This is a genomic window from Pararhodobacter marinus, assembly GCF_003122215.1.
Classification (GTDB): Bacteria; Pseudomonadota; Alphaproteobacteria; order Rhodobacterales; family Rhodobacteraceae; genus Pararhodobacter; species Pararhodobacter marinus.
In genome coordinates, this window is sequence record NZ_QEYD01000002.1 from 228345 (window position 1) to 283491 (window position 55147).

Annotated in this window: 56 protein-coding genes (2 of these 56 only partly in view); 42 read left to right on the forward strand and 14 right to left on the reverse strand. The window is 66.7% G+C overall.

The window, feature by feature from the left end:
* Positions 1–565, reverse strand: the 5' portion of a protein-coding gene (gene cobS / locus C4N9_RS03680; protein ID WP_109531944.1) for a cobaltochelatase subunit CobS. The gene continues 410 nt to the left of window position 1, outside the view; only the first 565 of its 975 coding nucleotides appear in the window; the start codon lies at positions 563–565; the stop codon falls past the left edge of the window.
* Between the two features lie 241 nt (positions 566–806).
* Here cobS and C4N9_RS03685 point away from each other — a divergent pair, with 241 nt between their 5' ends.
* Entirely contained in the window at positions 807–1742 is a 936-nt protein-coding gene (locus C4N9_RS03685; protein WP_109531945.1) for an AEC family transporter, read from the forward strand.
* Between the two features lie 8 nt (positions 1743–1750).
* Here C4N9_RS03685 and C4N9_RS03690 read toward each other — a convergent pair whose 3' ends face one another.
* Positions 1751–2200 carry a YtoQ family protein gene (locus C4N9_RS03690; protein WP_109531946.1) on the reverse strand — a complete coding sequence of 150 codons (450 nt, stop codon included), beginning with the start codon at positions 2198–2200 and terminating at the stop codon, positions 1751–1753.
* A 116-nt stretch (positions 2201–2316) separates the two neighbouring features.
* Between C4N9_RS03690 and C4N9_RS03695 the strand changes: the two genes are divergently transcribed.
* From C4N9_RS03695 to C4N9_RS03710, 4 genes are all read left to right on the forward strand, one after another.
* Positions 2317–3288 (forward strand): DUF808 domain-containing protein, encoded by a 972-nt coding sequence (locus C4N9_RS03695; RefSeq protein ID WP_109531947.1) that lies wholly within the window; start codon positions 2317–2319, stop codon positions 3286–3288.
* 66 nt (positions 3289–3354) lie between these two features.
* Positions 3355–4074 carry a DUF5765 domain-containing protein gene (locus tag C4N9_RS03700; protein WP_109531948.1) on the forward strand — a complete coding sequence of 240 codons (720 nt, stop codon included), beginning with the start codon at positions 3355–3357 and terminating at the stop codon, positions 4072–4074.
* Positions 4075–4247: 173 nt separating this feature from the next.
* Positions 4248–6257: a M3 family metallopeptidase gene (locus C4N9_RS03705; RefSeq protein ID WP_109532195.1), complete on the forward strand. Its 2010-nt coding sequence runs from the start codon at positions 4248–4250 to the stop codon at positions 6255–6257.
* Between the two features lie 25 nt (positions 6258–6282).
* The gene (locus C4N9_RS03710) at positions 6283–6588 is read left to right on the forward strand and encodes a hypothetical protein (protein ID WP_109531949.1); all 306 of its coding nucleotides are present in this window, start codon (positions 6283–6285) and stop codon (positions 6586–6588) included.
* 54 nt (positions 6589–6642) lie between these two features.
* Here the strand turns inward: C4N9_RS03710 and C4N9_RS03715 are convergent, their stop codons facing one another.
* Complete coding sequence (locus tag C4N9_RS03715) at positions 6643–7335, reverse strand: helix-turn-helix transcriptional regulator (protein WP_109531950.1); 693 nt, start codon at positions 7333–7335, stop codon at positions 6643–6645.
* 69 nt (positions 7336–7404) lie between these two features.
* On the opposite strand from C4N9_RS03715, the gene C4N9_RS03720 reads away from it, so the two are divergent.
* Positions 7405–8022, forward strand: coding sequence for a glutathione S-transferase family protein (locus C4N9_RS03720; protein WP_109531951.1), 618 nt, complete (start codon positions 7405–7407; stop codon positions 8020–8022).
* Between the two features lie 79 nt (positions 8023–8101).
* Here C4N9_RS03720 and C4N9_RS03725 read toward each other — a convergent pair whose 3' ends face one another.
* Together C4N9_RS03725 and C4N9_RS03730 are read right to left on the reverse strand one after the other, a co-directional pair.
* Positions 8102–8740, reverse strand: coding sequence for a J domain-containing protein (locus C4N9_RS03725; protein ID WP_109531952.1), 639 nt, complete (start codon positions 8738–8740; stop codon positions 8102–8104).
* Between the two features lie 193 nt (positions 8741–8933).
* Entirely contained in the window at positions 8934–9497 is a 564-nt protein-coding gene (locus C4N9_RS03730) for a DUF4177 domain-containing protein (RefSeq protein WP_168192107.1), read from the reverse strand.
* Between the two features lie 236 nt (positions 9498–9733).
* Here C4N9_RS03730 and C4N9_RS03735 point away from each other — a divergent pair, with 236 nt between their 5' ends.
* Positions 9734–10282, forward strand: coding sequence for a YbjN domain-containing protein (locus C4N9_RS03735; protein ID WP_168192108.1), 549 nt, complete (start codon positions 9734–9736; stop codon positions 10280–10282).
* Positions 10283–10367: 85 nt separating this feature from the next.
* Here C4N9_RS03735 and C4N9_RS03740 read toward each other — a convergent pair whose 3' ends face one another.
* On the reverse strand, positions 10368–10964 hold the full coding sequence (locus C4N9_RS03740; RefSeq protein WP_168192109.1) for a transglycosylase SLT domain-containing protein: 597 nt from the start codon (positions 10962–10964) through the stop codon (positions 10368–10370).
* Positions 10965–11188: 224 nt separating this feature from the next.
* Between C4N9_RS03740 and gatB the strand changes: the two genes are divergently transcribed.
* Positions 11189–12697 (forward strand): Asp-tRNA(Asn)/Glu-tRNA(Gln) amidotransferase subunit GatB, encoded by a 1509-nt coding sequence (gene gatB / locus C4N9_RS03745; protein ID WP_109531955.1) that lies wholly within the window; start codon positions 11189–11191, stop codon positions 12695–12697.
* Between the two features lie 222 nt (positions 12698–12919).
* Here gatB and argF read toward each other — a convergent pair whose 3' ends face one another.
* Positions 12920–13846, reverse strand: a complete 927-nt coding sequence (gene argF, locus C4N9_RS03750) for an ornithine carbamoyltransferase (RefSeq protein WP_109531956.1) — start codon at positions 13844–13846, stop codon at positions 12920–12922.
* Positions 13847–13949: 103 nt separating this feature from the next.
* Entirely contained in the window at positions 13950–15122 is a 1173-nt protein-coding gene (locus C4N9_RS03755) for an aspartate aminotransferase family protein (protein WP_109531957.1), read from the reverse strand.
* Between the two features lie 570 nt (positions 15123–15692).
* On the opposite strand from C4N9_RS03755, the gene C4N9_RS03760 reads away from it, so the two are divergent.
* A complete protein-coding gene (locus tag C4N9_RS03760; RefSeq protein WP_109531958.1) occupies positions 15693–16322 on the forward strand; it encodes a hypothetical protein in 630 nt (209 codons plus the stop codon).
* Between the two features lie 10 nt (positions 16323–16332).
* Here C4N9_RS03760 and C4N9_RS03765 read toward each other — a convergent pair whose 3' ends face one another.
* Positions 16333–17241 (reverse strand): EamA family transporter, encoded by a 909-nt coding sequence (locus C4N9_RS03765; protein WP_245902445.1) that lies wholly within the window; start codon positions 17239–17241, stop codon positions 16333–16335.
* 8 nt (positions 17242–17249) lie between these two features.
* The gene (locus C4N9_RS03770; protein ID WP_109531959.1) at positions 17250–17714 is read right to left on the reverse strand and encodes an Lrp/AsnC family transcriptional regulator; all 465 of its coding nucleotides are present in this window, start codon (positions 17712–17714) and stop codon (positions 17250–17252) included.
* Between the two features lie 113 nt (positions 17715–17827).
* Here C4N9_RS03770 and C4N9_RS03775 point away from each other — a divergent pair, with 113 nt between their 5' ends.
* From C4N9_RS03775 to C4N9_RS03785, 3 genes are all read left to right on the forward strand, one after another.
* A complete protein-coding gene (locus C4N9_RS03775) occupies positions 17828–19477 on the forward strand; it encodes a GMC family oxidoreductase (protein ID WP_342748768.1) in 1650 nt (549 codons plus the stop codon).
* Between the two features lie 103 nt (positions 19478–19580).
* The gene (locus C4N9_RS03780) at positions 19581–20024 is read left to right on the forward strand and encodes a DUF934 domain-containing protein (protein ID WP_168192110.1); all 444 of its coding nucleotides are present in this window, start codon (positions 19581–19583) and stop codon (positions 20022–20024) included.
* A 126-nt stretch (positions 20025–20150) separates the two neighbouring features.
* On the forward strand, positions 20151–20972 hold the full coding sequence (locus C4N9_RS03785; protein ID WP_109531962.1) for a ferredoxin--NADP reductase: 822 nt from the start codon (positions 20151–20153) through the stop codon (positions 20970–20972).
* Between the two features lie 55 nt (positions 20973–21027).
* Here the strand turns inward: C4N9_RS03785 and C4N9_RS03790 are convergent, their stop codons facing one another.
* Positions 21028–21474 carry a GNAT family N-acetyltransferase gene (locus C4N9_RS03790; protein ID WP_109531963.1) on the reverse strand — a complete coding sequence of 149 codons (447 nt, stop codon included), beginning with the start codon at positions 21472–21474 and terminating at the stop codon, positions 21028–21030.
* 108 nt (positions 21475–21582) lie between these two features.
* Complete coding sequence (locus C4N9_RS03795) at positions 21583–22959, reverse strand: hypothetical protein (RefSeq protein WP_109531964.1); 1377 nt, start codon at positions 22957–22959, stop codon at positions 21583–21585.
* Between the two features lie 303 nt (positions 22960–23262).
* Between C4N9_RS03795 and infC the strand changes: the two genes are divergently transcribed.
* Positions 23263–23751, forward strand: coding sequence for a translation initiation factor IF-3 (infC, locus tag C4N9_RS03800; protein WP_245902446.1), 489 nt, complete (start codon positions 23263–23265; stop codon positions 23749–23751).
* A 137-nt stretch (positions 23752–23888) separates the two neighbouring features.
* Here infC and C4N9_RS03805 read toward each other — a convergent pair whose 3' ends face one another.
* Together C4N9_RS03805 and C4N9_RS03810 are read right to left on the reverse strand one after the other, a co-directional pair.
* Positions 23889–24941 carry a hypothetical protein gene (locus C4N9_RS03805; protein WP_109531966.1) on the reverse strand — a complete coding sequence of 351 codons (1053 nt, stop codon included), beginning with the start codon at positions 24939–24941 and terminating at the stop codon, positions 23889–23891.
* Positions 24942–24960: 19 nt separating this feature from the next.
* Entirely contained in the window at positions 24961–25737 is a 777-nt protein-coding gene (locus C4N9_RS03810) for a DsbA family protein (RefSeq protein ID WP_109531967.1), read from the reverse strand.
* A gap of 799 nt (positions 25738–26536) precedes the next feature.
* On the opposite strand from C4N9_RS03810, the gene C4N9_RS22475 reads away from it, so the two are divergent.
* From C4N9_RS22475 to C4N9_RS03955, 29 genes are all read left to right on the forward strand, one after another.
* The gene (locus tag C4N9_RS22475; RefSeq protein ID WP_425440794.1) at positions 26537–27247 is read left to right on the forward strand and encodes an N-acetylmuramoyl-L-alanine amidase family protein; all 711 of its coding nucleotides are present in this window, start codon (positions 26537–26539) and stop codon (positions 27245–27247) included.
* A 217-nt stretch (positions 27248–27464) separates the two neighbouring features.
* Positions 27465–29999: a penicillin-binding protein 1A gene (locus C4N9_RS03820; protein WP_109531968.1), complete on the forward strand. Its 2535-nt coding sequence runs from the start codon at positions 27465–27467 to the stop codon at positions 29997–29999.
* A gap of 278 nt (positions 30000–30277) precedes the next feature.
* On the forward strand, positions 30278–30916 hold the full coding sequence (locus C4N9_RS03825; RefSeq protein WP_109531969.1) for a glutathione S-transferase family protein: 639 nt from the start codon (positions 30278–30280) through the stop codon (positions 30914–30916).
* Entirely contained in the window at positions 30909–31775 is an 867-nt protein-coding gene (locus tag C4N9_RS03830; protein ID WP_109531970.1) for a hydroxymethylglutaryl-CoA lyase, read from the forward strand. The genes C4N9_RS03825 and C4N9_RS03830 overlap by 8 nt, the downstream gene beginning before the upstream one ends.
* Positions 31772–32563, forward strand: coding sequence for a crotonase/enoyl-CoA hydratase family protein (locus C4N9_RS03835; RefSeq protein ID WP_109531971.1), 792 nt, complete (start codon positions 31772–31774; stop codon positions 32561–32563). The genes C4N9_RS03830 and C4N9_RS03835 overlap by 4 nt, the downstream gene beginning before the upstream one ends.
* Positions 32564–32917: 354 nt before the next feature.
* Positions 32918–33283, forward strand: coding sequence for an NADH-quinone oxidoreductase subunit A (locus C4N9_RS03840; RefSeq protein WP_109531972.1), 366 nt, complete (start codon positions 32918–32920; stop codon positions 33281–33283).
* Positions 33274–33807, forward strand: coding sequence for a NuoB/complex I 20 kDa subunit family protein (locus C4N9_RS03845; RefSeq protein ID WP_210403976.1), 534 nt, complete (start codon positions 33274–33276; stop codon positions 33805–33807). Before C4N9_RS03840 ends, C4N9_RS03845 begins: the two co-directional genes overlap by 10 nt.
* Positions 33808–33823: 16 nt before the next feature.
* Positions 33824–34414: an NADH-quinone oxidoreductase subunit C gene (locus C4N9_RS03850; protein WP_245902464.1), complete on the forward strand. Its 591-nt coding sequence runs from the start codon at positions 33824–33826 to the stop codon at positions 34412–34414.
* Complete coding sequence (locus C4N9_RS03855) at positions 34411–35355, forward strand: sulfotransferase (protein WP_109531975.1); 945 nt, start codon at positions 34411–34413, stop codon at positions 35353–35355. The genes C4N9_RS03850 and C4N9_RS03855 overlap by 4 nt, the downstream gene beginning before the upstream one ends.
* A 40-nt stretch (positions 35356–35395) precedes the next feature.
* The gene (locus tag C4N9_RS03860; RefSeq protein WP_210403981.1) at positions 35396–36616 is read left to right on the forward strand and encodes an NADH-quinone oxidoreductase subunit D; all 1221 of its coding nucleotides are present in this window, start codon (positions 35396–35398) and stop codon (positions 36614–36616) included.
* On the forward strand, positions 36613–37320 hold the full coding sequence (locus C4N9_RS03865) for a hypothetical protein (protein WP_109531977.1): 708 nt from the start codon (positions 36613–36615) through the stop codon (positions 37318–37320). Before C4N9_RS03860 ends, C4N9_RS03865 begins: the two co-directional genes overlap by 4 nt.
* A gap of 91 nt (positions 37321–37411) precedes the next feature.
* On the forward strand, positions 37412–38602 hold the full coding sequence (locus tag C4N9_RS03870; protein WP_109531978.1) for an NADH-quinone oxidoreductase subunit E: 1191 nt from the start codon (positions 37412–37414) through the stop codon (positions 38600–38602).
* A gap of 28 nt (positions 38603–38630) precedes the next feature.
* On the forward strand, positions 38631–38855 hold the full coding sequence (locus tag C4N9_RS03875; RefSeq protein ID WP_109531979.1) for a DUF5337 domain-containing protein: 225 nt from the start codon (positions 38631–38633) through the stop codon (positions 38853–38855).
* Positions 38856–38858: 3 nt separating this feature from the next.
* Positions 38859–40154 carry an NADH-quinone oxidoreductase subunit NuoF gene (gene nuoF, locus C4N9_RS03880; protein WP_109531980.1) on the forward strand — a complete coding sequence of 432 codons (1296 nt, stop codon included), beginning with the start codon at positions 38859–38861 and terminating at the stop codon, positions 40152–40154.
* A gap of 159 nt (positions 40155–40313) precedes the next feature.
* Positions 40314–40742, forward strand: coding sequence for a DUF5333 domain-containing protein (locus tag C4N9_RS03885; RefSeq protein WP_109531981.1), 429 nt, complete (start codon positions 40314–40316; stop codon positions 40740–40742).
* A 3-nt stretch (positions 40743–40745) separates the two neighbouring features.
* Positions 40746–42734, forward strand: coding sequence for an NADH-quinone oxidoreductase subunit NuoG (gene nuoG / locus C4N9_RS03890; RefSeq protein WP_109531982.1), 1989 nt, complete (start codon positions 40746–40748; stop codon positions 42732–42734).
* A gap of 3 nt (positions 42735–42737) precedes the next feature.
* Positions 42738–43157 (forward strand): hypothetical protein, encoded by a 420-nt coding sequence (locus C4N9_RS03895; RefSeq protein ID WP_109531983.1) that lies wholly within the window; start codon positions 42738–42740, stop codon positions 43155–43157.
* A gap of 9 nt (positions 43158–43166) precedes the next feature.
* A complete protein-coding gene (nuoH, locus tag C4N9_RS03900) occupies positions 43167–44207 on the forward strand; it encodes an NADH-quinone oxidoreductase subunit NuoH (protein ID WP_109531984.1) in 1041 nt (346 codons plus the stop codon).
* Positions 44208–44210: 3 nt separating this feature from the next.
* On the forward strand, positions 44211–44702 hold the full coding sequence (gene nuoI, locus C4N9_RS03905; protein WP_109531985.1) for an NADH-quinone oxidoreductase subunit NuoI: 492 nt from the start codon (positions 44211–44213) through the stop codon (positions 44700–44702).
* Between the two features lie 7 nt (positions 44703–44709).
* A complete protein-coding gene (locus C4N9_RS03910; RefSeq protein ID WP_109531986.1) occupies positions 44710–45120 on the forward strand; it encodes a carboxymuconolactone decarboxylase family protein in 411 nt (136 codons plus the stop codon).
* Complete coding sequence (locus C4N9_RS03915; protein ID WP_109531987.1) at positions 45117–45731, forward strand: NADH-quinone oxidoreductase subunit J; 615 nt, start codon at positions 45117–45119, stop codon at positions 45729–45731. Before C4N9_RS03910 ends, C4N9_RS03915 begins: the two co-directional genes overlap by 4 nt.
* 96 nt (positions 45732–45827) lie before the next feature.
* Entirely contained in the window at positions 45828–46133 is a 306-nt protein-coding gene (nuoK, locus tag C4N9_RS03920; protein WP_109531988.1) for an NADH-quinone oxidoreductase subunit NuoK, read from the forward strand.
* A gap of 4 nt (positions 46134–46137) precedes the next feature.
* Positions 46138–48102, forward strand: a complete 1965-nt coding sequence (nuoL, locus tag C4N9_RS03925; protein ID WP_109531989.1) for an NADH-quinone oxidoreductase subunit L — start codon at positions 46138–46140, stop codon at positions 48100–48102.
* Positions 48102–49700: an NADH-quinone oxidoreductase subunit M gene (locus tag C4N9_RS03930; protein WP_109531990.1), complete on the forward strand. Its 1599-nt coding sequence runs from the start codon at positions 48102–48104 to the stop codon at positions 49698–49700. Before nuoL ends, C4N9_RS03930 begins: the two co-directional genes overlap by 1 nt.
* Positions 49701–49713: 13 nt before the next feature.
* On the forward strand, positions 49714–51153 hold the full coding sequence (gene nuoN, locus C4N9_RS03935; protein ID WP_109531991.1) for an NADH-quinone oxidoreductase subunit NuoN: 1440 nt from the start codon (positions 49714–49716) through the stop codon (positions 51151–51153).
* Positions 51143–51886 (forward strand): biotin--[acetyl-CoA-carboxylase] ligase, encoded by a 744-nt coding sequence (locus tag C4N9_RS03940; RefSeq protein ID WP_109531992.1) that lies wholly within the window; start codon positions 51143–51145, stop codon positions 51884–51886. The genes nuoN and C4N9_RS03940 overlap by 11 nt, the downstream gene beginning before the upstream one ends.
* Positions 51887–51909: 23 nt before the next feature.
* Complete coding sequence (locus tag C4N9_RS03945) at positions 51910–52689, forward strand: type III pantothenate kinase (RefSeq protein ID WP_109531993.1); 780 nt, start codon at positions 51910–51912, stop codon at positions 52687–52689.
* Positions 52686–54353 (forward strand): ribonuclease J, encoded by a 1668-nt coding sequence (locus C4N9_RS03950; protein WP_109531994.1) that lies wholly within the window; start codon positions 52686–52688, stop codon positions 54351–54353. The genes C4N9_RS03945 and C4N9_RS03950 overlap by 4 nt, the downstream gene beginning before the upstream one ends.
* Positions 54354–54462: 109 nt before the next feature.
* Positions 54463–55147: the 5' portion of a FliM/FliN family flagellar motor switch protein gene (locus tag C4N9_RS03955; protein WP_109531995.1), read on the forward strand. The gene runs 407 nt beyond the window's last position; the window shows 685 of its 1092 coding nt (coding positions 1–685); it begins with the start codon at positions 54463–54465; its stop codon lies beyond the right edge, outside the window.

A 55147-nucleotide genomic window follows, 5' to 3' on the forward strand; every position in this document is an offset into this window, starting at 1 on the left:
TATCGCCCAGACCCACGGTGTTGGCCGTCGCGAACAGGCGGAAGGCGGGGTGGGGCGTGATGATCTCGTTCTGATCCAGAAGCGTCAGCTTGCCGTCATGCTCCAGCACGCGCTGGATCACGAACATCACGTCCGCGCGGCCTGCATCGTATTCGTCGAACACGATGGCGCAGGGGTTGCGCAGCGCCCAGGGCAGGATGCCTTCGTGGAACTCGGTCACCTGCTTGCCGTCGCGCAGCTTGATCGCGTCCTTGCCGATCAGGTCGATCCGGCTGATATGGCTGTCGAGGTTGACGCGGACCGTCGGCCAGTTCAGCCGCGCCGCAACCTGCTCGATATGGGTCGATTTCCCGGTGCCGTGATAGCCCTGGATCATCACCCGGCGGTTATAGGTGAAACCGGCAAGGATCGCGAGCGTGGTGTCGGGATCGAACTTGTAGGTCGGGTCCAGGGCGGGCACCCGGTCCGAGCTTTCGGCGAACGCTTTCACCTTCATGTCGGTGTCGATGCCGAAGACCTCGCGGACATCCAGTTCCTCGGTCGGTTTCGCATTCGTGTCGAGCATGGAGATCGCCTTTGTTCTTACGCGGGCGCGCGGTTCGCATACAGGCCGCGCGGTCTGGGGTTTTGTGGAGCATTCCTGCGCCCGGTGCAAGAGGGCGCCCCGCAGCGAAACCCGCTCGCCTCGGGCCGGGGCACCGCATGTCCCCCGCGGCATGGCCCCCGCGCTTGTCCCCGGGGGCGACAGGGCCTAGCTTCCCCCGGTGCGGCGATTCCGCCCGGTCCCGATATCCGAAGGCTTCCCCATGTCCCTGATCCTGCCGATTCTTCCGGTGCTGTTGCTCGTGGGCGCCGGTTACGCGCTGCGCGCCAGCGGCACCATCGCCCAGCCGCTCTGGGCCGGCATCGACATGCTGGGGTTCCGGCTGCTGATCCCCGCGATGGTCGTCCATGCGATCTATCACGCCGATCTGGGCGAGGTGGCCGCCGGTCCTTTCGTGCCGCTGCTCGTGGTCGCGCTGACGCTCGTGGCGCTCGGCGCCTTCCTGTTGCGGCTTGTCATGCCGGGCCTGCCCGATGCCAGCTTCACGACAATCTTCCAGACCGGCACGCGCTGGAACGCCTTCATCGCCCTCAGCGCCGCCGAGCAATTCGCCGGACGCGAGGCGCTGGCCTGGCTGGCCGTGGCGATGGCCGCCACCATCGCCGTCATCAACATGGTGAACATCCTCGTGCTCGAGATCTGGGGCACGCCGCCTGAAGGTGCGCGCACCGGGCTCGGGGCGATGTTTCACAGCGTGTTCCGCAACCCGATGGTGCAGGCCTCGCTTCTGGGGCTGGCGCTGAACCTGTTCGCGGTTCCGGTGCCCGAGGTCCTGATGAACACGCTGGGGATGGCGGCAGCCGCGGCGCTGCCGGTGGGGCTGCTCTGCGTGGGCGCCGGGCTGATGCCGCGGCGGCTCGTGTCGGCCTCGGCGCCGATGTGGGCGGGGCTGATGCTGCGCCCGGTCATCGCGCCGCTGATCTTCGCCGCCGGGGCCTGGGCCCTGGGATTGTCGCACGCGGCCTTCCTGGCCGGCGCCTTCGTGCTTGCGGTGCCGGCGGCGGCCAACGGCTATGTCGTGGCGCGGCAGATGGGGGGCGATGCGGAGCTCTACGCGGCGATCCTGACCTGGCAGACGCTGCTCTGCCTGCCGATGCTGCCGCTGGTCGCCTTCCTTGCGGACCGGCTGAGCGCCTGAGCCCGGTCTCAGCCGGGCAGGGCGCCCGTCAGGACGTAGCGCAGGATCTCGACCACCTGCACGGGATCGCGCGCGACGGCCAGCGCGGCGGCATCCACTTCCTTGAGGGCATGGTCATGCTCGGGGCGCTGCAACACGATCAGCGATTTTCCCAGCGCGGCGGCATAGCCCGCGTCGAAGGCCGCGTTCCACTGCTTGTACTGCTCGCCGAAGCGCACGACGACGACATCCGCATCGGCGATGCCTTTCCGCGTGCGGATCGCGTTGACCATAGCGCCCTTGTGGTCGTGCCAGAACTTGGTGTCCTCGGCGCCCAGGATCGCCACGCCGCAATCGTCCGAGGCCGCGTGATCGGTCACGGGCCCGCTGAAGACCACGTCCAGCCCCTCGGCCCCGGCGGTGATCTGCTCGCGCCAGTCGGTGTGAATCTCGCCGCTCAGATAGACGGACAGGGTCATGACGTGCTCCTCGCTCTGCTCGGCCTTCCCTAGCAGCGCGCGCCCGGCGGGTCGAGCCGCGCTTGACAGCCCCCCGCTTGCCCCTACCTTGGCCGCAGAAAACGGACGGGGCGGATATGAGCGGACTTCTGGCGCTACTCGATGACGTGGCGGGCATCGCCAAGGTGGCCGCGGCCCAGATCGACGACATCGCCGGACAGGCGGCCAAGGCGGGCGCGAAGGCGGCGGGGGCGGTGATCGACGACGCGGCCGTGACGCCGAAATACGTCCACGGCTTCGCCCCTGCGCGCGAGTTGCCCATCGTCGGCAAGATCGCCCTCGGCTCGATCCGCAACAAGCTGCTGATCTTGCTGCCCGCGGCGCTGCTGCTGTCGGCTTTCGCACCCTGGCTGATCACGCCGCTTCTGATGCTGGGCGGTTCGTATCTGTGCTTTGAGGGGGCCGAGAAGGTCTATCACCTGTTCCGCCCGCACGCGCCCCATGCCGATGGACAGGTGCGCGACGTCAATCCCGAGCATCTGGAGGAACAGAAGGTCAAAGGCGCGATCAAGACCGATTTCATCCTCTCGGCCGAGATCATGACCATCATCCTGTCCAATCTCGACCCCGATCAGGGCATCTGGATCGAAGCGGCGGCGCTCGCCATTGCCGGGATCGGGATCACCGTGGCCGTCTATGGCGGGGTTGCGCTGATCGTGAAGGCCGATGATTTCGGCCTGTGGCTGGCGCGGGTGGGCAACCTGTCGGGGACCCGCGCGCTGGGACGCGGCATCGTGCGCTTCATGCCGTGGTTCATGAAGGCGCTGATGGTGGTGGGCACGGCGGCGATGATCTGGGTCGGCGGCTCGATCATCCTGCACGGGCTCGATGTCTTCGGATTGCACGCGCCCTATGACTGGATCCACCACCAGGCCGAGGCCGTGGCCCAGGCCGTGGCCCGCTGGGAAGGTTTCGTCGCCTGGGCGGTGACCGCGTTCTTCGACGGGATCTTCGGGCTGGCCTACGGGCTCTTGCTGATCCCGCTGGCCACCTGGGTGATCAACCCGGTGATCGGCGCGCTGACCGGCGGCAACAAGCCCGCGCATTGAGCATTTGCCACGCCGCCCCTGAGCGTGCTTGACTGACCCCGATCACGGAAGGACGGGGACCGGGCGATGTGCTGGACGATGGGGGTATCCGCGGCGATGGTGGCGCTTGGCGGGGCGGGCACCGTGGTGAGCGCGCGCCGCAAGGATCCGCTCGCGATCCCGGTGACGCTGGGCTATTTCACCCTGATGGAGGCGCTGCAGGTCGCAGGCTATGCGGTGATCGACCAATGCGGCACGCCGGTCAACGAAACGGTGACCTGGCTGAGCGTGATGCATATCGTCTTCCAGCCGCTCTTCATCAACGCCTTCGCCATGGCGCTGGTGGCGAAACCCGTCAGTACGGCGATCAAGGTCTGGGTCTTCTCGATCTGCGCGGCCTCGTCGGTGCTGATGCTCATGCAGCTTTATCCCTTCGAATGGGCCGGGACCTGCGCGCCCGGCTCGCAGCTTTGCGCCGAGCGGCTCTGCACCGTGTCGGGCGACTGGCACCAGGCCTGGGACGTACCCTATAACGGTCTGCTTGTGGGGCTCGAACGGGCGACGGGGACAAGTTGGGGCTTTCCCAGCTACATGCTCGTGGCCTTCGCGCTGCCGCTCGTCTACGGCGCGTGGCGGCTGGTCATCTTCCACCTGCTGGCCGGGCCGGTGGCGGCGGGGCTGCTGACCTCGAATCCCAACGAGGTCCCGGCGATCTGGTGCCTGTTCTCGATCGTGATCGTGCTGGTGGCGCTGAGCCCGGTGATCCGCCGCTCGGTCACCGGCCCGGCCGCGGCGCCGTCGGGCTGACGGGGCAGGGGGGCTGTCTGCCCCCCTCTTTGCCTGACGGCAAATTCACCCCCCGAGGATATTTGCGGCGTAAAGATGCGAGGGGCGCGGCGCAGGCGTCCCGGGGGGTTTGATCCGGCGGCGTTTCGTGCCCATCTAAGGGGAAACGGAATGACCCCTTGAAAGGCCCGACGATGACCAATGCGCTGCTGACCGACTGGAAAGGTCCTTTCTCGCTGCCCCCGTTCGACCAGATCCGCGACGAGGATTTCGCGCCCGCTTTCGAGGCGGCGCTGGAGCAGGGTCGCGCGACGATCGCCACGATCGCGGAGAACCCCGAGACCCCGACCTTCGCCAACACGATCGAGGCGCTCGAGCGCGCGGACGGGCTTCTGGATCGGGTAGCGGGAGTGTTCTTCAACCTTGCCGGCTCGGATTCGAACCCCGCGCGGCAGGCGCTGCAGCGCGATCTGGCGCCGAAGCTTTCGGCCTATTCGAGCGAGATCACCTCGAATGCCGCGCTCTGGGGGCGGATTGCCGATCTCTGGGCGCGCAAGGACGATCTGGGCCTGACACCGGAGCAGGAGCGCGTACTGATGCTCTATCACCGCCTGTTCCGGCGCGCGGGCGCGGCGCTTGACGGGGACGCCGCCGCGCGCATGGCGGCGGTGAAATCCGAGCTGGCCTCGCTGGGCACGCAATTCACCCAGAACCTGCTGGCGGACGAGGCCGCGTGGTTCATGCCGCTCGACGATCTGTCCGGTCTGCCCGATTTCGTCACCGATACCGCCGCCGCGGCCGCGCGCGAGCGCGGGATGGACGGCCATATCGTCACGCTCAACCGGTCGCTGATCGTGCCGTTCCTGCAATATTCCACCCGCCGCGACCTGCGCGAGAAGGCCTACGAAGCCTGGGGCGCGCGCGGGGCGAATGGCGGCGAGACCGACAACCGCGCGATTGCCGCGCGCACGCTGGCGCTGCGCCAGGAGCGGGCCTCGCTTCTGGGCTACGAGAGTTTCGCCCGCTTCAAGCTGGAACCCGAGATGGCCGGCAGCCCCGATGCGGTGCGCAACCTGCTGATGCGGGTCTGGGATCCCGCCCGGGCCAAGGCCGAGGAAGACGCGGCGGCGATGGAGGCGATGCTTCATGCCGACGGATACGAGGGTCCGCTTCAGCCCTGGGACTGGCGCTATTACGCCGAGAAGCGGCGCCACGCGCTGCACGATTTCGACGAGGCGGCGCTGAAGCCCTACCTGTCGCTCGACAAGATGATCGAGGCGGCCTTCGACGTCGCGCATCGTCTGTTCGGGCTGGACTTCGAGCCGCTCGACGTGCCGCTCTATCATCCCGATGCGCGGGCCTGGAACGTCACCCGCGACGGGCGGCACATGGCGGTGTTCATCGGCGACTATTTCGCGCGGGCCTCGAAACGCTCGGGGGCGTGGATGTCGAGCTTCCGTGACCAGTCGGCGATGGATGGCGAGGTCCGCCCGGTCGTCGTCAATGTCTGCAACTTCGCCAAGGGCGACCCGGCGCTGTTGTCATGGGACGATGCGCGCACGCTGTTCCATGAATTCGGCCATGCGCTGCACGGGATGCTGACGGATGTGACCTACAAGATGATCTCGGGCACCTCGGTGGCGCGCGATTTCGTGGAACTGCCCAGCCAGTTGTACGAACACTGGCTGGATGTGCCCGAGGTGATCGAAACCCATGCCCGGCACTGGAAGACCGGCGAGCCGATGCCCGAAGAGCTGCGCGAGAAGCTGAAAAGCGCGTCCACCTGGGATCAGGGCTTTGCCACGGTGGAATTCCTGGCCTCGGCGATCGTCGATCTGGAATTCCACGACGGCCCGCCCCCGGCCGACCCGATGCAGAAACAGGCCGAGGTGCTGGAGACTATCGGTCTGCCGCAGGCCATCCGGATGCGCCACGCGACGCCGCATTTCGCGCATGTTTTCGCGGGCGACGGCTATTCCTCGGGCTATTACAGCTACATGTGGTCCGAGGTGATGGATGCCGATGCCTTCGCCGCGTTCGAGGAAGCGGGCAGCGCCTTCGACCCGGAAACCGCCCGCAAGCTCGAGGATTTCATCCTGTCGAAAGGTGGCTCGGATGAAGCCGAGACCCTGTATCGTCAGTTCCGCGGCTCGATGCCGGGTGTCGATGCGTTGCTGAAGGGCCGGGGACTGATCGCGGCGTAAGCCGACCGTCGCGGATGTCCGGCAGATGGGCTTCGATCGCGCGCAGCATGGCATGCGTGCGGTCGCATCCGTAAAGCGCCTGGTAGTGGGCGATCAGCGCGGCGCGGAGCGGCGCGGGCTCGGCGGCGAAAACCTGGTCAAACAGGCGCGAGACACGGGCCCGGCGTTTCAGCGCCGGACCGAAGGCGCGCAGGGCGCGCAGGGAGGCGACCCCGAGGTCGCGGAATCGGGGAAAGACGGTCTGAGGACTTTTACGCATCACACTCTCCACTGGGACGCAAACATACGCGCGTCTCAGCCCCTGATTGCAGGCGGAACATGGCAAAAATAGGGAGCGCGGTAACCTTAATGCTCTACCCTGCGACTTTTCCGCATGTCCTGAGTGCTAGGTTCCGGAACCGCGTGCCCGGCGCGTCGAGTGGGCGCGCAGCAACGGGACGCGCTGCGGGCGGAAACTGCCGCCTGCGCACAGGCTCTCGATCCGGTTGACGTGGAAATAGCGGTAATCCATTCGCATCCGGCACCAGCCCAGCAACATGAGCGTCCGCTCGCTATACGAAACGCCGAGCGGCCAGACCTCGCGCTCGGTCACGCGCTCCTGACGATCGCGATAGGTGATGTGCACGCTCACCTCGTCCCAGCAGCAGGTCCGCAGAAGGTCCAGGTCGATCCCGGGCGCGGCCCGCGCGGTGCCGGGATGCCAGGCCGTATGCGTGTGGTGCAGCGCCGCGCGCGCCTGCGCATCGGGGAGCGTCGCGACAATGCGCGCGAGCGCATCGCGCCCGGCGCGGGTCAGCGTATCGTCGCCTAGATGCGACAGCGCGGTCTGCGCCAGCATCAGCGCTTCGATTTCCAGCCGCGAGAAACTTTGCGGCGGCAGCGCGGTATCCTCGGTCAGGGTATAGCCCAGCCCTGCCTCGCCGTCGATCAGCGCGCCGCCCGCCCGCAGGGTGGCGATGTCGCGGTATAGCTGACGCGCCGACACGCCGGTTTCGGCGGCCAGCCGGGCGGCGGTGACGGGCGCGGGCAAGCGGCGCAGCGCGGTCATCAGGCGCATCAGGCGATCGGTGCGGGCCATGTCATCCTGCCGTAAACTGTCAGCAGACCCTGCTTACAACACGGGTATCGAAAACCAAAGGAGCCTTCGATGCCCGTTCTTTACCACGCCTATCACACCCGCTCTTCGTCTCTGGTGACGCTGATCGACGAGCTTGGCGCCGATGTCGGCATCCGCGATGTGTCGGTTCGCCGGGGCGATGGCAGCGGCGCGGTGGACCCCGCCAATCCCCATCCCGAAGGCAAGGTGCCCTACCTGGTCGACGGCGATGAGCACCTCCGCGAGCGCGGGGCGATCATGCTCTACCTGACCGACCGTTATCCCGAGGCAGGGCTGGGGCCGGTCCATGGCGCGCCCGGGCGCGGGGCCTATCTGTCGTGGCTGTCCTATTACCAGGGCGTGATGGAGCCCTTGTTGCTGCTGCGCGTGGCCGGGCTCAGCCACCCGGTCATCGGCGAGACGCTGCGCGATGTGGACACGATGACCGCCCGGCTGGCCGAGGCGCTTGAGCGCGGACCGTGGCTACTGGGCGAGCGGTTTTCCGCGGCGGACCTGCTTTGCGTTAGCCCGTTCGGCTGGCTGCCCGACCTGATCCCCGATCATCCGGCGATCCGCGACTGGGTGCGGCGCTGCGAAGAGCGCCCGGCGGCGCAACGCACGCGGGCGCGCGACGCGGCCTCGGCGGCGCGGGTGGCAGAGATGGCCTGAGCACGAGACCGGCTGAGCCAGAAAAAACCCCGGCGCGGCAGGGACCGGGCCGGGGTCTTGCGCGTCGGACCGGGTGCCGTCACTCGCGGAAGTGGCGGCTTTCCTTGATCTGGTCCCAGGCCCAGACGACTTCCTGCAGGCGTTCTTCGTCCGCGCGGTTGCCGCCGTTCAGATCCGGGTGAAGATCTTTCACCAGGCTCTTGTATTGCTTGCGGATTTCGTTGCGGCTCATGGTGTCCCGGGCGTCCAGGATCTCAAGCGCCTTGCGCTCGGTCGAGGGCAGCTTGCGGGTTGCCGAACCGCGCCCGGGGGCCGGTTGATCGGCGCGCCGGCGGGTCGCGTTGTCGCCCAGGATCTGGAACGGATCGTCGATGCCGTGGCGCGACCAGTCCCGCCGTTCTCCGGTGCCGAAAGCATCCGTTGCCCGGCCCCAGACGCGGTCGCGCTCCATGGTCTCGTTCTGCTCGGCCTCGGTCTGGCCCGAGAAGAAATTCCATTTCAGATTGTATTCGCGCACGTGATCCTTGCAGAACCATAGGTAGTCGTCCAGCGCATCGGGCGAGCGCGGGGCGCGGTATTGGCCCGGCTCGTTGCAGCCGGGATGCTGACAGATGCGCGACGAGGTCTCGACCGCCCCGGACATCCCGCGGCGACCGCGGGCTTTTTTCTTTTTGTCGCTGGACGCGCGCATATCGAAGCTGAAGGGATCGCGTGACATGGGTGCCGTGAATTGCCTGTGGTTTTAGCCTGCCTGACCGCAAGGCTCCGCAACGGCGGACCATCCCTGCGACTCGGAGGCGGTACTTTACAGCTTTGAGGGACCAAAAGAAAAGCGAAAGGCGCCGCGTCCGGCGCCCTGCATTCCCTTTGTCCCTGACATGGCCGTGAGCCGCGCGTGAGGCCGTGGGGCCTCAGCGCTCGTCGTGGCGGGTCTCGTGGCCGTCGGACTCGGCGTCGTCATCCGGGCCCGGATCCGCGCGGGGACGCAGCACCGGCTCGTTGCGCGCCGCCCCTTCCGAGCGCAGCATCGCCCCCGATCGGAACAGCGGCTCGCGCCGTTTGGCAGGCGCGGTGGGCTCGTCCTCGACCGCCGCAGCGGGTTGCGGCGCGGGCTGAGGGGCCGGTTTCGCGGCCAGTTTCGGAGCCGGCGCAACGACCGGTGGCGCGGCGCGCTCGGCTTCAGGGTCGATCCCCGCCGGGGCGGCCTGAGCGGCGGCCAGCGCGGCCCCGGCATCGGGGCGCCGGACGCCTGTTTCGCGGGTGAAGATCATCACCACCTGCTGCGATTGCTTCGTCGCCCCGAAGGCCGAGCGCGTCTCGCAGGGCATGGTTTCGCAGCGGACGAATTGCCAGCCGCCCGCGGATTCGGCGTTGATGCTTTCGGCAAGGGTATGCGCGAAGCGCTCGGCGGTGGTCTTCAGACCCTTGACCCGGACGGCGCGCACCGGCGCGGGGACGACCTTGTATTCGAACATGGAGGTTTCCGGCAGCTTCCCTGAGGCATTGTCGAGGCGTATCCGCGCCTTTTGCGGCAATCGGCGACCCATTGCAAGCGACCTCGGCCGCCATCGGCTGCGTGCCGCACATCGGCGGGTTTTTGGCCGCCCGGCCGTCCTGCGGCATGAAGATTTCAGCCCTGCCACGCGCATGTGATTGCATGGCCGCGCTGGCCGGTGCTAGCGTCGGGACACATTTCGATGGAGGGATTCACATGCAACCTGTTCGCACGCTTTTCGCGTCTTCCGTCCTTGCCCTGATGCTGGCCGCCCCGGCGATGGCGCAATCCTCGCTCAGCGGGATGATCACCGGCAACGATCTGGACCGCATTCAGGAAATCGCCGGCGCCTATGGCACGATCGAGCGCCGTCAGGACGAAGACGGCATCTGGCTGCGCGGCGATATGGACGGCATCGTCTACACGATCTCGTTTCTCAACTGCAACGATGCGGGCGGCGATTGCTCGACCGTCCAGTTCCGCGCCTGGTGGGAATCGAACGGCGCCCATTCCATGGAAGCGATGAACCAGTGGAACCGCGACCGCCGCTTCTCGGCCGCCTATCTCGACAGCCGCGACAACGCGACGATCGAATGGGACGTGAACCTTGCGGGCGGGGTCAGCGCCGTCAATTTCGACGATTCCGTGCAATGGTGGCAGGCTGTCGTGCGCCAGTTCCGCGAGATGGTCATCGATCCGGGCTATGACGCGGCGGGTGTCGGCTCGTCCGGGGGCTCTTCGGGCGGCACCTCGCCCGGCAAGTAAGGCCGGCGGATTCGTTCCCCACAGGCGCTGCCCGCTCCCTGCGGGCGCGCCGTTCCGGGTTGAACATTATTGTGCGGGTTGCACCTTATTCGGCCAGCGCCGCCGTTTCGACCGGATCGCTGCATTGCGGCAGGGCGCTGGTGAACTCAGCCACCTCGGCGCGGCGCGCGGGGTCGCGCATCGGCGGCCAGTCCGCCGCCACGCCGCCACGCCCCTGAACCAGAACGCCATCGCGCGAGATCGCCGCCGTGGCGATGCGCACCGCGCAGGCAAGATTGGCGGCGCCGTCGTAAAGCCCGTCCTCGCCCAGATCGCAGCCATGATAGCGCGCCGTCGTGGGCGAGATCTGCAACAGCCCCTGGTAGCGCCCGCCACCGCCCGCCGCGCGCGGGTTCCAGGTGCTCTCGAACCGCGCGAGGCCCGAGAAGAACGCGACATAGAAAGCCGCGCGCTGGCTCGGCGTCGCCTCTTCGTAATCGGGGCAGAAATGGTCGATATCGGCGGGAACGGTGTGAACCATGGGGGTGCCGTCGGTGAGCAGCGCCTCGATCATCGCGGTGTTCCACTCGGCGGATTCGGGGCGGTGGTTCCACCGCGCGGCGACTTCGGGAGCGGTTTCCTCGACCACGGGCTGCATGACGCAGGCAGCGAGGAAAGGCACGATGCAAAGGGCGAGGCGCATGGATTCGTCCGAGACTGTTTCAACCGCATTTCCCATGCTCTGCAAAGCGAGTCGTGGCAAGCAGGCTTGGCCGCGCGCCCGCCGCGCTCGGCAAGAAAACGCCGGAAACCATCCTGCAGGGGCCCTCGAAACCGCTTTTCACCGCGCGCGGGCCGTTCTAGAACCGCTCCGATCCCCGTCCCGACCGCCCGCGCCCGCCGTGCGGCCTCAGAAAGGAAACCGACATGCTCGATCTTAGCTTCGATGCCCCCAAGCCCAAAGTCATCGCCGGAGCGACCGGCGACTGGGAACTGGTCATCGGCATGGAGATCCACGCCCAGGTATCCACGCAGGCCAAGCTGTTCTCGGGCGCCTCGACCACCTTCGGCGCCGAGCCCAATTCGAACGTCTCGTTCATCGACGCGGCGATGCCCGGCATGCTGCCGGTGATCAACGAATTCTGCATCGAGCAGGCGGTGCGCACCGGGCTGGGCCTGAAGGCGCAGATCAACCTGCGCTCGGCCTTCGACCGCAAGAACTATTTCTACCCCGACAACCCGCAGGGCTACCAGATCAGCCAGCTCTATCACCCGATCGTCGGCGAGGGCGAAGTCATCGTCGAGATGGGCGCAGGCATCGCGCGCGTGGTCCGCATCGAACGGATCCATGTCGAACAGGATGCGGGCAAGTCGATCCACGACATGGATCCGAACATGTCCTTCATCGACCTGAACCGCACCGGCGTGCCGCTGATGGAGATCGTCTCGCGCCCCGATATCCGCGGGCCCGAGGAAGCCGCCGCCTATGTCGGCAAGCTGCGCCAGATCCTGCGCTACCTCGGGACCTGCGACGGCAACATGCAGAACGGCAATCTGCGCGCCGACGTCAACGTCTCGGTCTGCCGTCCGGGCCAGTACGAGAAGTATCAGGAAACGCAGGATTTCGGCCATCTCGGCACGCGCTGCGAGATCAAGAACATGAACTCGATGCGCTTCATCCAGCAGGCCATCGACTACGAGGCCCGGCGCCAGATCGCCATCCTGGAAGACGGTGGCAAGGTCGATCAGGAAACCCGTCTCTACGATCCCGACAAGGGCGAGACGCGCTCGATGCGCTCGAAGGAAGAGGCGCAGGATTACCGCTATTTCCCCGATCCCGACCTGCTGCCGCTGGAGATCGAACAGGACTGGGTCGATGCCATCGCGGCCTCGATGCCCGAACTGCCCGACGCCAAGAAGGCGCGCTTCATGAGTGATTTCGGGCTGACCGATTACGACGCCTCGGTGCTGACGGCGGATGTCGAACTGGCGCGCTATTTCGAAGAGTCGCTGGGCGGCGGCGACGGCAAGAGAACCGCGAACTGGATCATCAACGAGGTGCTGGGCCGCGCCAACAAGGCCGAGGTCACGCCCCGCCAGATCGCCGCACCCGCGGTCAATACCGCGATCCTGTCGATGGTGGCGAAGGACGAGATCTCGACCAAGATCGCCAAGGACGTGCTGGAGATCCATGTCGAAACCGGCCGAGATCCCAACGAGATCGTCGAGACCGAGGGGATGAAGCAGGTCACCGATACCGGCGCCATCGAAGCCGCGGTCGACGAGATCATCGCCGCCAACCCGGCGCAGGTGGAGAAAGCCAAGCAGAACCCGAAACTGGCGGGCTGGTTCGTCGGGCAGGTGATGAAAGCCACCGGCGGCAAGGCCAACCCGGCGGCTGTCAACGCGCTGGTCACGGCGAAATTGGGCCTCTAACCGGGCCCGTGATACCCGTGATGCCCGGGCGGCTCCCGGGCCCGCATGCGCCAGCGGGGCCAGCCCCCTGACACCCGGGATAGGCAGCGAACAAAGATGTGGCGTTGAGATTTTTGTTAACGCTGCATCTTTACGCCGCAAATATCCTCGGGGGGTGAATTTGCCGTCAGGCAAAGAGGGGGGCAGACAGCCCCCCTGACGCCTTCCGGTCCCGGCGCGCCGTCAGACGCCGAGGCACCAGCGCATGACGGCTTTCTGCGCGTGCAGCCGGTTCTCGGCCTCGTCCCAGATCACCGATTGCGGACCGTCCATCACCGCCGAGGTCACCTCGTCCTCGCGATGGGCGGGCAGGCAATGCATGAACAGCGCGTCGGGTTTCGCCGCCGCCATCAGCCGCTCGTTCACCTGATAGGGGCGCAGCTGGTTGTGGCGGCGCTCCTTGGTGGACTGGCTGTCATGCATCGACACCCAGGTATCGGTCACGACGAGATCCGCGCCCTCGACCGCCTTCATCGGGTCGCGTTCGATCACCACGTCGCGCCCCTTGTCGCGCGCGTAGCGGATCCATTCGTTTTCCGGGTCGAGCGGCTGCGGGCCGGTGAAGGTGAAATCGAAGCCGAACTGCCCGGCCGCATGCAGCAGCGAGGCGCAGACATTGTTGCCGTCGCCCGCCCAGACGACCTTCTTGCCCGCGATGGGCCCGCGATGCTCTTCATAGGTCAGCACATCGGCCATGATCTGGCAGGGATGGGTGCGGTTGGTCAGCCCGTTGATCACCGGGACCGAGGCGTATTCCGCCATTTCCTGGATCACCGATTCCTCGAAGGTGCGCAGCATGATCAGGTCGACATAGCGCGACAGGACGCGGGCGGTGTCGGCGATGGTCTCGCCATGGCCGAGCTGCATCTCGCTGCCCGACAGGACCATGGTCTGGCCACCCATCTGGCGCACCCCGGCATCGAAGCTGACGCGTGTCCGGGTCGAGGGTTTCTCGAAGATCAGCGCGACCATGCGGCCTTTCAGCGGCTGTTCGTCATCGGGGGTGCCCTTGTGGCGGCCCTGACGCGCGGCTTTCATCGCCGCGGCCTGGTCGATGATCGCCCGCAGATCGGCGGTGTCGGTGGTGTGGATATCGAGAAAATGGTTCATCGGTTACGCTTTCGGGATCGCGGGGAAGGGGGCGCTGCCCCCTCGGCGCTGTCGCGCCTCACCCCCGGAGTATTTGCAACAAAGTGAAGATCATCGGGGAGGGTCAGGCAGATTCGAACGCCGTGGCGGCGGTGTCGAGGCGCTCGACGGCCTCTGCCAGATCCTCGTCGGGGATGTTGAGCGCGGGGAGAAGGCGCAGCACGTTGTCCGCGGCGGGCACGACGAGCACGCCCGCCTCGCGCGCGGCGGCGGCGAGATCGGCGGCGGGCGCCTTGCATTTCAGCCCCAGCATCAGGCCCATCCCGCGCACGCTGTCGAAGCTGTCGGGATGCCCGGCGACGAGGCCTTCGAGCTTCTGGCGCAGGAGGCCCGCCTTGCGGCCGACCTCGGCCAGGAAGGCGGGATCCGAGACGATCTGCGTGACTTTCAGCCCCACCGCGCAGCCCAGCGGGTTGCCGCCATAGGTCGAGCCATGCGTGCCCGCCACCATGCCCGAGGCGGCGTCCTCGGTCGCCAGCACGGCGCCCAGCGGGAAGCCGCCGCCGATGCCCTTGGCCACCATCATGATGTCGGGGGTCACGCCCGCCCATTCATGCGCGAAGAGCTTGCCGGTGCGGCCCATGCCGCATTGCACCTCGTCGAAGATCAGGAGCGCGCCGGTGCGGTCGCAGGCCGCGCGCAGGGCCCTGAGCTGGTCCTCGGGCATCGGGCGGATGCCGCCTTCTCCCTGGACGGGTTCGACGATGACGGCGCAGATGCTGTCATCCATGGCGGCTTCGAAGGCCTCCATGTCGCCCCAGGGCAGTTGACGGAAGCCTGGCATCAGCGGGCCGAAGCCCTTGACCATCTTCTCGGAGCCGGCGGCGGCGATGGCAGCGGTCGAGCGGCCGTGGAAGGCGCCCTCGAAGGTGAGGAAGGTCTCGCGCGGGGTGCCTTTGTCGTAATGGTATTTCCGCGCCATCTTGATCGCCAGCTCAGCCGTTTCGGTGCCGGAATTGGTGAAGAAGACGGTATCGGCGAAGGTCTGTTCGACCAGCAGGTCGGCCAGCGCCTGTTGCTCGGGGATCTGGTAGAGGTTCGAGACATGCCACAGTTTCTGTGCCTGCCCGCTCAGCGTCGCCACCAGCTCGGGATGGGCGTGGCCCAGCGCGTTGACCGCGATGCCCGCGCCCAGATCGAGGAATCGGCGACCATCCGCCTCGGTCAGCCACGAGCCTTCGCCCTTCACGAAGGAAAGCGGCGTGCGGTTATAGGTCGGCAGGACAGACGGGATCATGTCAAACACCCTTTGAATGGGAAGGCCCATAGGTGCCCAAGGCGCATGGCCAAGTCAAGGCACGGGACTAACGGGACAGGGACGGCGATGGAGGTGGGGGGGCGCAGGCGGACGTCGGGCGTCCGGACATGCGGGATCGATCAGGCGCGGGGGCGTCGGCGTCGCGAAACGGAGAGGGTGCACAGGTCGATCATGCGATGCGCATAGCCTGTCGCGCGCGGTCTGTCGAGCGTTTCCTTCGGCGTCATCGCGCTGCCATCGCGGGCGGGCTTTCGGGGCACGCTTTCGGGTCACGCTTTCCGGGGCACGCCGCCCGGAACGCGCGGACGGAATGGCGTCGGGCGGTCCGGATCGCGGCGAATTTAACCCTGTCATCGGATGCCGGGCTTGCCCGCCTGCCAGTCCTTCAGTATCCCCGATAGTCACCATGCTGACCGCGCCCCAGATATCCGCGATCCGAACCGGGTCGCCCCAGGATCCTCGCTGCCCGCTGCCGGGCCGCTTTGGCGGCGCGACGGCGGGCTGGCGGGCTTGTGTGCCGGTGAAGCCGCGCGCGCCGGGGCGGCGGCGATGACCGCGCGCTGGCTTCGGTCCCTGCGCCTGTCGCTCGCGGCGCTGATCCTGCCGCTGGCGGGCTGTTTCGAGACCGCGCCCTTGACGGAAGCCGCGACGCGCGGGCTGATGCCCGCTTCGGGGCCCAGCGAGGTGACGGTGCTCAGGGGGGCTGTGCGGGTGGCCGGGCCGGCGGGGTATTGCATCGATGTCGAGGCCACGACCGAAAGCGATATCGAGGCCTTCGTGCTGCTGGTGCGGTGCCGCATGACGCTGCGTCCGACGCCGGTGCTCAGTGCGACCGTGACCGGCTTGCAGACCGATGGCACGCCCGACATGTTCCGTTCGCTGCCCGAATTCATGCGCTCGACGCCCGGGCGTGCGCAGCTCAGCCGGTCGGGCGATCCGCGCGATGTCGAGGTGCTGGAAGCGACATATGCCGATGGCGCGGTCTGGCTGCTGATCCGCGACGAGGGCAATCCGTCTTCCTTCGACGAGACCTATTGGCGCGCGATCCTGCCGGTGGCGGGGCGGGTGATGACGCTCGCGGTGCTGGCGGCCGCCGATCACCCGTTCGAGCGCGACAGCGGGCTGGGGATCCTGCAGACCTTCGTGCGGCGCATGTACGCGGTGAACGCGCAGGGCTGAGCGGCGGCTGTCACGCCAGCAGCACGATCCCCACGATCGACAGGCCCAGAAGCACGATGCCCAGAACCTCCCATCGGCGCGGCACCTCGCGGAAGACCAGCGCCGAGACGAGGATCGAGAACAGCAGTTCAACCTGTCCCAGGCTGCGCACATAGGCCGCGTTCTGCAGGGCGAAGGCGGTGAACCAGCCCAGGCTGCCCAGCATTCCCGTCACGCCCACCGGCAGCACCCGACGCCAGGCGCTAAGGACCCGCGACAACTCGCCCGGCTCGCGCCAGCGCAGCCAGAGGCTCATGGCAAGGGTCTGGAAACTCGTGACCATCGCCAGCGCGGCGATCGCCCGCAACAGCGCGTCGGGATGGTCGATCTCGACCGTGGCGCCCCGGTAGCCGATGGCCGACAGGCCGAACAGCGCGCCCGCCACCACGCCGAGACCCGTCGCGCGGTTCAGCGCCTTGCCGCTGCGCCAGCCTTCGGGCGGGCGCGACAGGACGATCACGCCCAGCGTGCCCAGCGCGATGGCGCCAAGGCCCGGCAGGCTGACGGTCTCGCCAAGCACCAGCGCGGAAAAGGCCGCGACCTGGATGACCTCGGTCTTGGTGAAGGCCACGCCGACGGCGAAGGAGCGCTCGGAAAACAGCGCGACGAGGCAGAAGGTGGCGACGATCTGCGCCAGCCCGCCGGTCACCGCGAAAGCCCAGAAACGCAGGTCGAGCGCGGGGAAGGGGGCGTCGTGATACCACAACAACGTGGCCAGCCCGGCCAGCGCCAGCGGTGCGGCGAACAGGAAACGCGAAAAGGTCGCACCGCCAGTCGACAGGCCCAGACCCTTGAGCTGTTTTTGCAGCATCAGCCGCCAAGTCTGCACGGCGGCCGCCGCCAGCGTCACCAGGACCCAGGGTTCCAGCAGGTTTCCCATCCCCGGGATCAGACCGGCAGGATCGTCGTGGACTTGATCTCTTCCATCGACAGAAGGGCGGTGACGTTGTGGATCTTCACGTCCCGGATCAGCGCCTGGTAGAACGAATCGTAAGCGCGCGCATTCGTCACGCGGACTTTCAGGATATAGTCGATATCGCCCGCGAGCCGATGCGCCTCCATCACTTCGGGGCGGGTGCGCACCGAGGTCAGGAAGCGGTCCTGCCAGTCGGGATCGTGCTCGGCCGTGCGCACCAGCACGAAGAAACACGCCTCCAGCCCCAGCGATTCGGGATCCAGAAGCACCGTTTGCCGCCCGATCACGCCATTGTCGCGCATCTTGCGGATGCGGTTCCAGACCGGGGTCTTGGACGAGCCGACCTTGCGCGCAATGTCTTCCAGTGACTGGCTGGCATCGTCTTGCAATTCCATCAGGATCTTGCGGTCGAGAGGGTCGAGCTCTGAACGGGACATCGCGTCTTCTCCGGGTCTGGCCCTGTGTATCGCCACGTCACGCCAGCGTCCAGCGCCGCCCCCTTGCAACGCGGGTCTCCATGTCGTTTCCATGACAGCCACGGGCAAGGAACGTGACAGATCGGGGACGGCAGATCATGGACGGCGATTTCGACTACCTGATCGTGGGATCGGGCTCGTCCGGCTCGGTTCTGGCCGCGCGGCTGGCCGAAGCGGGCAAGCGGGTGCTGGTGCTCGAAGCGGGCGGCAGCGACCGGCGCTTCTTCGTGCAGATGCCGCTGGGCTACGGCAAGCTTTTCTATGACCCAAGGGTCAACTGGGCCTACCGGACCGAAGCCGATCCGGGGCTTGCGGGCAACAGCGATTACTGGCCGCGCGGCAAGGTGCTGGGCGGCTCGTCCTCGATCAACGCGATGGTCTGGATCCGGGGCGATGCCAGCGATTACGAGGACTGGCAGGCGGCGACGGGCTCGGATCATTGGGGCTGGGAAACCGTGCGTGCCGCCTACCGCGCGATCGAGGACAATGCCGACGGTGCCGACGCATGGCGCGGGCAGGGCGGGCCGCTGCATATCCGCTCGGGCCGCGTTCCGGCGCATCCGCTGGTCGGGCCGTTTCTGGATGCCTGCGCCGCGGCGGGATTGCCGCGCAACGCGGATTTCAACGGCGAGCGGCAAGAGGGCGCGGGTCTCTACCAGCTGACGATCAAGGGCGGGCGGCGCAATTCGGCTGCGCGCGCCTTCCTGCGCCCGGCGCTGAAAACCGGGCGGGTGGCGATCACGCTGAAGGCCCATGTCACGCGCATCCTGTTCGAGGGCAACCGCGCCATCGGGGTCGAATATGCGCGAGGCGGCCAGCGCCATCAGGCCCGCGCGGGCGAGGTGATCCTGTCAGGCGGCGCGATCAACACGCCCCAATTGCTGATGCTGTCGGGCATCGGGCCGGGCGCCGCTTTGGCTGCGCAGGGGATCGAGGTGCGGCTGGATCAGCCCAATGTCGGGCGACACCTGAACGACCATCAGGGCATCAACTACACCTACCGCATGACGGTGCCGACGATGAACGACATCCTGCGCCCGTGGTGGGGCAAGGCTTTGGTGGGGATGCAATACCTGCTGACCGGCAAGGGGCCGCTCTCGGTGTCGATCAATCATGCGGGCGGTTTCTTCCGCACCGATCCGGCGCTGAACCGGCCGAACATGCAACTGTATTTCCAGGCGTTCTCGACCCTCATGCCGCGCGAGGGCGAACGCCCGATCCTGTCGCCCGATCCCTTTCCGGGCCTGTCGATCGGCCTGTCGAACTGCCGTCCGACCAGCCGGGGCGAGATCGCGCTGGCCTCGGCCAATCCCTTCGCCGCGCCCCGCATCACCGCCAACGCCTTCTCGACCGAGAGCGACATGGCCGAGATGCTGGCGGCGGTGAAGTTCATCCGCCAGATCGCGGCGCAAAAGCCCATCGCCGACCTTATCGCCGAAGAACTGCGCCCTGGTCCCGGGACCGAAGGCGACGAGGCGCTGATCGCCGATTTCCGCGCCCGCTCGGGCACCGTCTTTCACCCCTCCTGCACCGCGCGGATGGGGGCGGACCCGGCGACCAGCGTGGTCGACAGCGATCTGCGGGTGCGCGGGGTTCAGGGGCTCAGGGTCTGCGATGCCTCGGCGTTTCCCACGCTCATCGGCGGCAATACCAACGCGCCCGCGATCTTGATGGGCTGGCTGGGGGCCGAGCGCATCCTCGCCACGGCGCCGGGGCGGGGCTGAGATCCCGGGCCGCCAAGCGGGGCGGCGCGGCGGTTTGATCTCAGTCATGGCGCGAGCCGCGTCCGGCGCGCAGTCTGGGGAAAACAGGCGGCGGATGGGAACCATGACCATACTCGTGAAGGACGGGGGCTTCATGCCCGAGGACTGGCAGGCGGGCTACGTCCCGCTGGCGGCCCTGTCGAATGCGCCCGGGCAGGCCGGTGTCGACCTGTCCACGCCGCAGCTCGGCCGCGAAGAATGGGCGCGGCTGTGCCGGCTCTTGCCGCAGATCGGGCTGGTGCGCGTGAAGATGCGCCATTTCGGCGATGTCGCGGCGCTGGATCTGGCACAGGCGATCCGGCGCACCGGGTATCGCGGACGGCTGCGCGCGCATGGCGCGGTGCTGGCGCGGATCTATACCATGGCGCGCCGCGCGGGCTTCGACGAGATCGAGCTCGACCCCGAACAGGCGCGGCTTCAACCGGCCGAACACTGGCGCAACGTGCCCGACTGGTCGCCCGCAAGGCGCGGAGGCGGGGCGCCCCGCCGGGATGCGCCGATCCGCTGAGATCGCGTCCCGCTCCGGTGCCGCGACGCAGCACCGCAGGCCCAGAGCGGGGGTTCTCTTTGCCCCGGAATCCCCGTATCACGACGCGCACTTCCTGACCGAACGCCCAGATCGAAAGGCCGTATCATGACCGATGCCGCGACGCCCGGCTCCGCTCCGAAGGTCAAGACCCTGCCCGACGCGCAAACCGTCACGCAGGTCACCCACTGGACCGACACGCTGTTCTCGTTCCGCTGCACGCGCCCGCAGAGCCTGCGCTTCCGTTCGGGCGAATTCGTCATGATCGGCCTGATGGGCGACAACGGAAAGCCGCTGCTGCGCGCCTATTCCATCGCCTCGCCCAGCTGGGACGACGAGCTGGAATTCTACTCGATCAAGGTGCCCGACGGGCCGCTGACCTCGAAACTGCAGCATATCGAGGTGGGGCAGGAAATCATCCTGCGGCCCAAACCCGTCGGCACGCTGGTCCATGACGCGCTTCTGCCCGGCAAGCGCGTCTGGTTCCTGGCCACCGGCACCGGCATCGCGCCCTTCGCCTCGCTCATGCGCGACCCCGAGACCTACGAGAAGTTCGAACAGGTCATCATGATGCATACCTGTCGCACCGTGGCCGAGCTGGAATACGGCCGCAAACTGGTCGAGGATCTGCGCGATGATCCCCTGATCGGCGAGATGGTCGAGGGCAAGCTGCGCTATTACCCGACCACCACGCGCGAAGACTTCCATCATACGGGCCGGATCACCGACAACCTTTCCTCGGGCAAGGTGTTCGCGGATCTCGACCTGCCGCGCATGAACGCGGACGAGGACCGCGCGATGGTTTGCGGCTCGCTGGCTTTCAATCTCGATGTGAAAGAGGTGCTGGAAGGCTTTGGCCTGCGCGAGGGCGCCAACAGCGAACCCAGGGAATACGTGGTGGAGAAAGCTTTCGTCGGCGACGGGGTCTGAACCGGCTCTCTCACCTGTGACGCCCGCGCGCCCCAAGGCCGCGGGCGTTTCGCGTTCAGCGCAGGGGTTTTTCGAAGTAGACGCGGTCGAAGCCGTCCTCGACCCGCCGGTCGATTTCGACATAGCCCAGTCTAGGATAAAGCGTCAGATTCGCCGCCATCTTCGCATTGGTGTAAAGCCGTACCGCGCGCAGCCCTTCCGCCCGCGCCATGTCCTCGCAATAGCCGATCAGCGCCCGGCCGATGCCCTGTCCCGCCGCCTCGGGCAGGACGGCCACGTTTTCCAGCGACATGGCGTGGCCTTGGGGGCGGAACACGATGAAGCCCTGAAAGGCGCCCGCCTTGCTGAGCGCGACATGCACAAGCCCCGCTGCGATCTGCGCCGCGTAATCGGCAAGCATCGGCGCGGGCTTGCGCCCGATCAGCGGAACATAGGGCGCATAGGCCCGCTCGGCGGCATCTCTAATCGCGGCTTCGTCCTGCGCCACGGCCAGACGGATCATCGGGGCTTCCTTCGTGTTCGCGGAGGTGTGCGATACCGGCAATCGCAGCAAAGGAAAACGGGCGGCAGGTCGCCCCGCCGCCCGTTTCGGATTCTGCCGATTGAAGGCTCAGAGGTCGAGCATCTCGCGGACCTGTTCCAGAGCGGCGGGCAGGGCGTCGGGGTCATCCTGTGCGGCTTCCAGCTCGGCGCGCGCTGTGGCCTTGTCCGCGTCGCTCAGGTCCGAGGCATCGACCACCGCGACGGCGGTGTCGAAATCATAGCCCTCCTCGGTGAAGAGCGTGTCGATCTCGGCCTCGGTCGCGGGCACGGCGGGCGTCGCCATCGAGCCGTCGACAACCGCTTCGGTCGCGGTGGCGTCGGACGCATCCATGGTCCCGGCTTCCGGAGCCTCGGTTGCCGGCGCGGCTTCCATCTCGGGCGCCGGGGCGACCGAAGGCGCCATCTCGGCGGTTTCCTCGGTGGCTTCCTCGGTGATCGCCTCGCCCGTCGCTTCGATCGCCTCGCCCGTTTCCTCGACGGCGGCGCCGGTCGCGGCAACGGCATCGCCCGCGGCGTCTTCCGTCGCTTCGGCAGCGTCGCCCACGGTTTCTGCCGTGGCTTCGGCGGCATCCCCGGTCGCCTCGGCGGTGGCTTCCGCCGCCTCCTCCGTCGCTTGCGCGGCGTCCCCGGTCGCTTCGGCGGTGGCCTCTGCCGCGTCTTCTGTCACTTCAGCGGCCCGGCTCGCCGCAGCTTCCGCCGCGTCACCGGTGGCCTGAACGGCATCCTCGGTCGCCTCGGCGGTTTCGCTCGCGGCTTCCTCGGCGGCGCCCGCCGCGTCGTCCAGAGCGTTCTCGGCCCCTTCGACGGCTTCGCTTCCGACCTCCTGCGTGGCATCGACCGCGTCTTCGACCATGGCCTCGGTGCCTTCGACCACCCCTTCGGCGGCGTCCGAGGTCGCCTCGGCCGCATCGCTGGCGATCGTGCCGGCGGCGTCCATGGCGTTCTCGGCGGCGCTTTCGGTCGTGGCAGCCGCGTCATCGAGCGCTTCGCCCGTGGCGTCGGCGGCCTGTTCGGTCGCCTCGCCTGCCGCCTGTGCGGCCTCGGCGGCCTCATCGCCGGCGGCGTCCAGAGCGGCATCGGTGCTCTCGGCGGCGTCTTCGGACATCCGGGCGGCATCCTCGGCAATCTCGCGCGCGGCGTCCGAGGCCGACCCGACCGCCTCGTCGATGGCCTGTCCGGCGCTCTCGGTCAGGCCGTCCACAGCTTCGCCCAGGCTTTGCGCGGTTTCCTCGACCGCCTGCTCGACACTTTCGGCGGCGTTCTCAAGCGGGGTGGGGGTGTCGGGCGCGTCGGGCACCGGCGCCACGGGCGCGGTTTCCCCGATGGGCTCCTGCGGCGCGGGCGCCGGGGTCGGGTCGGGCTGCGGCGCGGGTTGTTCGCGCGCGACCCAGATGCCAAGACCGGCCGCCAGCACGATGGCCGCGATGATCAGGATCTTTTTCATGACTTTGTCCTCAATGCTTTGCCCTGAAAATGTTGCATCCCGGACCGCCAAAGGCAATGGCAGCCCGGCCCCGATCCAAGGGTTTTCCCTTGCCAGGGCCGCGACGGATCCCCGCAACCGTGCGGGCGGCAGCACCGAGGGCCTGCGTGCCGGCGGTCCGCGGCGCAAATGCGGTTCCTTCGCTGCTTTCCCTTGCAACCTTGCGGTGCCGGGACTATTTTTCGCCCGTCAGACAACAGAAGGAATCCGACCATAGCTCGCAGACCCCACAACGCACCGCCCAGCCGCGATACCGGACCCCGCGTGAACGACCGCATTCGCGCACCCGAAGTCCGACTTATCGGGGCAGAAGGCGAAAATATCGGCGTCGTTCCGCCCGCCCGGGCGATGGCACTGGCAGGAGAGGCCGGTCTTGACCTTGTCGAGATTTCGCCCAATGCCACGCCCCCGGTCTGCAAGATCATGGATTTCGGCAAGTTCAAATACGAACAGCAGAAGCGCGAAGCCGAAGCCCGGAAAAAGCAGAAGACGATCGAGATCAAGGAAATCAAGTTCCGTCCGAACACGGATACCCACGATTACGACGTCAAGATGCGTTCGGTGCAGAAGTTCCTGGGCGAGGGTGACAAGGTCAAGGTCACGCTGCGCTTTAAGGGGCGCGAAATGGCGCACCAGCAGCTGGGGATGGAACTTCTCAACCGCGTCGCCGCGGATGTCGAGGAAATCGGCAAGATCGAGAACATGCCCAAGCTTGAAGGCCGCCAGATGGTGATGATGATCGCGCCACGCTGATCCGGCGCGGGACAGCCCGCTGCCGTGGTCGCCGATCCATGGCCTTCAGGCCCGTTATGAAAACGCCGCCCCTCGGGGCGGCGTTTTTCGCATGAAGCCCGTGGAAAACAAGGAACCCGTGGAAACCCCGCGGCCTGTCAGGGCCGGGGTTCGAGCGCGGGCAGACGGCGGCGATAGCGCTCGATCTCGGCCTCGAGCGCGGCGGCGAGGCACGGCGCCCGTTCCTGCAGGCGCGCCAGCATCTCGCCCCGTGCGCGCAGCGTATGCGCCAGCATCATCCGCCGCAGCACGCTGGCGCGACCCCGGGGGCTGGCCAGGAATTCTTCCTGCGAAATCAGCGATTCCGCGGGCGAGGCGATGCGCAACAGCAATTCGTGCCCGCCCACCGCGCGATAGGCGCCGGTCAGGCAGGCGCTGGCATCCGCCGGGCAGACCACCGAACACAGCGCGACCAGAGGCGCGGCGGCGCGGCTTTCGCGTAACCACAGCGCCGTGCCCTCGGGCGCGACCGACAGGCCCATCAGCGCGCGCTGCGGATGGATGTCCGAGACCATCGCGCCCACCCGGTCGCGCGCGTCGCGATCGGCATGGCGCCAGACGAGGAACAGAAGCTCGCGGTCAATGAGCGGCGAGCGCAGCGTCTCGGGGGTCATGTGGCGCAGGCCGGGATGGCCGCGCCCCGCCAGCACCATCGCCGCCGCGCGTGCGGCCAGCGGCTCGCCCTCGCGCTTCAGCGTCTCGGCAGCCTCCATGCCGCCATCCTCGGCCGAATAGGGGCGGCGCAGCGTGTCGAGCGCGCGGACCACCGGATGCTCCCCGGCAAAGGGCAGCCAGTTCAGCCCCGACAGCCCGCCCGGCGCGCGCATCAGCGGATTGCGCTCGGCGGCGGGCAGATGGGCCAGGTAAGGGCCTTGCAGGATCGGCATCGTATCGATCCGCCCCAGAAGCAGACGCGCGGCCCGGTTGCCGTCGGCAGCCAGCTGCGCGAGCGCGGGCAAGGCCGAGGCTTCGTCATCCTGCAGCCAAGCGGCGCGTGCGCGGCGGAAATCGTCGTCGTCCGAGCCGGGGACGGGCCCGGCCAGAGCGGCACCGCCCGCAGCCGGAAGGGTCAGCAGGGCGGCAAGAGCGGCGGCGAGAAGGCGACGGAAAGGCGCCCCCGGGCCGCGCTGGGATCGGCGGGTGATGTTCACGGGCTGTCCGGTCCGCGCGTCAGCCGCGCAGCTCTGCCACACTGGCCTGCATTGCGTCGAGCGGCAGGTAGCCGCGCAGAAGCTCGGTCGCGCCGCCCTCGGCGCCCATCACGAAGGTGGGGGTGCCGGTGATGCGCAGCCGCTCGGCCAAAGCGTGATTCGCCTGCAGGATCCGGGTCACGTCATCGCCGTTCATCGCCGCCATGATCTCGGTCGCATCAAGGCCCAGATCCTCGGCCATGGCGCGCAGATCCTCGGGCGTGACATCGCCCTCCCAGCTCATCAGCGCTTCGTGGATCTCGGCATAGGGTTCGTCGCCGCCCACCTGCTGCACGGCCACGGCAAAGCGGCTCATGATCTCGGATTGCGGGCCGAGGATCGGGAATTCCTTGACGATCAGCCGGATATTGCCGTCGCTTGCGATCAGTTCGCTGACCGCGGGCTGCGCCCGGCGGCAATAGCCGCAGCGGTAATCCATGAACTCGACCAGCGTGATGTCGCCCTCGGGATTGCCGCCGATCCAGGAATGGCCGTCGTCGAAAATGTCGTCGGCGTTGATCTCGACCAGCGCCAGGTCCATCTCGGCCTGCTGCGCTTCCTGCCGGCGTTCGTATTCGCCGACGGCTTCGAAGATGACTTCGGGATGTTCCATCAGATAGGCGCGCACCGCGGCGCCGAATGCCTCGCGCTCCTGTTCGGTCGCCGGTGCCGTCTGTGCCATGGCGGGCAGGGTGCTCAGCGACGTGGTCGCGAGACAGGCGGCGAGGGTTGCGGCGATCGCGGACATGCGGATCATGGGGGCGGGCTCCTGGTCATCTGAAACGCGCGCAGAGTGCGCGGCGCGGCGGCGCGACACAAGACCGGATAGCGACCTGTGTGCAATCTCTGACCCAATCGTGAACCGTTTCGCCGCCCCCCGCAACCCGGGGCTGCGGCACGGGGATTTTCCCGGCGCGACTTTCGCGCTACGACCGGAAGCGAGCAGAAGAATGGCGCGCGCCCTGAAACCGGCGCGGCGTCCCCAAGCAGCGGAGAACGGCATGCCCAGCATCGGAACGCGCATCGGGAGCAGAGGGGTGCTTGGCAGTCTCCTGATCCTGCTGCTGATGCTTTGCAGCGCCCCTCTGCGCGCGCAGAACGCCGATCCGCAGCTTGGCGCGGTGGCGCGGCTGGACGGGGAAATCACGCTCGAATCCGAGCGGCGCGACCTGCTGGTCGGGATCCCGCTGAGCCAGCCGGTGCCGTGGCGCACGAGGCTCCTGGCAGATCCGCCGCGCGCGGTGGTGGATTTCCGCACGCTGGATTGGGGCGATCTGGACCCGGCGACGATCCCGCTGGACGGGCAGGCCACGGCGCTGCGGACCGGCAATGCGGGCAGCGGCTGGTCGCGGCTGGTGATCGAACTTGACCAGCCCATGGGATTCACCCGCGCGGGCCTGACCTCGGACGCCGAAACCGGCGCCGCGCGGCTGGCACTTCGGCTCTCGCCGATCGACGAGGCGGATTTCGCGCGGCAGGCCGCCGCGCTGGCGGCCACCGATAACGGCATTCCCGACAGCGCGCTGCGCGGCGGGGGCGGGCGGGCGCCCCTGGGGATGCGGCCCACTTTGGTGGTGCTGGATCCCGGGCATGGCGGCGTCGATCCCGGGGCGGTTCATGAGGGGACGCAGGAGGCCAACGTCACGCTGACCTTCGCGCGCGAGCTGGCCGAGGCACTCGAACGCACGGGGCGCTACGAGGTCGTGCTGACCCGCGACAGCGACGTGTTCGTCTCGCTCGAGGCGCGGATCACCGTCGCCCATGCCGCGCAGGCCGATGTCTTCCTGTCGCTTCACGCCGACGCCCTTGCCGATGGCGAGGCGGTGGGCGCCACCGTTTACACGCTGGCCGAGGGCGCCGCCGACGCCGCCGCCACCGCGCTGGCCGAACGCCATGACCGCGACGACCTGATGGGGGGCGGGGTGGACCTGACGGGCACCGACGACACCGTCGCGGGGGTGCTGATGGACATGGCGCGGGTGCAGACCCGTCCCGCCACCGACCGGCTGGCGCGCGCGCTTGTGGGCGGCATCCGCGACGCCGATCTGCACATGCACCGCCATCCGTGGCAGCAGGCGGCGTTCTCGGTGCTGAAATCGCCTTCGGTGCCTTCGGTGCTGGTCGAGCTTGGGTTTCTGTCCTCGGACGCGGACCGCGCACGGCTGGGCGACCGGCGCTGGCGCACGCAGATGGAGCGCGCGCTGATTGCCGCGCTGGATACCTGGGTCGCGGGCGAGGTGGCGCTGCAGGACCTGCGGCTGCGCTGACGCCGGAGGTTGGGCGCGGTCCCTCAGCCCGTCGTCGTCCCGTCTTGGTTGCGTCGTGGCCCCGTCGCGGTCGTGCCCCGGTCTCCGGTCCTCGCATGCGCGCTCACGCTTGCGCGATTTCCCGCATCCGCGCGCGCTAGGCTTTTGACCCGCGCGCCGCTTGTGTATAGACGAAGCCCGAACCCCTCGACATCCTGCCTCGACCCGGAGCGCATCCTTGACCCGAGCCATTCTCTCGTTCTTCGGCGGCCTGTTCAGCTTTATCATGCTGGGCACGGTGTTTGCCGCACTGACCGTCGGCGGGGTGATCTGGGTCTACACGCACGATCTGCCCTCGACCGAACAGCTGGCCAATTACGAGCCGCCGATGATCAGCCGAGTTTATTCGGGCGAAGGCGAGATGATGGACGAATTCGCCCGCGAGCGCCGGCTGTTCACGCCGATCGACGATATCCCGCCGCTTCTGCGGCAGGCCTTCATCTCGGCCGAGGACCGCTTTTTCTACGAGCATCAGGGCTTCAACCCGCTGGCGATGATCTCGGCGGCGCGCGATGCGGTCGTCTCTCGCGGGCGCAACCTGCGCGGCGCTTCGACCATCACGCAGCAGGTGATGAAGAACTTCCTGCTGTCTTCGGACCGCACGGTCGAGCGCAAGATCCGCGAGATCATCCTTGCCTTCCGCGTCGAGCAGACGTTGTCCAAGGACGAGATCCTTGAACTCTATCTCAACGAGATCTTCCTGGGCCAGAACTCGTTCGGCGTTACCGCCGCGGCGCAGACCTATTTCAACAAGACGCTCGAAGAGCTGACGGTCGAAGAAATGGCCTTCCTCGCCTCGCTGCCGCAGGCGCCGTCGCAATACCACCCGGTCCGCGCCCGCGACCGCGTGACCGAGCGCCGCAACTGGGTGCTGGGGCAGATGGCCGATAACGGCTACATCACCCGCGAAGAGGCCGAGGCGGCGCGCGCGCGCCCGCTCCTGACCGTGCAGGGCGGTGATATCGACGCGTTCCGCCAGAGCCTGCCCGACCGCGACTATTTCTCGGACGAGATCCGGCGCCAGCTGTCCTCGACCTTCGGGGAAGAGGAATTCTTCACCGGCGGCCTGTCGATCCGCGCCACCGTGCATCCCGAATTGCAGGTGACGGCGGCCCATGCGCTGCAGCGCGCGCTTGAACGCTTCGACCGCAGCCAGGGGCGCTGGCGCGGCACCGGCGTGCGCCTGACCGACGAGCAGCGGGCCTCGGAAGAGGCTTGGCGGCAGGCGCTGGCCGAGACCGACCTCGCGCGCGACATCACGCTCGACAATCTGTGGCGCCCGGCGGTGGTGCTGTCGGTGACGCCCGACCGCGCCGAGCTGGGCATCGAGGGGATCGAGGGCACGGGCCAGGTGGATCGCCCCGATATCAACTGGCTGCCGGGATCGATGGCCGACACGCTGAGCGAAGGCGACGTGGTCTATGTCCGCGCCATCACCTCGGACGAAGATGGCAGCTTCCAGCGCTGGTCGCTGCGCCAGATCCCGGAGGTGCAGGGCGCCTTCATGGCGATGGACGTCAATACCGGCCGCGTGATCGCCATGCAGGGCGGCTTCAGCTATCAGGAAAGCTCGTTCAACCGCGCCACGCAGGCAATGCGCCAGCCGGGGTCCAGCTTCAAACCCTTCGTCTATGCCGCCGCGCTGGATTCGGGCTTCACCCCCGCCACGATCATCATCGACGCACCGATCGAGATCGATACCGGCGACGGGATCTGGCGACCCAACAATGCCGGACACGATTTCCTGGGCCCGGCGCCGATGCGGCTGGGGATCGAGCAATCGCGCAACCTGATGACCGTTCGGCTGGCGCAGGAAGTGGGAATGGAGGTCGTCGCGGGCTATGCCGAACGCTTCGGCGTCTATGACCGGCTGCAGCCCTTCCTTGCCAATTCGCTGGGCGCGCAGGAGACCACGCTGTTCCGCGTCGTGGCGGCTTACGCGATGTTCGCGAATGGCGGCGAGCGGGTCGAGCCCACGCTGGTCGACCGCGTGCAGGACCGCTGGGGCCGTACCGTCTATCGCCATGACGAGCGGCAATGCATCGAATGCACCCAGCCCGACCTGCCGGCCGGGCAGGCGCCGTGGATCGCCTCGCGCCGCCAGCGGGTGATGGATCCGATCACCGCCTATCAGCTGACCTCGATGATGCAGGGCGTGGTCCAGCGCGGCACGGCCTCGGGCGCGGTGCGCCTGCCGGTGCCGATCGCGGGCAAGACCGGCACCACCAACGACGCGCGCGACGTGTGGTTCGTGGGCTTTTCCTCGACCGTTGTGGCGGGCTGCTATATCGGCTTCGACCGCCCGCGTTCGCTGGGGCGCAGCGCCTCGGGCGGCGGCATGTGCGCGCCGGTCTTCCAGGAATTCATGCTGGAGGCGATCGAGGAATTCGGCGGCGGCCGCTTTGCCGTGCCGCCGGGCGGACATTTCATCGCCATCGACCGCCATACCGGCGAGCGCGTGGCCGATGGCAGCGGCGGCGACGTGGTGTCCGAGTACTTCCGCGACGGCGAAGAGCCGGTCTTCGGCATCGACGCGCTGATCGATGGCGGCTTTGCGATGGGCATGTCGCTGCCGGTCTTCGAACCCGATGTGCAGATGATGCTGAACGAGGACGGGATCGAGGTCCCGGTCGACCAGCAAGCCCCGGGCGAGACAATCGAGGTTCCGGCGCAGACCAATTTCGGCACGCTTTCTGCGGGTGGGATCTACTGACATTTCCGCACTGACCGGCAGCCTGGCGGCTCCCGCCCGTCGGGCGCATGATCGCAGATCATGGCCCTCCCGTTGGGCCGGGCCGGGGCGCTGCGCGCCCCGGCGGGCGCCTCGCTCGGTGCGTCGTGACGGGAGGGCAGGTGCCGGGGGCGCTGCCCCCGGACCCCCGGAGTATTTGTGGCAAAGTGAAGTAGCGGGCGACGGAAGGGGCGCTCCGCTGCGTCACGCTTGCGCGCGGCCCCGGCTGCGGTTTCATTGCGGGTCAGGGGAGAGAGACGATGATCACGCTGCACCATGCGCCGCAATCGCGCAGTTTCCGGATCCTGTGGTTCCTGCACGAGACCGGGCTTGCGCATGCGGTGCGCTATCACAGCTTCGGCGGCAAGGGGTTGCGCGATCCCGATTTCCTGAAAATCTCTCCCGCGGGGCGGGTGCCGGTGGTCGAGGTTGACGGACTTACCCTGTTCGAGAGCGGCGCGATCCTGGAATACCTGGCCGAGACCCGCGCGCCGGCGCTGACCCGGACCGCGCATCACGCCGAGCGGGGGGCGTATCTGGAATGGCTGCATTACGGCGAGACGCTGGCGCAGCACCTGGCGCAGCTGACCTTCCATCACATCGTGCTGAGGCCCGCCGATCGCAGCCCGGTGGTACAGAAGCTCGAAGCGCTGCGCCTCCGGCGGGCGCTGGAGGGGCTGGAGGCGGCGCTGTCGGGCGACTGGCTGCTCAAGGATTTCAGCGCCGCCGATATCATGACCGGGGCCTCGGTCGACCTGGCGCGGCGTTTCGTGCCGCTGGAGGGTCTTTCGCGTGTTTCCGCCTGGCATGCCCGGCTGATCGCGCGCCCGGCCTTCCGCGCCGCGCAGGCCGAGGATGGCCCGGCCGAGCTGTATCTGCAGGAGCGTTACCATGACTGACCAGGCGGACCGCGTGGAGCTTTTCGAGGTCGGCCCCCGCGACGGGTTGCAGAACGAGAAGCGGCCGATCCCCACGGGCGAGAAGATCGCGCTCGTCGACCTGCTGTCGCAGGCCGGGTTCCGGCGGATCGAGGTGGCGAGTTTCGTCTCGCCGAAATGGGTGCCGCAGATGGCCGACGGCGCCGAGGTGCTGGCGGGGATCCGCCGCGCGCCGGGCGTGTCCTATGCCGCGCTCACGCCCAACCTGAGGGGCTATGAGGGCGCACGCGCCGCCCGCGCCGACGAGATCGCCATTTTCGCCTCGGCCTCCGAGGGATTCTCGAAGGCCAATCTCAATTGCACCATCGCCGAGTCGATCGCGCGCTTCCTGCCGATCCTCGAGGCGGCGAAGGAACAGGGCCTGCCGGTGCGCGGCTATGTCTCCTGCGTGACCGACTGCCCCTTTGACGGGCCCACGCCGCCCGGCGCCGTGGCGGCGCTGGCCGAGCAGCTGACCGCGCTTGGCTGCTACGAGATCAGCCTCGGCGATACGGTGGGGCGCGCCACGCCAGAGAGCATCGCCGCCATGCTGAAAGCCGTGACCGGGGCGGTTGCGCCCGCGCGGCTGGCCGGGCATTTCCACGATACCGGCGGGCGGGCCTGCGACAATATCGAGACCGCTCTCGGCTTCGGGCTGCGGGTCTTCGATTCAGCCGTGGGCGGCCTTGGCGGGTGTCCCTATGCGCCCGGCGCGCAGGGCAATGTGGCGACCGAGGCGGCGATGGACCGGCTTCAGTCGCTGGGATTTTCCACCGGCCTCGACCGCGCGGTGATCGACCGCGCCGCCGCCTTGGCCCGCACGATGAGAGAGCCGCGATGACCTTTGAAACCCTCGACCTGACACTTGATCCGCGGGGGGTGGCGACGCTCACGCTCAACCGGCCCGACAAGCATAACGCGATGTCGGCCGCGATGATCGAGGAACTCGCCGCCGCGGCGGCACGGCTGGGTGCCGATGACGCCGTGCGGGCGGTGGTGCTGACGGGGGCGGGCAGAAGCTTCTGCGCGGGGGGCGATCTGGGCTGGATGCAGGCGCAGATGAAGGCGAGCGCCGCGGAGCGGGCCGAGGGCGCGCGCGCGCTGGCGTCGATGCTGGGGGCGTGGAACGCGCTGCCCAAGCCGGTCATCGGGCGCATTCAGGGTCCGGCCTATGGCGGCGGGCTGGGGCTCGTGTCGGTCTGCGACGTGGCGATCGGGGTCGAGACGGCGCGCTTTGGCCTGACCGAAACGCGGCTCGGGCTGATCCCGGCGACGATCGGACCCTACGTGCTGGCCCGGATGGGCGAGGCGATGGCGCGGCGTGTCTTCATGTCCGCGCGGCTTTTCGACGCGCCCGAGGCGGTGACGCTGGGGCTCCTGGCCCGGGCCGTGGCGCCGGAGGCGCTCGACGCCGCCATCGAGGCCGAGATCGCGCCCTACCTGTCCTGCGCGCCGGGCGCCGTGGCTTCGGCCAAGGCGCTGACCTTGCGGCTGGGCGGGGCCATCGGCGCGAATGATGTCGAGCATTCCATCGCCCAACTGGTCGCGCGCTGGGAAAGCGCCGAGGCAGAAGAGGGCATCGCCGCCTTCTTCGGACGCCGCAAACCCCGCTGGGCCGCGCCGGACTGAGCGTCGGGTGCGGCCGCGCGCCTCATCTTTACGCCATAAATATCCCGGGGGTGCGGGGGCAGCGCCCCCGCGCGACGCAAGCCACGGGGCAATTCCTCGGGCCCCGATCAATCCCGATCCGCCCCGAGTCGCGCGACGCCGTGCCGCAGCGTGCGCTTTCGCCGCAGAGCAGCGCGTGCCGCGCGGGCAGGCTTGGTGAATCCCGCATCCCGCCGCGTGCCGGGGGCGAAAAGCGTAAAATCAGACCCTTGCAGCGGCCCCCCCTCGGTTGACCCGCGACCGAGGCGGGAGTAAACGGGGCAACGAGCCAACTTGAGCTGCGACCGACCTTGCGGACGCCAAAAGGAGCCACCCTTGGACGACCTTCTCCGAGATTATCTCCCCATCATCATCTTTCTGGGAATCGCCATCGCGCTTGGCCTCGTCCTGATGCTCTCGGCGATGGTCATCGCGGTGCGCAATCCCGACCCGGAAAAGGTCTCGGCCTATGAATGCGGGTTCAACGCCTTCGACGACGCGCGGATGAAATTCGACGTGCGCTTCTACCTGGTGTCGATCCTGTTCATCATCTTCGACCTCGAGATCGCCTTCCTGTTCCCCTGGGCCGTGGCCTTCGGCGACCTGAGCATGACCGCCTTCTGGTCGATGATGGTGTTCCTTGGCGTGCTGACGATCGGCTTCGCCTATGAATGGAAGAAAGGGGCTCTCGAATGGGAGTGATGACCGGAGCCAATACCGCCGGGGCCGACCGCGAACACGCGACGCAGGCGCTCAATGCCGAGCTGCAGGACAAGGGTTTCCTGCTGACCTCGACCGCCGATATCATCAACTGGGCGCGCAACGGTTCGCTGCACTGGATGACCTTCGGCCTGGCCTGCTGCGCGGTCGAGATGATGCATACCTCGATGCCGCGCTACGACCTCGAACGCTTCGGCACCGCACCGCGCGCCAGCCCGCGTCAGTCGGACCTGATGATCGTGGCGGGCACGCTGACCAACAAGATGGCGCCCGCGCTGCGCAAGGTCTACGACCAGATGCCCGAGCCGCGCTACGTCATCTCGATGGGGTCCTGCGCCAATGGCGGCGGGTATTACCATTACAGCTACTCGGTGGTGCGCGGCTGCGACCGGATCGTGCCCGTGGACATTTATGTTCCCGGTTGCCCCCCCACGGCCGAGGCGCTGCTCTACGGCATCCTGCAGCTGCAGCGGAAGATCCGCCGCACCGGCACCCTGATCCGCTGAGGAGAACGCCATGTCCATGACCGAACTGGCCGATTACATCAGCGCCAAGCAGGGCGAGGCCATCGCCGATTGCGAGATCGCGTATGGTGAGCTCAATGTTACCGTGCCGGTTGCCGAACTGCCCGCCTTCGTGCGGTTCCTGAAGACCGACGAGACCTGCAAATTCTCGACGCTGGTGGATATCACCGCCGTCGATTACCCGCAGCGCCGCGCCCGGTTCGACGTGGTCTATCACTTCCTCAGCATGTACCGGAACCAGCGAATCCGCGTGAAGGCCGCCGTGCGCGAGGATGAGATGGTGCCGTCCATCGTGACCGAACACCCCTCGGCCAATTGGTTCGAGCGCGAGGTTTTCGACATGTTCGGGATCCTGTTCTCGGGCCATCCCGATCTGCGCCGCATCCTGACCGATTACGGTTTCCGGGGTCATCCGCTGCGCAAGGATTTCCCGACCACCGGCTATGTCGAGGTCCGCTACGACGAGGCCGCCAAGCGCGTCGTCTACGAACCCGTGAAGCTGGTGCAGGAATACCGCCAGTTCGACTTCATGTCGCCCTGGGAAGGCGCGGATTACATCCTGCCCGGCGACGAAAGGGCCAAGGGATGAGCCAGAGCGCGGCCAGCAACGACGCCCCGACCACCGCCCGCCTGCCGGACGGTGTGTCGCTCTTTCTGTGCATCGGTGCGCAGAAGGCTGGGACGAGCTGGCTGCACGATGTGCTGCGGCATCATTCCATGACCCGCACTGGGCCGATGAAGGAACTGCATTACTTCGATGGCCTCTACGGTCCCTCGCAGATCGGCGACAAGATGCGCCGCCGCCGGCTCGCCACGCTCGACGCCAAGGGCAAGGCGGGCGAGGCCGCGCGCGTGCGCCGTCTGCAACAGGCGGTCGATCAGCATGACCTGACGCATCAGGGTTATGTGGATGTCGTCTCGAAAGGGCTGAAGCCGGGGCAGGTGGCGATCGACACGACGCCGGCTTATGCGTTCCTGCCGGGCGAGGCGTTTCGCGCGATGGCGGGGCTGGGCGATACCCGCTTCCTGTTCATCCTGCGCGAGCCTGTGGCGCGGTTCTGGTCCTCGGTGCGGATGCGCGTCGACGATGCGCGCGGGCCCAAGGCCGGGCCGAAAGCCGCGGATATCGCCGCACGGGATCTCAGTTTCGAAGAGGCCTGCCGCCGCCTGCTCGACACCTGGATCGAGGTTCCGGCGGGTGGGCACTGGCAGCGCAGCGATTACGCCCGCACGCTCGATTGCCTGACCGCCTCGGTCCCGGCCGAGCGGCGCAAGGTGATCTTCTTCGAGACCCTGTTCCAGCGCGATACGGTGGACGGCATCCAGGATTTCCTCGGGCTTCACCGCGAGGAGCTGGACTTGCTCGACGCGCGCAATGTCGGTCAGGACGCGACGATGCGCCCCGATCAGATCGCGCGTCTGACGGAACTTTTGCGCCCGCAATACGACGCCGTGTGCAAGGCGATGGGGGAGGCGGCCGTGCCCGGCAAATGGCACGCGCGCTTTGCTTCCACGCCGGCCTCGGCATGAGGCGGGAAGGCTTAACGATGCGACGGAGGTTGCAGCGATGATGGACGGATCGAAAGGATTCACTGACGCCCAGACAGGCGAGCAGAAAATCCGCAATTTCAACATCAACTTCGGGCCCCAGCACCCGGCGGCCCACGGCGTGCTGCGGCTGGTTCTGGAACTCGACGGCGAGATCGTCGAGCGTTGCGACCCGCATATCGGGCTGCTCCATCGCGGCACCGAGAAGCTGATGGAAAGCCGCACCTATCTGCAGAACCTGCCGTATCTCGACCGGCTGGATTACGTCGCGCCGATGAACCAGGAACACGCCTGGTGCATGGCGATCGAAAAGCTGACCGGTGTCGAGGTGCCGCGCCGCGCCTCGCTGATCCGGGTGCTGTATTCGGAGATCGGCCGGGTGCTGAACCACCTGCTCAATGTCACAACGCAGGCCATGGATGTGGGTGCGCTGACGCCGCCGCTCTGGGGCTTCGAAGAGCGCGAGAAACTGGTCATCTTCTACGAGCGGGCCTGCGGTGCGCGCTTCCATGCCGCCTATTTCCGTCCCGGCGGCGTGCATCAGGACCTGCCGCCTGCGCTGATCGACGATATCGAGGCCTGGGCCGAAGCCTTCCCGCGCGTCCTTGATGATATCGACACGCTGCTGACCGAGAACCGGATCTTCAAGCAGCGCAACGCCGATATCGGCGTCATCACCGAGGAAGAGATCCTGCAATGGGGCTATTCGGGCGTGATGGTGCGCGGATCGGGCCTGGCCTGGGACCTGCGCCGCTCGCAGCCCTATGAATGCTATGATGAATTCGACTTCCGTATCCCGGTGGGCAAGAACGGCGATTGCTACGACCGTTACCTTGTCCGCATGGCGGAGATGCGCGAGTCGACCTCGATCATCCGGCAGGCGATTGCCAAGCTGCGCGCGCCCGACGGGCAGGGCGACATCCTGGCCCGGGGCAAGATCACGCCGCCCAAGCGCGGCGAGATGAAGACCTCGATGGAAGCGTTGATCCATCACTTCAAGCTTTATACCGAAGGCTTCCACGTCCCTGCCGGCGAAGTCTATGCCGCGGTCGAAGCCCCCAAGGGCGAGTTCGGGGTGTATCTGGTCGCCGATGGCACCAACAAACCCTACCGCGCCAAGCTGCGGGCGCCGGGCTTCCTGCATCTTCAATCCATGGACCATGTCGCCTCGGGCCATCTTCTGGCCGATGTCGCGGCGATCATCGGCACCATGGACATCGTGTTCGGCGAGGTGGACCGTTGAGCTTTGTGAAACCGGCTTTCCTCGCGACCGCGCTCTCGCTGGTCGCGGCTGTGCCTGCCGCGGCCTTCACGCCCGAACGGGCAGGGATCTTCGTCGATGCGCTGCGCGGCAACGGTTGCGCGATGCATGCAGACGAGGCCGAAGCGGCGCTCTCGCCGCTCGAGCTTGACCCGGTCGAGGTTCAGGCCTTCGTCGATACGTTCTTTTCGGCGGGGCTTGTCAGCCTGTCCGAGGACAACCAGACCCTGACGCTTGCGCCCGTGCTGTGCGAAGCCGAAGGCGACGCCGCGATGGAGATCATCGTCGAGGCCTTCGCGCGCCAGGAGCCGACGCTGGAACCCTGGGTGCCGGATTTCGACCCCGAACGCGGGGCCGAGCTGATCGCCGCGATCCGCGCGCAGGATTGCGCGCTGACCGACGCCGCCGCGCAGACCGAGCTGCCGCCCCTGGGCTTCACGCCGGTATCGACCCGCGACATCGTTGCGGTGCTGCTGGACGGCGAACTGGCAAGCGTGTCCGAAGACGGTACCGAGCTGCGGCTCTCGGACACTCTGTGCAACGCCGATCCCGCGCAGGACGCGCCGACGCTCGCCGCGCTGATCGCCAGCTGGAACGAGCGTCAGGCGATGCCCGAGATGCCCCCGATGCCCGCCCAGGACGGCGCGGGTGCGGACGGCGCCACCGAAGAGGGGGCCGGCGAATGATCCGTCATCCCCAAGTCTTGCCCGTGTTCGCGCGCGGGTCCCGACCGGCTCTGGCTTTCGTCCAGCGCCGGTGCCAGTCAGGAGCCCTTTGATGCTGCGTCGATTGCATCACGAACAGCCCGCGAGCTTCGAGTTCACGCCCGCCAATCTGGACTGGGCCAAGGGCCAGATCAGCAAGTATCCCGAGGGGCGTCAGGCCTCGGCGGTGATCCCGCTGTTGTGGCGTGGGCAGGAGCAGGAAGGCTGGCTCAGCCGTCCGGCCATCGAGTACGTCGCCGACCTGCTGGGCATGGCGCATATCCGCGTGCTGGAAGTCGCGACCTTCTATTTCATGTTCCAGCTCTCGCCGGTGGGCTCGGTGGCGCATGTTCAGGTTTGCGGCACCACCACCTGCATGATCTGCGGCGCCGAGGACCTGATTTCGGTCTGCCGCGACAAGATCGCGCCCGGCGCGCATCAGCTGTCGTCGGATGGCAAGTTCTCGTGGGAAGAGGTCGAATGCCTCGGCTCCTGCGCCAATGCGCCGATGGTGCAGATCGGCAAGGATTACTACGAGGATCTGACCGCCGAGAAACTGGGCTGGATCCTTGATGAACTGGCCGCCGGTCGCGTGCCGACGCCGGGCCCGCAGAACGGGCGTTTCAGCTCGGAAGCCAAGGGCGGTCCCGTGGTGCTGACCGAAGGCGACCGGGTCGAGGAACACAACGCCTCGGTCGCGGCTGCGCTGCATCTGGGCGACACGATCAAGCGGATCGACGGCACCGAGGTGCCGCTGCTGACGCCATGGCTCGACCGCACCGACAAGCCGGTCTCGAAGCCCAAGGGCAAGCCCGTCTCGTCGCGTCTGGGCGGCGCTCCGAACGAGGTCAAGACGCCGGTCGAAGACACCCGTGACGTGATCCCCGCCGAGAAGGCCGGTCAGAACCCCGCCCAGCCCGAAGCTGCGGCGGCGGCGAATGCGGCGTCCGAAGGCGAGGCCCAAACCGAGACCGAACAGACCCGGCCCGCAACGCTTGACGCCCCGCGCGAGGGTGGGGCGGACGATCTGAAGCGGATCAAGGGGATCGGTCCGAAACTGGAACAGCTCTGCCATTCGATGGGCTTTTACCATTTCGACCAGATCGCCAACTGGACGCCCGAGGAAATCGCCTGGGTCGACAGCAATCTCGAAGGCTTCAAGGGCCGTGTGACCCGCGACGACTGGGTCGCGCAGGCCCGGCAGCTTGCAGCGGGCGAGGACACGGAATTCTCCAAGCGCGTCGACAAGGGCGACGTGTACTGACGCAATGAAACGGGACCGACAGGACGCCATGACCCGCAACACGCAACAAGCTCTGGCCAGACAGGGACGCTTCGCATCGTTCCTGATCGCCGGCACGGGCATTGCATGGCTGCTGGTTCTGGCGCTCGGCGAAGAGCTGGGCTGGTCCCAGCGCACGCTCGCCTTTTTCGATCTGGCCGCGATGGCCAGCTTCGCGATGGCGCTGTGGTTGTTATTCGGGGTCTGGCGCGCGCGCCGGAACAACAAGGAATAGGCGATGCTGAAGGATCAGGACCGGATCTTCACCAATCTCTACGGGATGTACGACCGTTCCCTGAAGGGCGCGATGGCACGCGGCCATTGGGACGGCACGGCCGACCTCATCGCCAAGGGGCGGGACTGGATCATTCAGGAAATGAAGGATTCCGGGCTGCGTGGCCGGGGCGGCGCGGGTTTCCCGACGGGGCTGAAATGGTCCTTCATGCCCAAGGAAAGCGATGGCCGTCCGCATTACCTGGTCATCAACGCCGACGAATCCGAACCCGCGACCTGCAAGGACCGCGAGATCATGCGCCACGATCCGCACACGCTGATCGAAGGCGCGCTGATCGCCTCGTTCGCGATGGGGGCGCATGCGTCCTATATCTACATCCGGGGCGAGTATATCCGCGAGCGCGAAGCGCTGCAGGCCGCGATCGACGAAGCCTATGACAAGGGCATGCTGGGCAAGAATGCCGCCGGCTCGGGCTGGGATTTCGACCTGTACCTCGCGCATGGCGCCGGCGCCTATATCTGCGGCGAGGAAACCGCGCTGATCGAAAGCCTTGAGGGCAAGAAGGGCATGCCGCGCATGAAGCCGCCCTTCCCGGCGGGCGCGGGCCTTTACGGCTGCCCCACGACCGTGAACAACGTCGAATCCATCGCCGTCGTGCCCACCATCCTGCGCCGCGGTGCCAGCTGGTTCGCCAGCTTCGGGCGGCCGAACAATGCGGGCACCAAGCTGATGGGCCTGACGGGCCATGTGAACACGCCCTGCGTGTTCGAAGAGCAGATGTCGCTCACCGTGCGCGAGATCATCGAGAAGCATGGCGGCGGCATCCGGGGCGGCTGGGACAACCTGAAAGCCATCATCCCCGGCGGCGCGTCCTGCCCGATCCTGCCCAAGGAAAAGCTGGAAGACGCGATCTTCGATTTCGACTGGATGCGCGAGAACCAGTCGTCCTTTGGCACCGGTTGCATGATCGTCATGGACAAGTCGGTCGACGTGGTCAAAGCCGTCTGGCGCCTGTCGGCGTTCTTCAAGCATGAAAGCTGTGGCCAGTGCACGCCGTGCCGTGAAGGCACCGGCTGGATGATGCGCGTCATGGACCGCCTGGTGAAGGGCGAGGCCGAGGTCGAGGAAATCGACATGCTGCTGTCGGTGACGAAGCAGGTCGAAGGCCACACGATCTGCGCGCTGGGGGATGCCGCCGCCTGGCCGATCCAGGGTCTGATCCGCCATTTCCGTGACGAGATCGAAGACCGTATCCGTATCCACAAGGGCGGCCGCGTGTCGCTCACCGCCGCCGAGTAACCCGCGATGCATCTGCAACCCGCCCTTGTCCCGCACGATCCGGCCCGCGCCTGCGCGTCGGCGGATCGCTGCCGCAAGCGCGGGTCTGTGAACGCGTCCCGTCGGGCGGTCATGCTAGGGTCCGCGCGCGCCGATTGGCGCGTAACCAAAGGACTTCGCATGAAAACCCTGAAAACCGCCCTTGCGGCCACCGCCCTTGCCCTTGCCACTCCCGCCACCGCGCAGGAGGTCAGCCAGGACGAGGTCAACGCGACCCTCGGGGCCGATCCGCAGCTTTGGGCCGGGCTGTTCCAGCTCGCCATGGCGTGGGACATCGACAACAATTGCGACAGCATCGAGCCGCGCCGGATCGCCGCGACGTCGTATATCTTCGGGCTCTACAATCAGGCCCGCGCTTATGGCTATTCGCGCCGTCAGATCCGCGCCTTCCAGACCGCCGATTCCACCGAGGCGCGCCTGCGTGACGAAGTCGGCGCCTATTACGAGGCCAACGGCGTCGTCGAAGGCAATGCTGAAACCTATTGCGCCCTCGGGCGCGCCGAGATGGCAGCCGGCTCGCCCGCCGGTCAACTCATGAGAACAAGGTAAGCCATGACAGATCTCCGCAAGATCATCATCGATGGCCGCGAGGTCGAGGTTCATCCCGCGATGACCCTGATCCAGGCATGCGAAGTGGCGGGCATCGAGGTGCCCCGCTTCTGCTATCACGAGCGTCTGTCGATCGCGGGGAACTGCCGGATGTGTCTGGTCGAGGTCGTGGGCGGCCCGCCCAAACCCGCCGCCTCCTGCGCCATGCAGGTGCGCGACCTGCGCCCCGGCAAGGACGGCGAGCCGCCGGTCGTCAAGACCAATTCGCCGATGGTCAAGAAGGCGCGCGAAGGGGTGATGGAGTTCCTGCTCATCAACCACCCGCTCGATTGCCCGATCTGCGATCAGGGCGGCGAATGCGACCTGCAGGATCAGGCGATGGCTTACGGCGTCGATTTCTCGCGCTACCGCGAGCCCAAGCGCGCCTCGGAAGATCTGGATCTGGGGCCGCTGGTCGAAACCCACATGACGCGCTGCATCTCCTGCACGCGCTGCGTGCGTTTCACCTCGGAAGTGGCGGGCATCATGCAGATGGGCCAGACCGGGCGCGGCGAGGATGCCGAGATCACCAGTTATCTCAACGAGACGCTGAACTCGAACCTGCAGGGCAACATCATCGACCTGTGCCCGGTCGGCGCGCTTGTGTCGAAGCCCTATGCCTTCACCGCCCGCCCGTGGGAACTGACCAAGACCGAAACCATCGACGTGATGGACGCGCTTGGGTCGAACATCCGGGTGGATGTGAAGGGGCGCGAAGTGATGCGCATCCTGCCGCGAAACCATGACGGCGTGAACGAGGAATGGATTTCCGACAAGACCCGCTTCATCTGGGACGGTCTGAAACGCCAGCGTCTGGACACACCCTATATCCGCGAAAACGGCAAGCTGCGGAAAGCGGGCTGGGGCGAGGCGCTGACGCTCGCCGCCGAGAAGATGAAGGGCGCGAAGAAGCTGTCGGGCCTGATCGGCGATCTGGTCCCGACCGAAGCGGCCTTCTCGCTGAAAACGCTGGTGGAATCGCTGGGCGGTTCGGTCGAATGCCGCACCGATGGCTCGCGCGTGCCGGGTGACAACCGCTCGGCCTATGTCGGCAATGCCGCGATCGAGGATATCGACACCGCCAAGCACATCCTGCTGATCGGCACCAATCCGCGCGACGAGGCGCCGGTGCTGAACGCCCGCATTCGCCGCGCTTGGACGCATGGTGCCTCCGTGTCGCTGATCGGCCCGGCGGCGGACCTGACGTATGAATACGAGCATCTCGGCACCGACCGTGCCGCGCTGTCGAACGCCAAGGTCGAAGACGGCACGCTGGTGATCGTGGGGCAGGGCGCCGTGACCGAGGCCGATGGCCTTGCCGTCCTTGCCGCTGCGCAGGCGCTGTCGGGCAAGATGCTGGTCCTGCACACTGCCGCCAGCCGCGTGGGCGCGCTGGATGTGGGCGCCGTGACCGAGGGCGGGCTGCTGGCTGCGACCGACGGCGCGGATGTGATCTACAATCTGGGCGCGGACGAGCTGGACATCGATGCCGGTCCCTTCGTGATCTATCAGGGCAGCCATGGCGACCGGGGCGCGCACCGCGCCGACCTGATCCTGCCGGGTGCGGCCTATACCGAAGAAAACGGCCTTTTCGTCAATACCGAAGGCCGCCCGCAGCTGGCCCTGCGCGCCGGTTTCGCGCCGGGCGAGGCCAAGGAAAACTGGGCGATCCTGCGCGCTTTGTCGGCAGAATGCGGTCAGGTCCTGCCATGGGACAGCCTGAACCAGCTGCGCCGCGCCCTGATCGAGGCCGTGCCGCATCTGGAATTCATCGACGAGGTGCCCGAGAACGCGTGGCAGCCGCTGCCCAAGGACAGCCTTGGCGACGCGACCTTCCGCCCCGTGGTCAAGGATTTCTACCTGACCAACCCGATCGCCCGCGCGTCGAGCCTGATGGCCGAACTCAGCGCGGCAGCCGCGGCGCGCAACGCGCCGTCGATGGCGGCGGAGTGATGCATGCGCCCGCGCCCCTGGTCCCTGTTTTCCCTTGCGCTGGCAGGCCCGGCGCTGGCGGGCTGCGTCGCCTCGGCGCCGCAGCCCGAGGAACCGGCCATGGGCGCGCCCGAGAACGCCGTGTATCGGGGGGTGAATACCTACCTGCTGGAGGGCGATCTGGTGAATTTCGTGGTGACGATGGACAATGCGCGCGGCGCGTCCGACGTCATCGCCTATGCCCGCTGCGCGGCGGCGCAATATGCGCTGATCCGGGGCATGGGTTTCGCGCGCCATGTGCGCACGACAACAGGAAACGAGGGAACCCTCTGGCAAGCCGACGCGGTCTATACCGTCTCGCCAGCCTTGCCCCGGGGGTCGCGGACGATCGACGCCGAAGTGACGGTGGCCGATTGCACCGAGCAGGGGATACCGACGGTCTGAGGACGAACCATGGTTGAATTCTTTACAACGAACTATTTCGGGATGTTCCTGCTGATCGTCGGGCAGGTTCTGCTGATCGTCGTGCCGCTTCTGGTGGCGCTGGCTTTCCTCATGTATGCCGACCGCAAGATCTGGGCGGCGGTGCAGATGCGCAAGGGGCCCAACGTGGTGGGTGCCTTCGGCTTGCTGCAAAGCTTTGCCGACTTCATCAAGTACATCGTGAAGGAAGTCGTCTTCCCCGCCGGGGCCGACCGCTTCGTCTTCCTGATGGCGCCGATGGTGACGCTGGTCTGCGCGCTGACCGCCTGGGCGGTGATCCCCTTCGATGACGGCTGGGTTCTGGCCAATATCAACGTGGCGATCCTGTATATCTTCGCGATCTCGTCGCTTGAAGTGTACGGCGTGATCATGGGCGGCTGGGCGTCGAACTCGAAATATCCGTTCCTCGGTTCGCTGCGCTCGGCCGCGCAGATGATCAGCTATGAGGTGTCGATCGGCCTGATCATCATCGGCGTGATCATCTCGACGGGGTCGATGAACCTGACCGCCATCGTCAACGCCCAGCGGGGCGATTACGGGCTGCTGAACTGGTATTTCATCCCGCATCTGCCGATGATGTTCCTGTTCCTGATCTCGGCCTTGGCCGAAACCAACCGCCCGCCCTTCGACCTGCCGGAGGCGGAATCGGAGCTGGTGGCGGGCTACCAGGTCGAATATTCGTCCACGCCCTTCCTGCTGTTCATGATCGGCGAGCTGGTCGCGGTCGTGCTGATGTGCGCGCTGATCTCGCTGCTGTTTTTCGGCGGCTGGCTGTCGCCCATTCCGGGCCTGCCCGATGGCATCTGGTGGATGGTCATCAAGATGCTGGGCGCGTTCTTCGTCTTCTCGATGGTCAAGGCCATCGTCCCCCGCTACCGCTATGACCAGCTGATGCGCATCGGCTGGAAAGTGTTCCTGCCGATGTCGCTCGGCTGGGTCGTTCTGGTGGCGTTCCTTGCGAAATTTGAGGTGCTTGGCGGCTTCTGGGCCCGCTGGGCGATCGGAGGCTGATCCATGACCGTCGACGTCACCCGTGCCGTCAAATACTTCCTGCTGGTCGACTTCTTCAAAGGGTTCGGCATCGGGCTTCGGTATTTCTTCAAGCCGAAAGCCACGCTGAATTACCCGCACGAGAAGGGGCCGCTCAGCCCGCGTTTCCGCGGTGAACATGCGCTGCGCCGCTACCCCAACGGCGAAGAGCGCTGCATCGCGTGCAAATTGTGCGAGGCGATCTGCCCCGCGCAGGCGATCACCATCGATGCCGAACCGCGCGAGGACGGCTCGCGCCGCACGACGCGCTACGACATCGACATGACGAAGTGCATCTATTGCGGCTTCTGCCAGGAAGCCTGCCCGGTCGACGCCATCGTCGAAGGGCCGAATTTCGAATTCGCCACCGAAACGCGCGAGGAGCTGTTCTACGACAAGGCCAAGCTTCTGGATAACGGCGACCGCTGGGAAGCCGAGATCGCCCGCAATCTCGAACTCGACGCGCCCTACCGCTGAGGACCCGATGACCGAAGCCTATACCAAGATGTTCCAGCAGATGATGGAAAGCTCGCAGGAAATGATGCGGGCCTTCAATCCGGCGCTGGAAACCATGTCGCTGGCGGGCTTCGAGAAGATGATCCCCACCATGTCCAAGGACATGATGGAGATGTGGTTCGGCAAGACCTTCAACCGCGAAGGGCTCGACGCCAAGACGCGGCTTCTGGTGTCGATCGCCGCGCTGACCGTGCTGGGCGCGCAGGCCGAGCCGCAATTGAAAATGACCGTGCGCCACGCGCTTGAAGCCGGCGCCACGGAACGCGAGATCGCCGAGGTGATCTGGCAGATGAGCATGTTCGGCGGGTTGCCCGCCATGCAGAAGGCGCTGGAACTGGCCCAGGGCGTCTTCGCGGAAACCAAGGAGAAGGACGCATGAGCGTTGCCGATTTTGCCTTCTACGCCTTCGCCGTCGTCGCGGTGATCGCGGGCCTTCTGGTCGTGACGGCCAAGAACCCGGTGCATTCGGTGCTGTGGCTGATCCTGACCTTCCTGTCCTCGGCGGGGCTGTTCGTGCTGCTGGGCGCCGAATTCCTGGCTATGCTGCTGATGATCGTCTATGTCGGCGCGGTCGCGGTGCTGTTCCTGTTCGTGGTGATGATGCTCGATATCGACTTCGCCGAACTGAAGGCCGAGATGACGCGCTACTTCCCGCTCGCCGCTCTGGTCGGGCTGGTGATCCTGATGCAGCTCACGCTTCTGTACGGCGCCTGGTCCACGGCCGAGGGCGCGCCCGGGCTTCGCCAGGCGGTGACGCCGGATCTGGCGCAGGTCGACAATGCCCGTGCGCTGGGTCTGATCCTGTTCGACCAGTATTTCATCCTGTTCCAGCTTTCGGGCCTGATCCTGCTGGTCGCGATGATCGGCGCCATCGTGCTGACGCTGCGCCACCGGGCCGATGTCAAGCGCCAGAACGTGCTGCAGCAGATGTGGCGCGACCCGGCCAAGGCGATGGAGCTGAAGGACGTGAAACCGGGGCAGGGGCTTTGAACGCCGGCACATGGACAGCCATTGCGGTGGCGATCATAACGGCGGTGCTGGTCGCCAACGGATATTTTAACGGGTGAAAAACCCGGAGGGACGAGAATGGTAGGACTTGAACATTACCTGACGGTGGCGGCGGCGCTGTTCGTCATCGGGATCTTCGGCATCTTCCTGAACCGGAAGAACGTGATCGTCATCCTGATGTCGATCGAACTGATCCTGCTCAGCGTGAACATCAACCTTGTGGCCTTTTCCAGCTTTCTGGGCGATCTGGTCGGGCAGGTCTTCACCATGTTCGTCCTGACCGTTGCCGCCGCCGAGGCCGCGATCGGCCTTGCCATTCTGGTGACCTTCTTCAGAAACCGCGGCACGATCGACGTCGAAGACGTCAACGTGATGAAAGGCTAAGCGCATGGCGACGACGCTTCTCTTTGCTCCGCTGGTCGGCGCGATCATCTGCGGCCTGTTCTGGCGCATGATCGGCGAAAAGACCGGCATGGTGATCGCCACGGCGCTGCTGTTCCTGTCGGCGCTGCTGTCGTGGATCGTCTTCCTGGGCTATGACGGGACCGAGACCTCGATCCATATCCTGCGCTTCATCGATTCCGGCACGCTGGTCGGCGACTGGGCGATCCGGCTCGACCGGCTGACGACGGTGATGCTGATCGTCGTGACCACGGTGTCGGCGCTCGTCCATCTCTACAGCTTCGGCTACATGGCGCATGACGAGAACTGGACGCATGACGAAGCCTATCGCGCCCGGTTCTTCGCCTATCTGTCGCTCTTCACCTTCGCCATGCTGATGCTGGTGACGGCCGACAACCTTGTGCAGATCTTCTTCGGCTGGGAGGGCGTGGGCCTCGCCTCGTATCTGCTGATCGGTTTCTACTGGAAAAAGCAATCGGCCTCGGCCGCGGCGATGAAGGCCTTCATCGTCAACCGGGTGGGCGATTTCGGCTTCATCATCGGCATCATGATGCTGTATTTCCTCGCCGACTCGATCCAGTTCGACGACATCTTCCACGGTGCCGAGGCGATGTCGCAGCAAACGATCCACTTCCTGTGGACCGACTGGAACGCGCTGAACGTCGCCTGTTTCTTCCTGTTCATCGGTGCGATGGGGAAATCGGCGCAGCTGTTCCTGCACACCTGGCTCCCCGACGCGATGGAAGGCCCGACCCCGGTTTCGGCGCTCATTCACGCGGCGACGATGGTGACGGCGGGCGTGTTCCTCGTGTCGCGCATGTCGCCGCTGATGGAATACGCCGAAACCACGCGGATGTTCATCGTCTTCATCGGCGCTCTGACCGCGTTCTTCGCGGCGACCGTGGGTCTGGTACAGAATGACATCAAGCGCGTGATCGCCTATTCGACCTGTTCGCAGCTGGGCTACATGTTCGTGGCGGCGGGCGTGGGCGTCTATTCGGTCGCCATGTTCCACCTGCTGACGCACGCCTTCTTCAAGGCGATGCTGTTCCTCGGCGCCGGTTCGGTCATCCATGGGATGCATCACGAGCAGGACATGCGGAACTATGGCGGGCTGCGCCACAAGATGCCCTATACCTTCTGGGCGATGATGATCGGCACGCTGGCCATCACCGGCGTCGGGATCCCGCTTACGCATATCGGTTTCGCGGGATTCATCTCGAAGGACGCCATCATCGAAAGCGCGTTCGGCGGCGGGGCGGTCTATGCCTTCTGGATCCTGGTGATCGCGGCGGCCATGACCTCGTTCTATTCGTGGCGGCTGATCTTCCTAACCTTCTTCGGCGCGCCGCGCGGCGATCATCACACGCATGACCATGCGCATGAAAGTCCGTGGGTCATGGTGATCCCGCTGGGCGTGCTGGCCCTCGGCGCCGTGTTCGCGGGCATGATCTGGTACGAGCCCTTCTTCGGCTCGCACGAGGCGGTGCACGAATATTTCGGCCATTCGATCGCGATGCTGGAAACGAACCACACGATCCACAACGCGCACGAGGCGCCCGTCTGGGTCAAGGTCGCGCCCTTCTTCGCGATGCTGGGCGGTCTGGCGCTGGCCTTCCTGTTCTATATCGTCAATCCGCGCCTGCCGGGCCGTCTGGCCGAGAACCAGCCGATCCTGTACCGCTTCCTGCTCAACAAGTGGTATTTCGACGAGATCTACGACGCCGTCTTCGTGCGTCCGTCGCTGGCCCTCGGCCGCTTCCTGTGGAAGCGCGGCGACGGCAACACGATCGACGGCTTCCTCAACGGGGTGTCGATGGGCGTCATGCCGATGCTCAATCGTCTCTATGCCCGTGCCCAGTCCGGCTATGTCTTCCACTACGCCTTCGCCATGGTCATCGGCATCGCGGCGCTGGTGACCTACGTCACGCTCTCCGGAGGGGCGCAATAATGCTGAACCTTCTGTCCATCGTCACCTTCACTCCGGCAGTGGCGGCGCTGATCGCGGCCGTCTTCCTGCGCGGCGAGGACGAAGCGGCGCAACGCAACGCCAAGTGGCTGGCTTTGCTGGCCACGCTGGCCACCTTTGCCTTTTCGCTGATCCTGCTGTTCGGCTTCGATCCGTCCGATACCGGCTTCCAGTTCGTGGAAGAGCGCGCCTGGATCATGGGCCTGACCTACAAGCTGGGCGTCGACGGGATCTCGGTCCTGTTCGTGATGCTCACCACCTTCCTGATGCCGATCGCCATCGGCGCCTGCTGGAACGTGACGCACAGGGTCAAGGAATACATGATCGCCTTCCTGCTGCTCGAAACGCTGATGATCGGCGTGTTCGTGGCGCTGGACATGGTGCTGTTCTACCTGTTCTTCGAAGCGGGCCTGATCCCGATGTTCCTGATCATCGGCATCTGGGGCGGTCAGAACCGGATCTACGCGGCGTTCAAGTTCTTCCTCTATACCTTCATCGGCTCGGTGCTGATGCTGGTGGCGATGATCTACATGTACGGGCAGGCCGGTACGACCGACATCCCGACGCTGCTGAGCTACGAGTTCGACGCAGGCCCGATCTCGCTGATGGGCTGGCAGATCGCGGGCGGCGCGCAGACGCTGCTGTTCCTGGCCTTCTTCGCCTCTTTCGCGGTGAAGATGCCGATGTGGCCGGTCCACACCTGGCTGCCCGACGCGCACGTTCAGGCGCCGACCGCCGGTTCGGTCGTGCTGGCCGCCGTGCTCTTGAAGATGGGCGGCTACGGCTTCCTGCGCTTCTCGCTGCCGATGTTCCCGGTGGGCTCCGAGATCCTTGCGCCCTTGGTGCTGTGGATGTCGGCCATCGCCATCGTCTATGCCTCGCTGGTGGCGATGGTGCAGCAGGACATGAAGAAGCTGGTCGCCTATTCCTCGGTCGCGCATATGGGCTTTGTCACGATGGGCATCTTCGCGGCCAACCAGCAGGGGCTCGACGGCGCGATCTTTCAGATGCTGTCGCATGGCTTCGTTTCGGGCGCGCTGTTCCTTGTGGTGGGCGTGGTCTATGACCGCATCCATACCCGCGATATCGACGCCTATGGCGGCCTGGTGAACCGGATGCCGGTCTATGCCGGGGTGTTCATGCTGTTCACCATGGCCAATGTGGGCCTGCCCGGCACCTCGGGCTTCGTGGGCGAATTCCTGACCTTCATGGCCGTGTTCCAGGTCAATACCTGGGTCGCCGCTATCGCCGCGACCGGCGTGATCTTCTCGGCGGGCTACGGGCTCTGGCTCTATCGCCGCGTGGTCTGGGGCCAGCTGATCAAGGACAGCCTGAAATCCATCACCGACATGGACGGGCGCGAGAAGCTGATGTTCGCGCCGCTGGTGGCGATGACGCTGCTGCTGGGTGTCTACCCGGCGCTGATCCTCGACCTGATCGGGCCGTCGACCGAGGCGCTCGTCGCCGGCTACAACGACGCGAACGGCATCGTGCCCGAGGCCGCGACCTCGCTGCACGCGGTGACCGACGCCTCCCATGCAACCGCTTCCGAAGCCGCGCCCGCGGCTTCCAGCCACTGAAAGGCCCGTTCCGATGACCTCGGTTGATCTTTCGATCGCGCTTCCGGAAATCCTGCTGTCGCTCTGGGCGATGGTGGCCCTGATGGCGGGCGCCTATTTCGGCAAGGACCGGCTCGCCTCGGCCCTGACCTGGGCGACGGTGGCGGTGTTCATCCTTATCGCCGTGCTGGTCGGCGTGCAGGACCTCGAGACGCATGAAGCCTTCGGCGGCCTCTTCGTCGAGGACAGCTTCGCGCGCTTTGCCAAGATGGCGATGCTGCTGGCGGGCGCTGCCGTGCTGGTGATGGGGATGGATTACCTCGAACGCGCCAAGATGATGAAGTTCGAATACCCGATCCTGATCGCGCTCTCGATGGTGGGGATGATGGTGATGGTGTCCGCGCAGGACCTGATCACCCTCTATATGGGGCTCGAGCTGCAATCGCTGGCGCTTTACGTCCTGGCCGCCTTCCGCCGCGACAGCGTCAAGGCGACCGAGGCCGGGCTGAAATACTTCGTGCTGGGCGCGCTGGCTTCGGGGCTGCTGCTGTACGGCGCGTCGCTGGTCTATGGCTATGCGGGTACGACGCGGTTCGAGGGTATCGCCTCGGTCATCACGGGCGAGCATCTGCCGGTGGGCCTGCTGATGGGGCTGGCCTTCATGCTGGCGGGTCTGGCCTTCAAGGTCTCGGCCGTGCCGTTCCACATGTGGACGCCCGACGTGTACGAGGGCGCGCCGACCCCGGTCACCGCCTTCTTCGCCACCGCGCCCAAGGTCGCGGCCATGGCGCTGCTTACCCGTCTGGTCATCGACGCCTTCGGCGCGGTGCCGGGCGACTGGGGGCAGATCGTCGGCCTGCTGGCGGGTCTGAGCATGGTCGTGGGCGCCGTCGGTGCGCTGGGGCAGCGCAACCTCAAGCGGCTGATGGCCTATTCCTCGATCTCGCATATGGGCTTCGCGCTGCTGGGCGTGACCGCGGGGACCGAGGCGGGCGTGAAGGCCACGCTGCTCTACATGGCCATCTACCTGACCATGTCGGTCGGCGTCTTCGCCTTCATGCTGACCATGCGCCGCGAAGGCCGGGTCGTCAGCTCGATCGACGATCTGAACATGCTGTCGAAAACCCAGCCGATGCAGGCGCTGGCGATGCTGGTGCTGATGTTCTCGCTGGCGGGCGTGCCGCCGCTGATCGGCTTCTGGGCCAAGTTCGCGGTGCTCTCGGCGGTGATCGGTTCGGGCTATGTCACGCTGGCCGTGGTCGGCGTCATCGCCTCGGTGGTCGGTGCCTTCTACTATCTGCGCATCGTCTACTTCATGTATTTCGGCACCGAGGTCGATCCGCTGGATGATGATGGCGCGCCGGCGCAGCGCTGGATGACGCTGGGCGCGGCGGCGATCACCGTTCTGGGCGTGATCAACCTGTTCGGTATCGAAGGGGCGGCAGCCGTCGCGGCGCAGGCACTTGTCAACTGACCGCGTCTGGCCTTCGGGCGTGGCAAAGGTGGTGCTGCCCGAAACCGACAGCACCATGGCCGAGGCGCAGCGCCGCCTCGGCGATCTTGCCGGCCCGACCTGGATCCTGGCCCTGCGGCAGACCGCCGGGCGGGGCCGGCGGGGCAGGGCGTGGCAGGATCCCCAGGGCAATTTCGCCGCCACCCTGATCCGCAAGAGCGACGAGCCCCCTGCGCGGCTGGCGCTGCGCTCGTTCGTGGCCGCGCTCGCCCTGCACGACGCGCTGGCGGATCTGACCCGTCTGCCCGAGGCTTTCGCCCTGAAATGGCCCAATGACGTGCTGCTGAACGGCGGCAAACTGTCGGGCATCCTTCTGGAAAGCCATGGGCCGGGCATCCTGTCGCTGGGGATCGGCGTCAACCTGCATTCCGCGCCCGAACGCGACCCCGAAGCGGCCTTTCCGCCCGTCAGCCTGCGGCAGGAAACCGGGCTGGTGATCCGACCCGAGCAATTGCTCGACCGGCTCGCCCCCGCCTATGAAACCTGGGAGGAGCGGCTCAGAACCTACGGGTTCGACCCGATCCGCACGGGCTTTCTGCGCCGTGTCGCCCGGCTGGGCGAACCGCTGGTCGCGCGCACCCTGAAGGACGAGTTTCACGGCACCTTCGACGGGATCGACGACAACGGCGCGCTGATCCTCGCCACCGCCGAGGGTCGCCGCGCGATCCCCGCCGCCGATATCTTCTTCCCCTGATCCGCAAGACCCGGAGCCCCGCCATGATCCTGTGCATTGATTGCGGCAACACCAACACCGTGTTCTCGATCTGGAACGGCGACGCCTTCATCGCCACATGGCGCACGGCCTCCGATCACCGTCAGACCGCCGACCAGTATTACACCTGGCTGTCGACGCTGATGAGCCTCAAGGGCATTCAGGCCGACATCTCCGAGGTGATCATCTCGTCCACCGTGCCGCGCGTCGTGTTCAACCTGCGCGTCCTGTGCGACCGCTATTTCAACTGCCGTCCGCTCGTCGTGGGGAAACCCGATTGCCACCTGCCTGTCGCACCCCGCGTCGATCAGGGCACCACGGTCGGCCCCGACCGGCTGGTCAATACCGTGGCGGGCTACGACCGCCATGGCGGCGACCTGATCGTGGTGGATTTCGGCACCGCCACCACCTTCGACGTGGTCGACCATGACGGCGCCTATATCGGCGGCGTGATCGCGCCCGGCGTGAACACCTCGCTGGAAGCGCTGCACATGGCCGCGGCGGCGCTGCCGCATGTCGATGTGACGAAGCCGCAAACGGCCATCGGTACGAATACGGTTGCTTGTATCCAGTCGGGCATCTACTGGGGGTATGTCGGCCTTGTCGAAGGCATCGTGCGCCAGATCCGCCAAGAGCGCGACCGCCCGATGAGCGTGATTGCGACCGGGGGGCTTGCGCCCCTGTTCGATCAGGGCACCGATATCTTCGACAGTGTCGAGGAAGACCTCACGATGCACGGGCTTGTGCTTATCAACCGCTACAACAGGGATTTGACCACCGCATGAGCAACGACCGCCTGATCTATCTGCCGCTCGGCGGCGCCGGCGAAGTGGGCATGAACGCCTATGTCTACGGCTACGGCCCCAAGGGACGCGAGCGGTTGATCCTGGTCGATGTCGGCGTGACCTTCCCCGACATGGACGGCACGCCCGGCGTCGATCTGATCATGGCCGACATGGCCTGGCTGGAAGCGCGCCGCGACCGGCTGGATGCGATCTTCATCACCCATGCGCATGAAGACCATGTGGGCGGGCTGGGCCATCTGTGGTCGCGCCTGCGCGCGCCGGTCTATTGCCGCGACTTCACAGCCCGCATCGCCGCCAAGAAGATGCTGGAAGCCGGTCAGCCGGTCGACGAGATCATCACCGTCCCGCTGGAAGAGACGCTGGAAATCGGCCCGTTCAAGATCCGTTTCCTGCCCATCGCGCATTCGCTGCCCGAAGCCTCGGCCATGCTGATCGAGACCCCGCACCAGCGGCTCGTCCATACCGGCGACTTCAAGCTCGACATGGCCCCCGGCGTCGGCGAAGCCTTTGACGAGGAGATGTTCCAGGCTATCGGCGACAGCGGCGTCGATGTCATGGTCTGCGATTCCACCAACATCTTCTCGCCCCATCCCGGCCGCTCGGAAAGCTCGCTGCCCCACGCGATCACCGAACTGGTGAAAGAGGCCCCGGGCCTTGTCGTGGCGACGACCTTTGCCTCGAACGTCGCGCGCGTGCGCACGCTGGCCAAGGCCGGGCGCGCGGCGGGCCGCTCGATCTGCCTGTTGGGCCGCGCGATGCAGACCATGGTCCGAACCGCGACTGAAGCCGGCCTGTTGCACGACTTCCCGCCCACCATCCCGGCCGAGGAAGCGAACGAGATCCCGCGTGAGAACCTGATGCTGATCGTCACCGGCAGCCAGGGCGAGCGTCGCGCCGCCTCGGCGCAGCTGGCGCGCGGCTCGTATCTGGGCTTCTCGCTGAAAGAGGGCGACACGTTCCTGTTTTCGTCCATGACGATCCCCGGCAACGAACGCGACGTCCTGAAGATCGTCAATGCGCTCAGCGAGAAGGGCGTGGATGTCGTGGATAACAGCCAGGGCCAGTACCACGTTTCGGGCCATGCCAACCGTCCCGACCTGGAGCGGATGCACGATCTGGTCCGCCCGCGCATCCTCGTGCCGATGCATGGCGAACACCGCCACCTGCGCAAGCACGCGCTGCATGCGCAGTCTCGCGGCATGGTCTCGGCCATCGCGCCCAACGGCGTCATGCTCGACCTGTCGGGCCCCGAACCCGTGGTCGCGGAATACGTGGATACCGGGCGGCTCTATCTCGACGGGACGGCGATCTACGGCGCCATGGACGGCATCGTGCGCGAGCGTATCCGCATGGCGCTGAACGGCCTTGTCATGGTCACGCTCATCATCGACGAGGACGGCCAGCCACTGGGCGATGCCTGGGCCGATTGCATGGGGCTCGCGCGGGAGGGACGGTCGCGCAAGCCCCTGAACGAGGTGATCGAGGACGAACTCGCCGAAGAGGTCGCGCGCCTGCCCAAGAAGGTGCTGGGCAACGACGACAAGCTGATCGAACAGATCCGCCGTCGCGTCCGCTCGACCTGCGTCGACGAGATCGGCAAGAAGCCCGAAGTCACCGTGGTCGTCAGCCGCCTGTCGGACTGATCGGCCCGAGGCACGGGGCAGGCGGGCCCAATCCCGCCGACCGAAAGCCTTTCTTAACGGCTGCCTGCGATCCTGCACTCCAAGCAGGAACGACAGGCATGACCGATCCATGAGCGTCCCCGACCGCGACCCCGTGCTCCGGCGTAAACTGACGCCGCGCACGCCTCCGCCCGACCCGGACGCCCCGGTTCTGTCGGGGCGCGCAGGGTTGCTTGCGCGGTCCTTCGGTCGCGCCATTTCCGACGCGGCGCCGCTCATTGCCGAAGACGGGGCACTCCACTGGAAAACGGCCAGCCTGCCAGAGCTGCTCGACGCCATCGACACCGACGCTTTCGTCACCCTGCTTGATACGGCGGGCGGGCCGCCCGGTCTTGTCACGCTCGATCAGGAAGGCTTCGCCACGGTGATCGAAGCGATGACCATCGGCCGCCTCGGCGCCGCCCGGCCCGGCATCCGCCGCCCCACCGGCACCGATGCCGCGCTGCTGGGCGACATCCTCGACACGGCGTTGCATGGGCTGGGTGCCGAGGACCCCGTTTCCGCCTTCCGCTGCGCGCGCCCGGTTCCCGATCATCGCCTCCTGCCGGTGCTTCTGGATGAAATCGCCTACGATCTGGTGGCGCTGACCGCCGTCCTGATCTCGGGCGATGTCACCCGTCCGCTGCGGCTCATGCTTGCGCTGCCGCAACGCCCCGAAGAACCGGACGCCACCGACGACACTCCCCCCGCTCGCAGCTGGGCCGAGGCGATGGAAGACGCGGTGATGGGGGCCAGCGCCGATCTGCGCGCCGAAC

What these genes read in the sequence shown, in the direction of transcription:
- C4N9_RS03770 (WP_109531959.1), bottom strand. Translation starts at nt 17,714, where the DNA reads ATGTCCCGTTCAGAGCTCGACCCTCTCGACCGCAAGATCCTGATGGAA.
- C4N9_RS03705 (WP_109532195.1), top strand. Translation starts at nt 4,248, where the DNA reads ATGACCAATGCGCTGCTGACCGACTGGAAAGGTCCTTTCTCGCTGCCC.
- C4N9_RS03720 (WP_109531951.1), top strand. Translation starts at nt 7,405, where the DNA reads ATGCCCGTTCTTTACCACGCCTATCACACCCGCTCTTCGTCTCTGGTG.
- C4N9_RS03910 (WP_109531986.1), top strand. Translation starts at nt 44,710, where the DNA reads ATGACCGAAGCCTATACCAAGATGTTCCAGCAGATGATGGAAAGCTCG.
- C4N9_RS03845 (WP_210403976.1), top strand. Translation starts at nt 33,274, where the DNA reads ATGGGAGTGATGACCGGAGCCAATACCGCCGGGGCCGACCGCGAACAC.
- C4N9_RS03690 (WP_109531946.1), bottom strand. Translation starts at nt 2,200, where the DNA reads ATGACCCTGTCCGTCTATCTGAGCGGCGAGATTCACACCGACTGGCGC.
- C4N9_RS03795 (WP_109531964.1), bottom strand. Translation starts at nt 22,959, where the DNA reads ATGAAAAAGATCCTGATCATCGCGGCCATCGTGCTGGCGGCCGGTCTT.
- C4N9_RS03760 (WP_109531958.1), top strand. Translation starts at nt 15,693, where the DNA reads ATGACCGCGCGCTGGCTTCGGTCCCTGCGCCTGTCGCTCGCGGCGCTG.
- C4N9_RS03695 (WP_109531947.1), top strand. Translation starts at nt 2,317, where the DNA reads ATGAGCGGACTTCTGGCGCTACTCGATGACGTGGCGGGCATCGCCAAG.
- nuoH (WP_109531984.1), top strand. Translation starts at nt 43,167, where the DNA reads ATGGTTGAATTCTTTACAACGAACTATTTCGGGATGTTCCTGCTGATC.
- C4N9_RS03825 (WP_109531969.1), top strand. Translation starts at nt 30,278, where the DNA reads ATGATCACGCTGCACCATGCGCCGCAATCGCGCAGTTTCCGGATCCTG.
- C4N9_RS03740 (WP_168192109.1), bottom strand. Translation starts at nt 10,964, where the DNA reads ATGCGCCTCGCCCTTTGCATCGTGCCTTTCCTCGCTGCCTGCGTCATG.
- gatB (WP_109531955.1), top strand. Translation starts at nt 11,189, where the DNA reads ATGCTCGATCTTAGCTTCGATGCCCCCAAGCCCAAAGTCATCGCCGGA.
- C4N9_RS03950 (WP_109531994.1), top strand. Translation starts at nt 52,686, where the DNA reads ATGAGCAACGACCGCCTGATCTATCTGCCGCTCGGCGGCGCCGGCGAA.
- argF (WP_109531956.1), bottom strand. Translation starts at nt 13,846, where the DNA reads ATGAACCATTTTCTCGATATCCACACCACCGACACCGCCGATCTGCGG.
- C4N9_RS03790 (WP_109531963.1), bottom strand. Translation starts at nt 21,474, where the DNA reads ATGATCCGTCTGGCCGTGGCGCAGGACGAAGCCGCGATTAGAGATGCC.
- C4N9_RS03915 (WP_109531987.1), top strand. Translation starts at nt 45,117, where the DNA reads ATGAGCGTTGCCGATTTTGCCTTCTACGCCTTCGCCGTCGTCGCGGTG.
- C4N9_RS03835 (WP_109531971.1), top strand. Translation starts at nt 31,772, where the DNA reads ATGACCTTTGAAACCCTCGACCTGACACTTGATCCGCGGGGGGTGGCG.
- C4N9_RS03860 (WP_210403981.1), top strand. Translation starts at nt 35,396, where the DNA reads ATGGACGGATCGAAAGGATTCACTGACGCCCAGACAGGCGAGCAGAAA.
- C4N9_RS22475 (WP_425440794.1), top strand. Translation starts at nt 26,537, where the DNA reads ATGCGGCCCACTTTGGTGGTGCTGGATCCCGGGCATGGCGGCGTCGAT.
- C4N9_RS03870 (WP_109531978.1), top strand. Translation starts at nt 37,412, where the DNA reads ATGCTGCGTCGATTGCATCACGAACAGCCCGCGAGCTTCGAGTTCACG.
- C4N9_RS03875 (WP_109531979.1), top strand. Translation starts at nt 38,631, where the DNA reads ATGACCCGCAACACGCAACAAGCTCTGGCCAGACAGGGACGCTTCGCA.
- C4N9_RS03755 (WP_109531957.1), bottom strand. Translation starts at nt 15,122, where the DNA reads ATGATCCCGTCTGTCCTGCCGACCTATAACCGCACGCCGCTTTCCTTC.
- C4N9_RS03700 (WP_109531948.1), top strand. Translation starts at nt 3,355, where the DNA reads ATGTGCTGGACGATGGGGGTATCCGCGGCGATGGTGGCGCTTGGCGGG.
- C4N9_RS03780 (WP_168192110.1), top strand. Translation starts at nt 19,581, where the DNA reads ATGACCATACTCGTGAAGGACGGGGGCTTCATGCCCGAGGACTGGCAG.
- C4N9_RS03810 (WP_109531967.1), bottom strand. Translation starts at nt 25,737, where the DNA reads ATGATCCGCATGTCCGCGATCGCCGCAACCCTCGCCGCCTGTCTCGCG.
- C4N9_RS03735 (WP_168192108.1), top strand. Translation starts at nt 9,734, where the DNA reads ATGCAACCTGTTCGCACGCTTTTCGCGTCTTCCGTCCTTGCCCTGATG.
- nuoK (WP_109531988.1), top strand. Translation starts at nt 45,828, where the DNA reads ATGGTAGGACTTGAACATTACCTGACGGTGGCGGCGGCGCTGTTCGTC.
- nuoL (WP_109531989.1), top strand. Translation starts at nt 46,138, where the DNA reads ATGGCGACGACGCTTCTCTTTGCTCCGCTGGTCGGCGCGATCATCTGC.
- C4N9_RS03715 (WP_109531950.1), bottom strand. Translation starts at nt 7,335, where the DNA reads ATGGCCCGCACCGATCGCCTGATGCGCCTGATGACCGCGCTGCGCCGC.
- C4N9_RS03850 (WP_245902464.1), top strand. Translation starts at nt 33,824, where the DNA reads ATGACCGAACTGGCCGATTACATCAGCGCCAAGCAGGGCGAGGCCATC.
- nuoN (WP_109531991.1), top strand. Translation starts at nt 49,714, where the DNA reads ATGACCTCGGTTGATCTTTCGATCGCGCTTCCGGAAATCCTGCTGTCG.
- C4N9_RS03855 (WP_109531975.1), top strand. Translation starts at nt 34,411, where the DNA reads ATGAGCCAGAGCGCGGCCAGCAACGACGCCCCGACCACCGCCCGCCTG.
- C4N9_RS03710 (WP_109531949.1), top strand. Translation starts at nt 6,283, where the DNA reads ATGGGCTTCGATCGCGCGCAGCATGGCATGCGTGCGGTCGCATCCGTA.
- C4N9_RS03785 (WP_109531962.1), top strand. Translation starts at nt 20,151, where the DNA reads ATGACCGATGCCGCGACGCCCGGCTCCGCTCCGAAGGTCAAGACCCTG.
- C4N9_RS03725 (WP_109531952.1), bottom strand. Translation starts at nt 8,740, where the DNA reads ATGTCACGCGATCCCTTCAGCTTCGATATGCGCGCGTCCAGCGACAAA.
- nuoI (WP_109531985.1), top strand. Translation starts at nt 44,211, where the DNA reads ATGACCGTCGACGTCACCCGTGCCGTCAAATACTTCCTGCTGGTCGAC.
- C4N9_RS03730 (WP_168192107.1), bottom strand. Translation starts at nt 9,497, where the DNA reads ATGTTCGAATACAAGGTCGTCCCCGCGCCGGTGCGCGCCGTCCGGGTC.
- C4N9_RS03930 (WP_109531990.1), top strand. Translation starts at nt 48,102, where the DNA reads ATGCTGAACCTTCTGTCCATCGTCACCTTCACTCCGGCAGTGGCGGCG.
- nuoG (WP_109531982.1), top strand. Translation starts at nt 40,746, where the DNA reads ATGACAGATCTCCGCAAGATCATCATCGATGGCCGCGAGGTCGAGGTT.
- C4N9_RS03945 (WP_109531993.1), top strand. Translation starts at nt 51,910, where the DNA reads ATGATCCTGTGCATTGATTGCGGCAACACCAACACCGTGTTCTCGATC.
- nuoF (WP_109531980.1), top strand. Translation starts at nt 38,859, where the DNA reads ATGCTGAAGGATCAGGACCGGATCTTCACCAATCTCTACGGGATGTAC.
- C4N9_RS03885 (WP_109531981.1), top strand. Translation starts at nt 40,314, where the DNA reads ATGAAAACCCTGAAAACCGCCCTTGCGGCCACCGCCCTTGCCCTTGCC.
- C4N9_RS03765 (WP_245902445.1), bottom strand. Translation starts at nt 17,241, where the DNA reads ATGGGAAACCTGCTGGAACCCTGGGTCCTGGTGACGCTGGCGGCGGCC.
- C4N9_RS03685 (WP_109531945.1), top strand. Translation starts at nt 807, where the DNA reads ATGTCCCTGATCCTGCCGATTCTTCCGGTGCTGTTGCTCGTGGGCGCC.
- C4N9_RS03895 (WP_109531983.1), top strand. Translation starts at nt 42,738, where the DNA reads ATGCGCCCGCGCCCCTGGTCCCTGTTTTCCCTTGCGCTGGCAGGCCCG.
- C4N9_RS03830 (WP_109531970.1), top strand. Translation starts at nt 30,909, where the DNA reads ATGACTGACCAGGCGGACCGCGTGGAGCTTTTCGAGGTCGGCCCCCGC.